The sequence below is a fragment of the Isoptericola sp. NPDC057559 genome, assembly GCF_042801555.1.
Taxonomy (GTDB): domain Bacteria; phylum Actinomycetota; class Actinomycetes; order Actinomycetales; family Cellulomonadaceae; genus Isoptericola.
In genome coordinates this window covers 55,009-110,844 of record NZ_JBHVFQ010000008.1, presented here as the reverse complement: position 1 = coordinate 110,844, position 55,836 = coordinate 55,009, and the positions used below count along the sequence as shown (strand labels likewise).

Genomic DNA, 55,836 nt, shown 5'->3' with positions numbered 1-55,836 from the left:
TTCGCCCTGGTGGCGGTGGGCTGCACGACCGTGTGGGTGGTCTGGGCCGGCGTGGTGATGCTCATGGCGCCGGACGCGCCGCGGGCCGCCGGCTGGGTGTGCACGGTGGCCGGCGTGGTGGTGCTCGTGGCCGTCGGGCTGCTGGTCGCGTCGCTGCTGCGCGGCCCGGTGCGGATCGTGCCCCTCGACGCGTCGGGCACGCACTGGTCCCTGCGGGCCGCGCCCGTGCCGCTGCGGATGGCGAGCTCCGCGTCGCTGGCCGCGGGGTCGCGCGGGGAGGCGCTCGCGGCGCAGGTGGTGCGGGCGGCGACCCGCGACGACGTCACGCGGCGGGCGAGCACCTCGCGGGCCGTGCTGGTGCTGCAGCAGGTCCTCGAGCTCGCGCGGCGCCCGCAGGACGAGCAGTGCTCCGCGGGGGGCGAGGCCGAGTGGGCGCGTGTGCGCGCGTCCGTCGTCGACCTCGCCCTGCGGGCGTCCGACCACCCGCCGCACCCCGTCACCCTGCTGCCGTGGGAGGAGCACCTGGCCGCCCCGCGCTGAGTGCTGCTGACGGTGCCCGCCCGACCGGATCAGGGGCCGGCCGGGCGGGCGCCGTCAGCGTCCACGGGCCCCGGCCGCCGCCTCGGCCAGCACCTCGGCGACGCGGCGGTGCCCCTCCGCCTCGAACTCCTCGTCGCCCACCTGGTACGCCCACACGGCGGTGCCGATCGCCTCGCGCACCCGGGAGCGGAACCACGCCGCGGGCTCGCGGGGGTCGCGCCCGTACCCGGCGAAGAACGCCGCCTCCGCGTCCGGGTGCCGCCGGAACTCGCGTGCGGCGAGCCGGTCGAGGTCGCTGGCCGCGGGCCGCAGGTCGGCGCGGCCGAGGTCGATGACGCGTACCGTGCCGCCGTCGTCGACGAGCCAGTTGCGGGCCTGCCAGTCGCCGTGCGTGGGGACGAGGACGGCGGGCGGCGTGGGCCACGACCGGATCAGCGCCCGTAGCCGCGCCACGTCGCCGGCGGCGATGCGGTGCTCCTGCGCCAGCCGGCGCTCCGCGTTCGCGTCCGCACGGGCCTCGTGCTCGACGTCCTCGACGGCGAGCTGGCCGTGCAGCGCGGCGAGCAGCCGCCCCGCCTGCTCGTACGTGCCCGGGTCGGACGCCGCCGCCGGCACGTCCTGCACCAGCCGGCCCGGCTGGTAGGTGGTGACGAGCAGGCGGGCGTCCGCGTCGGCGTGCAGCAGCCGGCCCACCCGGTCGCCCGCGTCGGCGAGCCACGGCCCCGTCCACTCGCGGTGGGCGCGGATCTCCCGCGCGATGTGGTGGTCGCTCTCCCCGCCCGCCTTCGCGACGACCGTCCGCCCGCCGGCGGCGACGCGCAGCACGGTGGTCTCCACCAGGCCCCAGCTCATGTCGGCCTCGACGCGCGCGCCCGGGAGCCAGGTGGCGAGCAGCTCGCGCTGCTGGTCGGACAGCACGGCGAGCGCCAGGTCACCGGTCACGAGGAGGTGGAAGACTCGTGCCGGGACCCGTCGTCGAGGTACCAGACGATCTGCCCGGCGGGGCTCCAGTCGTCCTCCGTGAACCCGCTGGCCCAGACGGCCCAGTACCCGTCCGACACGACGGCGTCGAGCAGGGTGCCGTCGGGGACTCGGAACTGGACGCTCGCGACGTCGTCACCCGCGAGACCGACGAGCATCCGGTCGTCGTCCGACCCGCCTCCGATCTGGAGGACCGCCTCGTCCGGCTCCGGCAGGTCGTCGATCGCGCCGCTCACCGTGCTCCACGCCTGGTACGGGGCCTCCGCGTCCTGCTGGCACACGACGAACCGCTCGTGGTCGCGGACCAGCACGGTGAGCCCCGCGTCTCCGTTCCGCCGCTCGATGACGGGCTCGACCCCGGTGGCGTCGCGCCCGGGGGCGCAGGCGTCCCGGCGCGCCTCGGCGGGCGGCGTCACGGTCGCGGGGTCCGCGGGCCACGCGCCCTCCAGCGGCGTGGACCGTTCGGACCCGTCCGTGGCGGTCCAGAGGAGGGTGAGCCGGGCGTCCGGCGGCACCTCGTCCCCGGGGAGCATGACCGCCCACTCGCCGTTCCCGATCGTCCGCACGTCGGTGGCGGGCCCGTCGTCCACGGACAGCCGGATCGAGCGGACGTCCTGGCCGGCTGCGCCCCAGGCGACGTACCAGTCGTCGTCGCGGACGCCGGCGGGCACCACCTCGTCGGGGCCGGGTTCGGCGGGGTGGTCGTCGGGCCACAGCGTGGTCGACGCGGAGGAGCTGCCCGCGTCGCCGGCCTCGCCGCAGAACCCGGTGAGGCCGGCGTCGTCGGACCGCATCAGGACCAGCCGCGTCCCGTCGTCGCGGGACTCGGCGGCGAGCGAGCGCCACGCCTGCGGGTGCTCGACGTCGTCGGCCTGGTGCGCGGCGGTGGTGAGCCGCGACGCGCACGCGGACGGGGGCGGTCCGGCGGGCACCGGGGCCGGGGGCCGGCCCGTCAGCGCCAGCCCGACGGCGACCACGCCGACGACGCCCGCGGCCGCGGCGCCGAGCTGCACGCGCCGCCGGCGGCGCTCTCGGGCGGTGCGGCCCCGGCCCAGCGGGACGACGACGTCGTCGTCGTACGCGCCGACGGGGGTCACGACGGCCAGGCCGGTCGCGTCGGGGATGTCGTCCCCGCCGTCCTCGCGACGGTGGTCCCGGAGCTCCAGCACGTGGGCGTCGCCGACGCGGCGGCTGCGGGGGTCGGCGGGCCCGTCGAGCGTGGCGTCGAGCGCGGCGCGTGCCGCGGCGAGCCGCTCGGGGTCGGGGGACGTGGTGGGGGCGAGCCGGGCGAGGCGCTCGTCGACGCCTGCGGTGCTGCCCGAGGTGCTGCCTGCGGGGTTCATGCGGACCTCCTCGAGGGCGCGGGGGAGCGGGTGTCGTCGGTGCCCTGGCCGGCGGGGCCGTCGGCGGGGCCGTCCGCGGGGCCGTCGGCGAGCGAGGCCAGCCGGCGTCGGGCGCGGTGCAGGCGCACGTGGAAGGTCGCGGTGCTGCAGCCGGCGACGGCGGCGGCCTCGGGTGGCGCGAGCCCGTCCCACGCGACCAGGAGGATCGCCTCGCGCTCCCGCTCGGTGAGGTGGGCGAGAGCCCGGAGGAGGCCGTCGCGCTCGACGGCGAGCGCCTCGGGGGCGGCCTCCGGCAGCGGCGCGGACGCCGCGAGGGAGGCGAGCTCCTCGTCGAGGGTGCGCCGCCGGCGGGCCGCGCGGTGGGCGTTGCGCACGAGGTTGCGCGCCACGACCAGCAGCCACGGCAGCGCCGGGTCGGGGACGTCGTCGAGGCGGCGCCAGGCCACGAGGAACGTCTCGGAGAGCACGTCCTGGGCGGTGTCCGGGTCGGTGCGCCGCCACAGGTACGCCTGGACGCGGACGGCGTGCGCGCTCCACAGCGCGGACAGCCGTTCGCGCGGCTCGGCGGTGCCGTCGGGAGTGCCGTCGGGGATGCTCACACGACGTAGTGTCCCGGGCGGACCGGCCCTTACACGCGAGATCGGTCGTCCGTGGCGCGGCCGGTCCGGCAGGGGACCGACCTCGCCACGGACGACCGATCTCAGGGCGTCAGGTCTCAGGGCGTCAGGTCACAGGGCGTCAGGTCGCAGCGCGTCAGGCGGGCCGTTCCCCGGGCTTGACGGCCAGCACGGGGCACTCGGCGGTCAGCAGGATGCGCTGCGCGACGCTGCCCATGAGCAGCTTGCCCACCGGGCTGCGGTGCCGCAGGCCGACGACGACGAGCCGCGCGGACAGCTCGGACGCGACGTCGAGCACCTGCTCCGCGACGTCGCGGCCCATCTCCTGCCGCACCACGTGCGGCAGCCCGGTGCCGCGCAGCCGCTCGGCCAGGTCGGCGAGCCCGGCGGGCGCGGCGTAGCGCTCGTCGACGAGGGCGTCGCCACGGGTGCCGTTGACGACGGCGACGCCGCGCCCTCCCTCGCGGGCCCACGCGATCGCGTGCTCCAGCGCGGCGTCGCCGAACTCGTCGGGCGTCCACGCCACGACCACCCACCCGGCGGCCGGGGACGTCTCGTTCTCGGTCACCGGAGTGCTCCTTCCGTCTCGGTGTCGTTCGCGGCCTCCGCCTCGGCCTCCAGCCGCGACTCCGTGCGCGACCGCCACCGCGACAGCAGCGGGCGGCCGGCGAGGGCGAGGGCCAGCACCACGTAGATGGCGATGGCCAGCGGCTCGCTCCACAGGATCGAGGGGTCGCCGCCGGAGATGGTCAGCGCCTCGCGGAGCTTGGTCTCCATGAGCGGGCCGAGGATGACGCCCAGGATGAGCGGCAGCACCGGCAGCCCGAACCGCCGCATCGCCAGGCCCAGCAGGCCGAACACGAGCAGCAGGCCGATGTCGAACGGGTCGAGGTTCGTCGCGTACGCGCCGAGGCAGGCGAAGAACAGGATGCCCGCGTACAGCTGCGGCCGGGGGATGCGGAGCAGCCGCGCCCACAGGGGCGCCAGCGGCAGGTTGAGCACCAGCAGCAGGAGGTTGCCGATCAGCAGGCTGGCCAGCAGCGTCCACACCATGTCCGCGTGCTCGGTCATGAGCTGCGGGCCGGGCTGGATGCCGTACCCCTGCAGCGCCGACAGCATCACCGACGCCGTGGCGGTCACGGGCAGGCCGAGCGCCAGCATCGGCACCAGCATGCCCGCGGCGGACGCGTTGTTCGCCGCCTCGGGGCCGGCGACGCCCTCGATGGCGCCCTTGCCGAAGTCGCCGCGCTTGGACAGCCGGCGCTCGGTGACGTAGGAGAGGAACGTCGGCAGCTCGGCGCCGCCGGCCGGCAGCGCGCCGAACGGGAAGCCGAACGCCGTGCCGCGCAGCCACGGCTTCCAGGAGCGCTTCAGGTCCTCACGACCCATCCACGGCTGCCCGACGGGGACCACCTGGGCGGGCTTGCGACGCAGGTGGGCGGCCACCCACAGCGCCTCGCCGAGGGCGAAGATGCCGACCGCCACCACCACGATGTCGAGGCGGTCCACGAGCTGGGTGACGCCGAACGTCAGGCGCGGCTGGCCGGTGTTGAGGTCCAGCCCCACGAGGCCGATCGTCAGGCCCACGAACAGGGACATGAGGCCGCGCAGCGGGCTCGACCCGAGCACCGTGGCCGTCAGGACCAGCGCCAGCACCATGAGGGCGAAGTACGACGGCGCGCCGATCTCGACCGCGACGTCGGCCAGCGACGGCGCGAAGAACGCGACCAGCAGGGTGCCGATCGTGCCGGCCACGAACGACCCGACGGCCGCCGTCGCCAGCGCCTGCGCGCCGCGGCCGGCGCGGGCCATCCGGCTGCCCTCCAGCGCCGTCATCACGGACGCCGACTCGCCGGGGGTGTTGAGCAGGATCGACGTCGTCGACCCGCCGTACATGCCGCCGTAGTAGAGCCCGGCGAACATGATGAACGCCTGCGTGGGCTCCAGCCCGAACGTCACGGGCAGCAGCAGCGCGATCGCCATCGCCGGCCCGATGCCGGGCAGCACGCCGACGAACGTGCCGAGCAGCACGCCCACCGCGGCGTACAGGAGGTTCATGGGGGTGAGGGCGGCGCCGAGGCCGTCCCACAGCAGTCCGAGGTTCTCCATCAGGTCACCGCCTCACAGGATTCCGTCGAGGACGCCGGGGGTGAGCGGGATGCCCAGCCCGACGACGAAGCCGTACCAGCTGCCCACCGCGAGCACGAGGCCCACGAGGACGTCGCGCACGTGCGTGCGGCTGCCCAGCGCCCAGGCGGCGCCGGCGAAGAGGATGGCGCCCGCGAGCGCCCACCCGAGCCACGTCACCGTGGCGATCGTCAGCAGGATGACGCCCACCAGCTTGAGCACGGTGGGCCAGTCGGCCGCGGTCGTGACGTCGACGTCCTCGCCGGCCTCCGGCTCCGGGCGCGAGCCGCGCGCCGTCGCGACGGCCAGCAGCACGCTGGTCACGACCAGGCCGCCGCCGATGAGGATCGGGAAGATGCGCGGGCCCACCGGGTCGGCGAACCCGACCTCCAGGGTGCTCGCGTCGTACACGGTGTAGGCGCCGACGACCAGCAGCACAGCGGCGAGGCCGTACTGCGCGCGGTCGACGCGCGGCGTCCCGGGCGGGCCCTGCGGACCCGGCTCCGCGGCCCCCGGTGCGGGGGTCTCCACGTCGGTGCTCACAGCAGGTTCAGCTCCCTCAGGGTGGTCGACACCCGCTGGTCCTGCTCGCGCAGGAACTGCTCGAAGTCGTCGCCGGTGGTGAAGGCGTCCGTCCAGCCGTTGTCGGCCAGGGCCTGCTCCCACTCGGGCGAGTCGTGCATGCGGGTGAGGTAGTCGACGAGCCGGTCGCGGGCCTCGTCGCTGATGCCGGGCGGGGCGACGACGCCGCGCCAGTTGGTGAACACGAGGTCGATGCCGCTCTCGGTGAGCGTCGGGACGTCGGCGAGGACGTCCTCGGCCACGCGCTCCTCGCCGGACACGGCGAGCACGCGCAGCTCGCCGGCGGCGATCTGCCCCTCGAACTCGGCGAGGCCGGAGAACCCGACCTGGATCTTGTGCCCCAGCAGCGCGCTGGTCAGGGGCCCGCCGCCGTCGTAGGAGACGTAGCGCAGCTCCTTCGGGTCGACGCCCGTGGCCTGGGCGAGCTGCATGGGGAACAGGTGGTCGGGTCCGCCGGGGGACGAGCCGCCGCCCAGCACGACCGACGAGGGGTCCTGCGACCACGCGTCGACGAGGTCGTCGATGGTGCGGAAGGGGGAGTCGGCGGGGACGAGGACGCCCTCCTGCTCCTCGATGAGCTGGGCGAGCGGGGTGGCGTCCTGCGGGCGGGCGTCCACGCCGAACGAGTACGTGGACCCCACGACGCCGAGGCCGAGCGTCATCATGAGCCGCTCGTTGCCGGCCTCGCCCATGAGCCGCGACATGGCGACCGAGCCGCCCGCGCCGAGGATGTTGGTGACCTGGATGTCGCCGCCGGTGATGCCGTCGCGGTCCAGGACGCCGACGGCCGCGCGGCCGGTCTGGTCGTAGCCGCCGCCGGGGCTGTTCGGGATCCACATGTCGAGGTCGGTCGAGTCGTCGCCCCGGGTCACGCCGCAGGCGGCGGACACGGCGACGAGGGTGGCGGCGAGCGCGGCCGCCAGGGCGACGCGGGTGCCGCGCCGTCGGCCGTGGCTGCGCGACGGCACGAGCCCCGCAGCGCGGGGCGGCGGGGGTGCGGGCACGGCGCTCGGGGGGCCGGATGTCGTCGTCGACATCGGTTCCTCCAGACTTGTCGGTGCTGCGGGGCGGCTGTGCCCCGGGTGCGATCGTCACAGGTGCCCGCCGGGCGCGTCATCATTGGACAACCAAAGGAGGTTGTGGAACTTGCGGTCACGCCCCTCACGCCGCTCCCGCGGCCACCTCACCCTCGCCGGCCAGGTGCTGCTGCTGCAGCTCGCCGTGCTCCTCGTGGTGGTCGCGGCGGCCGCCGTCGTGTTCCTCGGGCAGGCCGACGCCCAGTTCCGCGACGACCGCGCGGACCGGCTCGAGGTGGCCGCCGAGGGGCTGGCCGGAATCCCCGCCGTCCAGGAGACGCTCGCCACCGACACCCCCGACGCGGCGGCGCTCGGCTTCTACCTGCAGACGCGGGCCGACTTCGTCGACGCGACCCACGCCTACGTCGCCGACCTCGACGGCCGGGTGCTGGTCGCGACCGACCCGACGCGCGTCGGGGAGGGGCTGGCCCTGCCCGCCGGCGCCGCCGAGCGGGCGGGCAGCGGCGACGTGACCGACCTCGACGGGCGCTCCATCGCCGCCTGGGTGCCGGTGTACGGGGGCAGCGCGCCGCACCCCGTCGCCGTCGTCGTGCTCGCCGACCCGTACCCGCCGCTCGCCGAGCGCGTGTCCCGCGCCGGAGGGGACGTGCTCGTCGTGCTCGGCATCGGCACGGCGCTCGCGGCCGCCGGGTCGTGGCTGCTGGCCCGGCTGGTGAAGCGCCGCACCCGCGGGCTGGAGCCGGCGCAGATCGCGGCGCTCGCGGACCACCGCGAGGGCGTGCTGCGGTCGATCCGCGAGGGCGTGGTCGTGGTGGGCGACGACGGCCGGGTGAGCCTCGTGAGCGACAGCGCCCGCGCGCTGCTCGGCCTCGCGGACGACGCCCCCGACCTGACGGGGCGGCGTCTGGACGACCCGGGCCTGGCCGACGTGGGCCTGGAGCCCGCCGTCGCCGACCTGCTGCGCGGCACGGACGAGGTGCACGACGCGGTGCTGGTCTCGGGGGACACGGTGCTGGTGCTCAACCGCCGGCGCGTGCTGCACGACGGCCGCCCGGCCGGCACGGTGACCACGCTGCGCGACCGCACCGAGCTGCTCGCGCTGCAGAGCGAGCTGCACGCGCGCGAGAGCGTCACCGAGACCCTGCGCGCGCAGACCCACGAGTTCAGCAACCAGCTGCACACCGTCTCCGGCCTCATCGAGCTGGGGGAGTACGAGGAGGTGGGCCGGTTCGTCGACCGCCTCACCCGGCGGCGTGCGGCCCTCAGCGACGTGGTGACGTCCCGGGTCGCGGACCCGGCGGTGGCGGCCCTGCTCATCGCGAAGGCGAGCCTCGCGGACGAGCGGCACGTGGAACTCGTCGTCGACCCGGGCAGCGCCCTGCCGCGCCTGGACCCCGACCTGTCCGCCGACGTCAACACCGTGCTCGGCAACCTGGTGGACAACGCGGTGGACGCCGCCGCGTGGGCCGCCGGCCCGAGCGCGCAGGGCGTCGCGAGCGCCGCCATGGTCCGGGTGCGCCTGGCCCTGGACGGGCCCGCGCACGACGTCCTCGTCGAGGTCGCGGACACCGGGCGCGGCGTGCCGCCCGAGCAGGCCGACGCGATCTTCCGCCGCGGCTGGAGCACGAAGCCGCATGGCGCGACCGGGCGAGGCGTCGGCCTCGCGCTGGTGCACGTGCTGGCGCAGCGCCGCGGCGGCGTCGTGACGGTGCACAATGGCGACGCCCGCGACGGGGAGGGCGGCGCCGTGTTCATCGTGCGGCTGCCGCAGGCCGTCGCGGGAGCGGGACGAGCCGATCAGGGGGTGCAGCAGGCGTGAGCCTCGACGTGCTGGTGGTGGAGGACGACTTCATGGTCGCGTCCATCCACCGCCGCTTCGTGGAGCGGGTGGACGGCTTCCGCGTCGTCGGGGAGGCGCACACGGGCGCCGACGCGCTCGCGGCGGTCGAGGCCCTGCGCCCGGACCTCGTGCTGCTCGACGTGCACCTGCCCGACATCGGCGGCATCGAGGTGCTGCGCCGGCTGCGCGCGGCGGGCCACGACCTGGGGGTCGTCGTGATCACGGCGGCCCGCGAGGCGGACACGGTCCGCGCGGCCGCGGCCGGCGGGGCCGCGCACTACCTGGTCAAGCCGTTCGCGTCGGAGGACCTCACGGCGCGGCTGGAGGCGTTCCGCCGCGCCCACGAGGCGCTCGACGGCCTCGACCGCCCGGGCGGGCCGGGGCAGGCGGAGATCGACGCCCTCCTCGCGCCGCAGCCGTCGCGCGCCGGCGCCGCGGCGCGCCCCGCGCTGCCCAAGGGGCTGAGCCAGGAGACCGCGGACGCCGTGCTGGCGGCCCTGGCCGACGGCGCGGAGCTGAGCGCCGCCGAGTGCGCCGACGAGATCGGCGTCAGCCGCGTCAGCGCGCGCCGGTACCTGGAGCACTTCGCGGCGACGGGCCGCGCCGCCGTGCGCCTTAACTACGGCACCGCGGGGCGGCCCGAGCGGCGCTACCGGCTGCGCTGAGCCGCCGTCAGGCCGACGGGTCGTCGGCGCCGGGATCGTTGACGCCCAGGATCTCGCGGAGCTCGCCCGGCGTGAGGTCCGACTCGGCGAGGATCTTCTGCAGCACGGCCGACTTGCCGGCGAGGTATCGGTCGATGTCCATCGTGGGGTCGGCGGCGAGCGCGCTCTTCACCGCGCCGTACTCGTCCCGCAGGTCGTCGCGGCGCCGCAGCACGTCCCGCACGGCCAGGTGGTTGCGCACGTGCAGCGTCCCCGCCGCGCAGACGTAGACGTGGCGGGCGGGGGCGTCGTCGGGCGCGTCCATCGCCTCGCGGCCGGGCAGGCCCAGGTCGCCGGCGTGGGCGTACCCGACGGCCTCGAGCGCCCGCACCGCCGCGGCGACGTCCGCGGCGGGGACGATCACGTCGACGTCGAGGACCGGCTTCGCCGCCAGCCCGGGCACCGAGGTCGACCCGACGTGCTCGACGACGGCCGTCGGCACCCCGGCGAGCGCCGCCCGCAGCGTGCGCGCGACCCCCTCGAACGCGGCGGGCCAGTCGGGGGAGGACGGGACGACGGAGATCGGCATCCGGTCATCCTCGCAGCGATGGCGCAGGCTAGGACCATGCGTCTCCTTCTCCTCCGACACGGACAGACCCCCGCCAACGTGGCCGGACTGCTCGACACCGGTGCCCCCGGGCCGCGCCTCACCCCGCTCGGGGAGCAGCAGGCCGCCGCCGTCCCGCTCGCGCTGGAGGGGCGGCGCATCGACGCCCTCGCCGTCTCGACCCTCCTGCGGACCAGCCTCACGGCCCAGCCCCTCGCCGACGACCGCACCCTGCGCCCCACAGTCCTGGGCGGGCTGCGCGAGATCGAGGCGGGCTCCCTGGAGATGTCGGCGGACCTCGCCGACCACCACACCTACCTGGAGACGGTGTTCGCCTGGTCGCGCGGCGACCGCGCCCGCCGCATGCCCGGCGGCCCCGACGGCGACGCGTTCCTCGCCCGGTTCGACGACGCCGTCGCCGCGCTGGCCGCGCGGGACCACGGCGTCGTCCTCGCCGTCTCGCACGGCGCGGCGATCCGGTCGTGGTCCGGCGCACGGGTCAAGGGGCTCGACGTCGACGAGCTGGCGCACACGCCGCTCGCGAACACCGGCCTCATCGAGGTCGAGGGCGACCCCGCGTCCGGCTGGCGCCTCGTCGCGTGGCACCGCGAGCCCGTCGGCGGCGAGCGCCTCGACGCCGTGGTGGCGAACGACCCCACCGGCGAGGCTGTCGACTAGCGGGGGAGCGGGCCGGCGTAGGCGTGGCGGGCGTCCTCGACGGCGGGCAGGTGCTCGTCGGTCCAGTCGGCGAGCGCCGCGAAGACGGGCGACAGGCTCCGGCCGAGGTCGGTGATCTCGTACTCGACCCGGGGCGGCACCTCGGCGTGGTAGTGCCGCAGCACGAGGCCGTCGCGCTCGAGCTGGCGGAGCCGCTGGGTGAGGACCTTCGGCGTGATGCCCGCCAGCCGCCGCTCCAGCTCGACGAAGCGCACCGGGCCCGACCGGTGGAGCGTCCACAGGATGGGCGTCGTCCAGCGGCTGAAGAGCAGGTCGACGGCGGGGCTGATCTTGCACGCCGCCAGGGGGTCGACGTCGGTCTGGTCGGTGAGGGACATGCCGCTCCAATACTTTCCCGGGGGAACGTGCTCGACGGGTGCTCCTAGTTTCCTCGGGTCGGCGTCGTTCGGACGCCACCCGGGGCCGCGGCGCCGGTACCTTTCGCATGCGAGGAGCACGTCCATGATCGTCGTCACCGGTGCCACAGGAAACGTCGGCCGCCCGCTCGTGGAGTCGTTGGCGGACGCCGGCCACGCCGTCACCGCCGTCTCCCGGGGGGTGACGTCGGGTCTGCCGTCCCGGCCCGGCGTCAGCCCCGTCGTCGCAGACCTCGCCGACCCGGCCGGCGTGGCCCCGGCGCTGGTGGGGGCGCAGGCCCTGTTCCTCCTGGTCCCGGGAGCGGGCGCCCACGTCGACGGCCCCGCCCTGCTCCGTGCGGCGGCCGACGCGGGGGTTCGCCGCGTCGTCCTGCTGTCGTCGCAGGCGGCCGGCACGCGGCCCACGTCGGTGTCGCACGCGCCGCTCGCCGCGCTGGAGACCGCGGTGCGGTCGTCCGGCCTCGACTGGACGATCCTGCGCCCGGGCGGGTTCACCACCAACGCCTTCGCCTGGGTGCCGTCGGTCCGCGCGGAACGCACCGTCCTCGCGCCCTACGCCGACGTGGCGCTGCCCGCGGTGGACCCCGGCGACATCGCGGACGTGGCCGCGGCGGCGCTCACCGGCGACGGCCACGCAGGACGGGTGTACGGCCTCACCGGACCGGAGGCGACCAGCCCCCGGCGGCGCGCCGAGATCCTCGGTGCGGCGCTGGGCGAGGAGCTGCGGTTCGTCGAGCTGGGTCACGACCAGGCGAGGGAGCAGCTGCTCCGGGCGATGCCCGCCCCGGTGGCCGACGGCACGCTCGACATCCTCGGCAGGCCGACGCCCGAGGAACGTCGCGTCAGCCCCGACGTGCCGGCCGTCCTCGGCAGGCCGGCGACGTCGTTCGAGGACTGGGTCGGCCGCAACCTCGACGCGTTCCGCGGATAGCCGCGGGGTGCGCCGTGGCGGCGTCCGGCCACGTCCGGCCACGTCCTGCCACGTCCTGACCGTCGAGGACGGTCGTCCACAGGCCTTGTCGGGCGGCGTCGCCAACCCCTAGGATCGAACGTATGTTCGATGACGGCGAAGGCGCGGGAAGCGGCTCGGTCGAGCCCGTCGCCTCCGCCGTGCTCCGGAGCGTCGACCCAGGGCCGCGGCCGTCGGTGCACGACCTCTCGGCGGCGATCGACGACGCCGTCGCGATCCAGGCACGCATCGACGCGCTGGAGGGAGCCAAGCTGCTCGCGGTCGAGCGGGCACGGCGTGCGGCGGCGGGGTGCGAGCGGGCGCTGCTCGACGACCGGGACCCGGAGCTGCGCCGGGCGTCGTCGGTGCGGCGGCACGAGCTCGCGACGCGGGCGTTCACCGCGGACCTGGCGGTGGCCCTCCGCCTGTCCGAGCAGGAGGCGGGGCACCTCGTCGACACCGCCCGCGTGCTGACGGAGGTGGCCGTGGACGTCGGGGGCAGCGGGGGCGATGGGGCGGTCACCGAGCCGGCACTCGTCGCGCTGTGCCGCGGCCGCTTCTCGGCGGCCCACGCCCGCGCCGTCGCCGACACGCTGGCCGACCTCCCCGACTCCGCCGCCCGCCACCAGGTCGAGGCGTGCGTGGTGCCCGCGGCGGGTCGGGACACGCTGCCGCAGCTCCGCCGGCGCCTGCGCCGTGCGCGCGACCGGGCGCACCCCGTGTCCCTGACCGTCCGGCACCGGGCGGCCGCCGAGAAGCGGGCGGTCCATCTCGACCCCGGCGCCGACGGCATGGTCTGGCTCACCGCCTACCTGCCCGCCGCGCCGGCGCACGCGATCCACGACCGGCTCACCCGCGCCGCACGCACCGCCCGGGACGGCGGCGACCCCCGCGGGGTCGGGCAGCTGCGCGCGGACGCGCTCGCCGCACTCCTCCTCGCCCCGCAGCTCGGCGGATCGAGGGACGCCCCGTCGCCCGGTGATGGCGCGGCCGCAGGCCCCCCGACGCACGTCGGGGGTGTCGAAGGCTTTGTGGGGACCGGCGGGGGTCGCGACGCGGTGCCGGACCTCGTGGAGCTGACACGTCGGATCGCTCCGTCGGTGCGGCTCACGGTGCCGGTGCTCACGCTGCTCGGCGGTGACGCCGGCGACGTCGCCGAGCTGGACGGTCAGGTGCCTGTCGACGCGGAGACCGCGGCCCGCCTGACGGCGAACGCGCCGTCGCTGCGCAGGTTCCTCGTCGACCCGGTCGACGCGGCGGTCCTGACCGTCGACGCCGGCACCTACGCCGTGCCCGCCGCCCTCCGGGCGCTGCTGCAGGCTCGCGACCTCACCTGCACGTTCCCCGGCTGCACCCGCGCCGCGTCGGGCAGCGACGTCGACCACGTGCGGGCCTGGGCGGACCGGGGCGCCACCACCGCCGACAACCTCACCCATCTGTGCCGGCACCATCACGTGCTCAAGCACCAGACGGGCTGGCGCGTCGTCCGCGCGCCCGACGGCGTCCTCACGTGGACCTCGCCCACCGGGCGCACCCGCGGCGAGGCGCGCGGACCGTGCACGGGTCGTCGGGAACTGTCGGGTCCGTCGGGTCCGTCGGGTCGGTCGGGGCCTTCGAGGCCGCCGGCCGAGGCGGGTTCACGCGGGGACGACCGGCGCCCGCTCGCTCCACGTCGCCTGCTCCGCCAGAGCGACCCAGGGGCACCGCCGTTCTGACGGCCGGCCGGCCGGTGCGGCGGCCCTTGCGCGGACGAGTGCGCGGGCGTGTGCGCGGGCGTGTGCTCGGACGGGTTGCGACCGCTCCGCGGGGCGCGTCCGCGACGCTGTGGCTCGCCGCGTGCCAACATGCCCGCATGACGACGGTGACGCTGCGCGAGATGACCCCGACGGAGTTCGACGAGTGGCAGGACGAGCTGGCCGAGGGGTACGCGGCCGAGCAGGTCGCCGCGGGCCGCTGGCCGTGGGAGGGGTCGGTGCGCCGCGCCCGCGAGGAGAGCGCCCAGCTGCTCCCGCAGGGGCTCGCCACCGAGCGGATGCTCGTCCGGTTCGCCGTGGACGCCGACGGGGAGCCGGTGGGTCGTGCCTGGGTGGCGCTGGACCCGCCGCACTGCTTGCCGGGCGTCGCGTTCCTCTACGACATCGAGGTGCTCGAGCAGCGGCGGGGGCAGGGCTTCGGGCGCGCGGTCCTGGCGGCGACGGAGGACGCGGCGCGGGAGGCGGGCGCGACCGCGCTGGAGCTGAACGTCCACGGGCGCAACGCGACCGCCGTCGCGCTGTACGACACCTCCGGGTACGCCGTCGTCACGCAGCAGATGCGCAAGCCGCTCTGAGCCCTTCTCGGCTACGGACGGCGTCGACCGCGAACCACGGGCGACGCCGTCGGCGGGCCCCGCCGGACGGCCGGGCGTCCCTCGGCGAGCAGCGAGCCCGCCAGCGCGAGGCTCCGGCGCAGCGCCTCGTCCCACGGCGCGCCCGGGACCACCGGTAGCGACCAGAGGGTGTGCCGCAGGAGCCCCGAGGCGAGGACGACGGCCAGGTGCGCCCGCGCGTCGAGGTCGGGCGCGGGCAGCCGGCTGGTGCGCTCCAGCCGCCTCCGCGCCGCGGTCACGGCCCACGACCGCGGCCCCGCGAGGTGCCCGATCTCCCGTGACCTCAGCCGCGCGTCTCCCTCCAGGAGCTGGAACCGCCGCCGGAACAGGTCGAGGTCGCCCACCGCCTCCCGGGCCCCGGTGACGAGGAGGGCGACCAGGTCGTCGAGCAGCGGGCCGTCCGCGCCGACGAACGCCTCGACCGCGTCCTCGCTCGGGTGCGGCGGCCGGCCGAGGATCGCGGCGTCCTTGCTGCCGAAGTACTTGAAGAAGGTGCTCTGCGCGACCCCGGAGGCGGCACAGATCCGTGCCACGGTGACCGCGGCGTAGCCGTGCTCGAGACAGAGGTCGACGGCGGCCGCCTCGACCCGCGCCCGGGCCGCGGCGCGCTTGCGCTCCCGCAGCCCGGGCGGTCTGGCGTCGGTCATCCGTTCTCCGGGGAGCTTCCCGTGGACCCGCCCGTGGACCCGTTCGACGACCCGTTCGACGACCCGTTCGACGACCCGTCCGTGGGCCCCGGGGCGGACGCGTCGTCCGCCCCGCCCGCGGTGAGCTTCGACCGGACGGTCGTGGCGTCGGCGTCGATGGTGGCCTGGTCGACGCCGTCCGTGGCGGGCACCCGCGCGGCGACCTCGTCGACCAGCGCCGCGGCCTTCCCGCTGTCGATCCACTCGCCGGTCAACGCGCTCACGGCGTCGTCGACCATCGCGGAGAAGTCGGCGTTCTCCTCGAACCGGGTGACGAGGGCGTTGTTGTTCATCATGCCGCCGCCCGTCCCGCCGCCCGGGCCGCCCTGCTCGCCCCCGGGCGGGCCGTCCGTCCCTCCGCCGTCGGGCATCCCGCCGTCGGGCATCTGGCCGCCCATGCCGCCGGGCCCGGCCATCCCGCCGAGCGCGAGGTTGAGGTCCCAGCTGACGACGCTGAGGAGGCCGGTGTCGAGGTCGTAGTACAGGTACGCGTTCTTGCCGGGTCCGGAGATGGTGTCGAAGTTGTCGAGCACCTCCTGCGTGCCCAGGTAGGTGGCGAACGAGCCCACGTCGACCCACTGGTCCAGGTCGGCGGCGAACTCCTCGTCGGAGGCCCCGTCCAGCCACTTCAGGAACGACACGACCGGCTGCAGGTCCTGGCTGCCGTTGAGGTTGGTCTGCTTGAAGTCGTCGGTGTACTCCGTCTGGTCGTCGCCCTGGTACGTGAACGAGCTCGTGGACAGCAGCTTGTAGAGCACCCCGTCGCCGTCGAGCTCGGTGGCGTACTGCGGGTCCGGGTTCTCCACGACGAGCCGGGTCGTGGTCGGGCGGTCGTTCACCGTGTAGGTCGTGAACGCGTAGTCCTGGGTGGGCTGGCCGGTCCGCTCCGTGAGCTCGAGCGAGACCGCCTCGTTGAGCGACGACGCGCTCGACGCGCTCGCCGGGCGGATCGACAGCTGGGTCCTGCCCTGGTAGGCGCGGCCCGGCTCGTTCTCGTCGAAGCTCACCAGCAGCGGCAGGTTCTCCGGCTCGGCGGTCGTCAGGGACACGCCGGTCCCCGCGAACCCGCCGCCGCCGGCACCGCCGCCGGGCATGCCGCCCTCGGGCAGCTGGCCGCCGTCGGGCGGCTCCATGCCCTCGGGCGGCTCCATGCCCTCGGGGAGCTCCATGCCCTCGGGCAGCTGCGGCATGCCGCCGTCCTGCCCGCCGGGCCCACCCTTGCCGCCACCCATGCCATCCATGCCCCCCATGCCGCCGATACCGCCCGGGGCGCGCTCGCCCTGCGTGGACGACCCGTCCCGCTCGTCGACCAGCGACGACAGCGTGGAGTTGCCCTTGAGGCGGACGGCGACGTCCTCGATCGTCGTGCCGTCGATGGTGATGTCGGCGGACATCCACTCCTTCTTGCCGTCGGCGAAGTAGGCGTCGAGCATCCCGTCGTAGCGGCGCTGCGAGTAGGACAGCGAGATCTCGTGGCTCACGGAGTCGTCGAAGAGGTCGACCGTGCCCGCGACGTCCTGGGTGATGCGCTCCTCGTCGGTGACGGCGGCCGAGCTCGTGGAGTAGGGCCGGATCGTCACGTCCCCGAAGACGGTCAGGGCGACGACGACCCCGACGACGCCCGCCGTCATCGGCTTCCAGTGCTGCCGCAGCCGGATCGGGAGGCGCTTGCGGAGGCTTGCGATGCGCGTGTTCACGTGGTCGGTCACCCGCTCACATGTCGGACTGGTCGTACCCGGTCAGGACGGTGACCTTCTGCCCGGAGTTGATCGCGCCGAGCTCGTCGATGACCTCGGCGGTCGTCACGCCGCCCTTGAGGCGCACCGAGTAGAACAGCTCGGTCAGGGCGCCGCCCCGGACCGTCTCGACGCTCACCAGCTCGAACTCCTGGGTCATGCGGACCAGCACGTCGGCGACGTCCTGCTGGTACCGCGGCTCGGGCGGCACCTGGACCTTGACCACCTGCCGCTGGATGTCGAGCTTGAACCAGTCGAAGCGCTGCATGAGGAAGATGACGAGCAGGATGATCGCGGTCGCCGCGGCGGCCAGCAGGTAGAAGCGCGTGCCGACGGCCATGCCGATCGCCATCACGAGGAAGATGAACCCGACGTCGCGGGTCTCCTTGATGGCGTTGCGGAACCGGATCACGGACAGGGCGCCCACGAGGGCGAACGCGCGGGCGATGTTCGAGCCCACGACCAGCATGATCACCGCGACGACCATGCCGATGATGACGAGGGTCTGCACGTAGGACTGGCTGTAGGAGATGTTCCGGTGCGTCCGCTTGTAGACCCAGCCGATGGCCGAGGACAGGACGAAGGACAGCACGAGCGTCATCGCGACGTCGAAGACGGAGAAGGTTCCGCTCAGATCTTGCAGGTTCATCGGACCAGGACACTCTTTCGGTCGGGGGCGTCGGCGACGCCGTGCGGGGTGGTGCGGTCGGTGGGGCCGTCGTCGGGGCGGCCGGCGCCCAGGACGTCGTCCAGCTCGTCGGGGGCGTGCATCGTCGAGCGCGGCGCGAGGCCGAACGCCTGCACGCTCTGGCAGTACTTCGAGATCCGCACGACGTCGAGGCTCATCCGGGCGGTGAGGTCCGTGACCCACGCCGGCACGCGCTCGTCGGCCTTGACCTCGAGCACGGACAGGCGGGCGGGCAGCACGAGCCGGTTCGGGCTCTCGGACGCGAGGTGGAAGTCGCGGTCCCGGCCGCGCAGGCGGTGGTCGAGCGTGACGCGCAGTCCGAGGTCGGCCTCCCGTCCCACCCAGGCCTCGCGGTGGTACCCGGTCGTCACGGTGGGGTGCAGGTCGAGCTCGCCGACGAGCGTGGCCACCTCGGCGAGGAACGCGCGCTCGCGCGCGCCGACCTCGCCCTCGGGCTCGTAGCCCTCCGGTGAGCACAGCCGCAGCGCGTCGCGGTACGGCAGGAGGACGCGGCGCTTCTGCGTCACCCGGTTCACGCGCTGCTTGATCTCGACGAACACCGTCGAGTCGGGCGTCAGGTCGTCCGCCGTGCCGTAGTGCCGCACGCGCAGCTTGCGCCGGAACCGCAGGCCCTCGACCTTCTCCCAGTAGAACTTCAGCTGGGCGGTGTCGTAGTAGACGCTCGTGATCGGGTAGCCGCGCTCGCCGGAGTAGGCGTCGTCGTCCATGTGCCGGCGGAGCTCCGCGCGGAGCTCCTCGGCCTGGTCCTGCGGCACGAGGTACTTGATCTCGAACCGGTTGAACGCGTGCAGGCGGCTCGCGGTGGCCGTGCGCGCCGAGGTCGCGGCGCCCGCGGGGTGGTCCGTGCCGGGGGTGCTCGATGTCGCCCGGGGCTCGGCGGTGCGTCGGGACGGACGTCGCACGGTGCGCTCCTCTCGCAGTCGCCGGGTCGGCCGCGGGGTGAACGGCGGCTGTCCGGCGGGTGAACTTTCGGGAGCCTGCAGGCTGGCGGGCGAACCTATGCGCCTCCTGGAACGGCGGAGGTCGGAGGGGCCCGACTCCACGGTGCGGCCGCGTCGGACCGCCGATCGGCACGCCTCCGCGCGACCGAACTCATGGCGAACGCACAGGTTCGGCTCAGGGACGGCACCGGTACGCGGGCCACCCTGGCGCCATGACCTCTGCCCCGTGGCCTGCCGGCCGCACCGGCCAGCGCCGCACCGAACAGCCACGCCTCAGCCGCCCGGACGGGTCGCCCGTGAGCGTGCTCGTCGTCGACGACGAGCCCAACCTGGCCGAGCTGCTCACGTCGGCGCTGCGCCTCGAGGGGATGGAGGTCGCCGCCGCCCCCGACGGCAACGCGGCGATCCGGATGGTGCGGGAGTCCCGCCCCGACGTCGTCGTGCTCGACGTCATGCTCCCGGACATGGACGGCTTCACCGTGCTGCGGCGGCTGCGGGGGCAGGGCGCGCACATGCCGGTGCTGTTCCTCACCGCGCGCGACGCGGTCGAGGACCGCGTCGCGGGGCTCACCGTGGGCGGCGACGACTACGTCACCAAGCCGTTCAGCCTCGAGGAGGTCGTCGCCCGGCTGCGCGGCCTCCTGCGGCGCGGGGGCGCTGTCACCGAGTCCGAGGACGGGGTCCTCGTCGTCGGCGACCTGGAGCTGGACGAGGACGCGCACGAGGTGCGGCGTGGCGGCGACGAGGTCCGCCTCACCGTGACCGAGTTCGAGCTGCTGCGCTACCTCATGCGCAACCCGCGCCGGGTGCTGTCGAAGGCGCAGATCCTCGACCGCGTGTGGAACTACGACTTCGGCGGGCAGGCGAACATCGTCGAGCTCTACGTCTCCTACCTGCGCCGCAAGATCGACCGGGGGCGCGAGCCGATGATCCACACGCTGCGCGGCGTCGGGTACGTCCTCAAACCCGCGAGGGGCGACGGCGGGTCCCGTGCCTGAGACGGCGCCGGCGCGCCGCGCCCGCACCCGGCGCCCGACGGCGCTGCGGAGCCGGCTGGTGCTGGTCCTCGCGGCGGTCGTCGTCGTGGTGACCGTCGGCCTCGCGACGGTCTCGACGGCGGTGCTGCGGTCGCAGCTCGTCGCGCAGGCCGACCTCGAGCTCGAGCAGGCGAGCCAGCGGCTCTCCCAAGGGCCGGGCCGGCGGCCCCCGGGCTCGGGCACCCCGTCCCCGTCGCCGTCGGCGTTCCCCGCGGGCTTCGGCCCGGGCAGCGCCGTCGTGCGGACCGTGGACGGCGAGCTCGTGCTCGCCGACCACGTCACGTCGTCGCTCGAGCGCGAGGCGCTCGACGACGCGCAGGTCGCGGCCCTCCAGGCCGTGCCGGCCGACGGGCAGGCGCACGACGTCGAGCTGCCCGACCTCGGCGGGTTCCGCGCGGTGCACGTGACCACCGACGACGGGCAGACGTCGATCGTGGCGCGGACCACCGCGACCGTCACCGCGACGTTGCACCGCTTCGTGCTGGTCGAGGCGGCGCTCGGGGTCGCCGGGCTGGCCGCCGCGATGCTGGTCGGGGCGTGGCTCGTGCGCCGCTCGTTGCGGCCCCTCGACGACGTCGCGGCGGCGGCGGGCCGGGTGTCCGAGCTCGAGCTCGCGCAGGGCGCGGTCGCCGGCATCCCACGGGTCCCGGACCAGCTCACCGACGAGCGCATCGAGGTGGGGCAGGTGGGCGCGGCGCTCAACCGGATGCTCGAGAACGTCGAGACGTCCCTGCAGGCCCGGCACGACTCCGAGATGCAGGTGCGCCACTTCGTCGCCGACGCGAGCCACGAGCTGCGCACGCCGCTGGCGTCCATCCGCGGCTACGCGGAGCTGGTGCGCCGGGCGCCCGACGACCTCCCGCCGACCACGGCCCGGTCGCTGGACCGGATCGAGTCCGAGGCGGTGCGCATGACGGCCCTCGTGGAGGACCTGCTGCTCCTCGCGCGGCTCGACGCCGGCCGCCCGCTCGACCGGGCCCCCGTCGACCTCGCGACGCTCGCCGTCGACGCGGTGATGGACGCGCACGCGGCCGGCCCGGAGCACGCCTGGGCGCTCGACCTCCCCGGCGACGAGGACGCGGCAGGCGCCGAGGCCGGTGACGGCGAGCTCGTCGTGACCGGGGACGAGGCGAGCCTCCGCCAGGTGCTCGCCAACCTGCTCGCCAACGCGCGAACGCACACCCCGGCGGGCACGCACGTGCAGGTGCGGCTCGCGCGCCGGGGCGACGCCGTCGTCCTCGACGTGTCCGACGACGGGCCCGGCATCCCCGCCGCCCTGCGACCCGCGCTCTTCCGCCGCTTCACGCGCGGCGACGCGGCGCGCAACCGCACCGGCGGGTCGACCGGCCTGGGGCTGGCGATCGCCGACGCGATCGTCGCCGCGCACGGCGGCACGATCGCCGTCCGCTCGGCCACGGCGGGGGAGCGGCCCCCAGGGCGCGGCCCGGCGGCCGGGACGACGTTCACCGTGCGGCTGCCCGTCGGCGCCGCGTGATCCGACCGGGGTCGGGTGAACGCCGTCCCGCCCTCAGCGGGACGCGCCCGACGGCGGCTGGAACCCCTCGGGGAACCCGCCGGCGGGGAAGCCGCCGCCCTGCCGGCCGGACCGCTCGTCGGACCCGCCGAGCCCGTCGAGCCCGCTCGACCCCTCGTCGTCGTCCTGCACGATCTGCTGGCCCAGGTCGGCGAGGACCACCTCGTCGCCGGCGGCGAGGCCGTCGGTGATCTCGGTGCGCTCCGGCCCCACGGCGCCGGTGGTGACGGTGACCGTCCGGACCGCGTCGCCGTCGAGCACGCGCACCGTGCGGGCGGCGCCGTCGGCGGTCACCGCGGACGTCGGGACGACGAGCACGTCGTCCACCGTCGCGACCTCGATGGTCGCCGAGGCGGACGCCCCCTCGGGCAGGTCCTCGGCGGCCGTGCTGTCGGCGGTGCTGTCGGTGCTGTCGGCGGCGCTGTCCGCGTCGCCGTCTGCAGAGGTGTCGGCCGTGCCGCGGGCGTCGAGCGCGACGGTCGCCGCGTACGACGGGGTCGACGTCTCGGAGCCGTCGACGACGCCGACGCTGCTCACCGTGCCCGTGTACTCCTCGCCCGTCGCCGGCACCGTCGCGGTGACCGGCTGCCCGACGGCGACCGAACGCACCTGCGCGAGGTCCAGCGTCGTGGTCAGCACGTAGCCGCCGTCGCCGAGGACCGTCACGGCCGCGTCCCCCGTCCCGACGCTCGCGCCCTTCGTCACGTCGACCTGGGCGACCGTCCCGGCGATCGGCGCCGTGAGGGTGCCCGCCGCCGCCGCGGCCTCCGCGATGTCGAGCCGGCTCTGCGCGACCGTCACCGCCGCGCGGTCCGCGAGGACGCGCTCCGCCGTCACCGTGCCCGACCCGGAGCCCGACCCGGAGCCCGCCAGCCCTGAGCCCGACCCGGAGCCCGACCCGGAGCCCGCCAGCCCGGAGCCGGACGGGGCGCCGGAACCGTCCGAGGTCCCCGAGCCGCTCGGCGTGCCGGATCCCGACGGCACGCCGGAACCGGCGGGGGCGCCCGAGCCGCCGGCCGAGCCCGAGGGCGTCGACCCGTCGCCCTTCGTGCCGCCCTGTGCGCTGCCCTGTGCGCTGCCCTGTGCGCTGCCCTGGGTTCCGCTGCCCTGGGTTCCGCCGCCCTGGGTTCCGCCGCCCTGCGTGCCGCTCCCGCCGGACGTGCCGGCGCCCTGGGCGGCCCGGGCCGCGTCGTGCAGCGCGTCGGCCTTCGTGCCGAGCGTCGTCACCGCGTCGTCCAGGTCGGCCACGAGGTCGCCGAGGGCCCCCTCGGCCCGCCCGGTCGCCTGCTGGGCGGTGTCGGTGGCCACCAGCGCGTCCTGCGCCGCCACGATCGCGTCGACGCAGGCGGCCAGGTCCGCGTCGGACGTCGCGGCGCCCGCGTCCGTGCCCGCACCGCCGCTCGCCGGTCCGTCCGTGTTGTCCGCGCCGTCGTCCGCGCCGTCGTCCGCGGCGAGGACGGCCGCGCAGGCGCTGTCGTCGCCGGTCGCGGCCGTCACGGCGTCGGCCGAGGCGCCGAGCGCGGTCGTCCCGGCCAGCAGCGCGTCCTCGACGGACTCGTACCCGTCGAGCAGCGCGTCCTGCGCCGCCTCGACGTCCTTCTGGGCGGCGGCGAGCGCCGCCCGCGCGGCCGTGACCGCCTGGTCGGCGTCACCGGCCGCGCTCCCGCCGCCGGTCGCTGCCGTCGCTGCCGTCGGAGCGGTCGCGGTGGTCGTGGCGACCGCGGTCGACGTCGCGCTGACCAGCTGCACCGCTGACGCGCCCGACGACGCGCCCGACGACGCGCCCGACGACGCGCCCGACGACGCGCCCGACGACGTGGCCGAGCTCGCCTGCACGCCGCCCGTCCCGGAGGAGCCGGAGGTGCTGGTCGACGCGGTCCCGGAGGCCTGGGCGTCGAGGTCGTCGGAGAGCGTCTGCTTCGCCTCCGCGAGGGCCTGGGTGGCGTCGTCGACGGTGTCCTGCAGCTCGTCGGCGTCGAGCGTGGCGAGGGTGTCCCCGGCCGCGACGCGGTCGCCGGCGGCGACGTCGACCGACGCCACCGTCCCGGACGTGCCGAACGTCGTGTCCGCGCGGCGGGCGGAGGCGACCGTCGCGCTCACCGACACGTGCTGCGCGACGTCGCCCGTCGCCGCGGCCACGGTGCGGTACCGCGCCTCGCCCGGACGGAGGGCGAACGCCGTGCCCCCGGCCCCGAGGACGACCACGGCCACCCCCGCCGCGACGAGCCGGTGCCGGGTGGCGCGGCGCCGTCGTGCGGCCGTGTCACGCATCGCCGTCACCGCCCTGGCCGCCGTCGCCGGCGCCCGGGAACCCGCCCCGGCCGCCCGGGAAGCCGCTGGAGCAGCCGTCGTCGCCGGGCGTGGAGAGGCGGAGGCTGGTCGCTCCGAGCGTGCCGCTGTCGTCCTCCTCGCCCTGCGCGGTGACGCAGGTGCCGACGGTGACGTCCGAGGCGGCGCCGTCCTGCTGCACGGTGTACGCGGTCGCGTCGTCCACCGTGACGGTCTGCTCGGACGCGTCGCCGTCGGACGTCGTGGCGCTCACGGTGATGGTCGACCCGTCGACCGCGGTGACCGTCCCGGCGGTCATGCCGCCGAAGCCGCCACGCCCCGCGCCGCCCGGGCCGCCGGACGGCATGTCGGTCGGCATGCCCGACGGCGCGTCGGTGGGCATGTCGGTGGGCATGCCGGACGGCGCGCCCTCCGGTCGGTCGCCGCCACCGGGGAACCCGCCTCCGCCGAACCCGCCGGTGCACTCGCCGTCCACCGGCTCGCTCACGGAGACGGACGACGCCGGGGAGCCCTCCGTGCCGGTGGCGTCCGAGCCGGCGGCGTCGTCGCCGGGCGTCCCACCCGTGGTCGCGACGACGCACGCGCCCACGGCCACGTCGTCGAGCGAGCCGTCGACGGCGAGCGTGATGGTGGTGTCCGTGGTCCAGGTGACCGCGGTCTGCGAGTCGTCGCCCTGCACCTGGGCGGTCGTGCCGTCGACGGCGGCGACCTCGCCGGAGACCCCCGGCGTGCGGCCCTGGCCGCCGCCGCGGGCGTCCTGCCCGCCCGGCCCGTCCGAGGAGCCGGCCGAGGACCCGCCGGAGGAGCCGGCGGTGGGGCCGTCCGTGGTGGCCGCGTCGGAGGCGGAGCACGCGGCGAGTGCCAGCGCGAGGCCGACGACGCCGGCGGCGGCGAGCGCGGCGCGGGGGCGGCGTGGGGAGGTGCGGGGGGTCGTAGGTGTCAGGGGAGTCATGGGGTCTCCTGGGTGTGCGGGGAGGTCAGGTGGTCGGTCGTGCGCCGGGTCGTTCGCCGCGCCGTGTCATTCGCTGCGGAGCGCGTCGATGGGCGCGAGGCGTGCCGCGCGCACGGCGGGGTAGACGCCGAACACCAGGCCGATGGCGAGCGCGACCGCGAGCGACCCGGCCACCGCCACGGGCGACACGACGATCGACGAGTCGAGCACCGCGGGCAGCGTGAGCGCGGCGACGACGCCGAGGCCGGCACCGACGAGCCCGCCGGTGATGCCGAGGATCGACGCCTCCGTGAGGAACTGCCGCCGGATCGCGCCGGGCGGGGCACCGAGCGCCTTGCGGAGCCCGATCTCGCGGGTCCGCTCCGTGACGGACACGAGCATGATGTTCATGACGCCGATCCCGCCGACCAGCAGGGACAGCCCCGCCACCCCGGCGAGCAGCACGGTGAGGGTGCGGTAGACGGACGTCGCGGTGGACACGAGCGAGTCCTGGGAGTCGATCGTGAAGTCGGCGGCGTCGGCGCTCGTCGCGCCGTGCAGCGCGAGCAGCAGCGACTGCGCCTCCTGGTACGCGGCCGAGATCGCGTCGGTGTCGGTGGCCTTGAGGTAGATCGTGCTGACGGAGGTGTCCGTGCCGCCGGTGATCCCCGACGTCATCGCCGTCATCGACACGACGGCCGTGTCGTCGAGGTTGGTCGACGCGCTCGACCCGGCCGCCTGGAGCACGCCGACGACGTCGTACGTCGTCCCGGCGATGCTCACGGTGCGGCCGACGACGTTCGTCGAGCCGAACAGCTCGGTGGCCGTCTCGGGGCCGAGCACGACCTCGTCGGTGGAGTCGGCGCCGACGAACTCGCCCGACGCGAGCTCGCGGGAGCGCACGCCCAGCCAGTCCCCGGTGACGCCGGTGACGGTCGTGGTCCAGTTGGCGTCGCCCGCCTCGAGGGACTGCGACGACTCCTTCTCGGCGGTGACCGCGGCGACGTCCGGGACGGCGACGTCGGAGCCGAGGGCCTCCGCGTCCGCCGCGGTGAGCGTCGAGGCGGAGCCGAAGCCGCCGCGGATCCCGGAGGAGTCGGTGGACGACCCGGGCGTGACGATGAGCAGGTTCGACCCGAGCGAGCTGATGTCCTCGGACACGTCCTTCTGCGTGCCCAGGCCCAGCCCGACCGTGAGGATGACCGCGGCGATGCCGATGAGGATGCCGAGCACCGTGAGGAGCGAGCGCATCGTGTGCGCGCGGATCGCGTGCCACGCGGTGCCGAGGGTCTCCGCCCAGCTCATGGCGCCACCGCCCTGGCGCTCGGCTCGTCGGACGTGATCCGGCCGTCGAGCACCCGCACGACGCGGCGGGACCGCTGCGCGACCTCGTGCTCGTGCGTGATGAGCAGGATGGTGCGGCCCTGCGCGTGCAGCGCGTCGAAGAGGTCGAGCACGTCCGCGGTGGAGCGGGAGTCCAGGTTGCCGGTCGGCTCGTCCGCCAGGACCAGCGCGGGCTCGCCGACGAGCGCCCGCGCGACGGCGACGCGCTGCTGCTGGCCGCCCGAGAGCTGGCCGGGCCGGTTCGCCGTGCGGTCGCCGAGGCCCACCCGCGTGAGCGCCTCCGTGGCCCGCTCGCGGCGCTCGGCCGGGGCCACGCCCCGGTACACCAGCGGCAGCTCGACGTTGCGCAGCGCGGACAGCGACGGCAGCAGGTTGAACTGCTGGAACACGAACCCGATCTGCTCGTTGCGCACGCTCGCGAGGTCGGTCTCGTCCATGTCGGCCACGTCGTCGCCGGCGATGCGGTAGCTGCCCGCCGTGAGCGTGTCGAGGCAGCCCAGCACGTTCATGAGCGTGGACTTGCCGGAGCCGGACGGCCCGACGATCGCGACGTACTCGCCGCGCTCGATCCGCAGGTCGACGCCGCGCAGGGCCTCGAACTCCAGGTCGCCGGTGCGGTAGGTCTTCCGGGCGTCGCGCAGGTCGATGACGGGTGCCGGGGTGGGGGCCTGGACCGCGAGGTCGACGGCGCTCGTGGGCGCGGTCATCAGTTCCCTCCCTGGCCGGGGCGCGCCCCGCCGGCGGGCAGCTGGGACGGGTCGAAGCCCTCCGGGAAGCCGCCCTGGCCGCCGCGCACCTGCGACGGGTCGAAGCCGTCGGGCAGGTCGCCCTGCCCGCCGCCCTGCCCGCGCCCGGCGCCCGGCGTGAACAGCGTGTACTGCACGGTGTCGCCCTCGGAGAGGCCGGACGTGATCTCGACCGACTGGCCGGAGGTGTCGCCCGTCTCGACGGCCTGCTCGGACGTCGAGCCGTCGGCGTCGACGAGCGTGACCGTCGACGTGCCGTCGTCGGCCGTGGTGACGGCGGCGGCCGGCACGGAGAGCACGTCGGTGCGGCGCTCCGTGACGATGGAGACGTCCACGCTCACCCCGTCGTGCAGGCCGTCGGGGTGCCCGGTGACGCCGACGGTCACCGGGTAGGCCACGGCGCCCTGCGACGTCGAGGGCAGCCGCCCGATCTCGCTCACCGTGCCGAACACGGTGTCGGTCAGGTCGTCGGAGGTCATCTCGACCTGGTCGCCCTTCGCGATCGACGCCACGTCGGCCTCGCCCACGCTCACGTCCACCGTCCAGGCGTCGGTGCCGACGATCGTGACCGCGGCGTCGTCCGACGACGAGCCGGACGTGGTGGACGTGGAGCCGGCGGCGCTCGGCGCCGTGCCGCCGCCCGTGGAGCCGGACCCGGACCCGGAGCCGGTCGACCCGGTGCCCGACGACGAGCCGACCGTGTCGCCGACCGCGACCCCGACCGACGTCACGAGGCCCGCGGCCGGAGCCTTGAGCGTCGCGTCGGACATCGCCGCCTCCGCGTCGTCGTACGACTGCTGGGCGACCGCGACGGAGCTCTCGCGCGCCTCGACGGCGGCGTCGGCGGCGTCCGAGCCGTCGTCCGCCTCCTGCGCGTCGGCGAGGTCCGCCTTCGCCTGCGCGAGGTCGGAGTTGGCCTCCGCGAGCGCGGCGTCGAGCTGGAGGGTGTCGATCGTCGCGAGGGTCTGGCCCTTCTTCACGGTGTCGCCCTCGGCGACCTCGACCGTCTGCACCGTGCCGGCGGCCGCGAACGACGCGTCCTCCTGGACCTTCGGCGCGAGGGTGCCGGTGGTCGTGACGGTCTGCTCGAAGGTCGAGGTGGCGGCCTGGGCCGTGGTGGTCCGCGACGCGGCCGCGGCCGGGTCGGAGGTGCGCGGCCGCAGCACGGTGAACCACACGACCAGGGCGGCGACGACCACGACCGCCACGGCCCCGACGAGGATCGCGCGCCGGCGCCTGCGGGGCCGGCGGGGGCGGTCGGGCGGGTCGGCGGGGCTCGGCCCCGGCGGCGGTGCGGGCACGGACGACCGCGAGCGTTGCAGCAACACCCTCGACTCCCTGGATCGATGCCGCCCGGCAGGCGGCGAGTGATCGGGACGCTAGGGAGCGTGGCTGGGACGGGATTATCGCGAGGCTATGGGGTTCCTGTGAGTGCGGCCGTTCCGTCGACGCGGACGACTAGACCCCGGTCTTCCCGTCGACGAGCTCCCGCACGACGTCGAGGTGGCCGTTGTGGCGGGACGTCTCCTCGATGAGGTGGAGCAGCACCCAGCGGAGGTCGGCGTGGCGGCCGTCGCCGAGGGGGCGCGCGGCCGGAGCGTCGAGGTCGGTCTCGGCGACCAGCCGGCGGTAGCGGGCGCTCTGCTCCTCGTACTCGGCGAGCAGCTCGGGCAGCGGGACGTCGACGGCGAGCCGCATCTCGGGGTCGGGGTCGTCGTCCGTGGCCAGGGTGAGCGGACCCTCGGGCTCGTCGCCCAGGAACATCACCTGGAACCAGTGGTGCTCCACCCACCGCAGGTGACTGATCAGCCCGCTCAGCGTCATCAGGGGCGAGCCCGGGAGCGGGGCCCTGCGGGCGTCGTCGGGGGACGCTCCCTCGCACTTGGCGCGCGCGGTGTCGCGGGCGTAGTCGAGGTACGTGGCCAGCTGGGTGCGTTCGTCCCACGTGGGCGGCGTGTCGGTGCGCTGAGTCATGGGGCGAGTGTTCCCCAGCGCGAGGCCGGTCGTCGCCCCGATTCCGCGGGTCCGGGACGGGGACGGGGCCCGGCAGGACTCGTCGGACCCGTCTGCTGATCTGTCAGGGACACTGGAGACAGCAATATCTGCGAAGACGAGGAGTCTGAAGTGCCCCAGGGAACTGTCCGATGGTTCGACGCCGACCGAGGGTTCGGCTTCATCGACCTCGGGAACGAGGCGGAGGACCTGTTCGTGCACGCGTCCGAGATCGTCGGCGAGGACGGGCCGAAGCTGCTCCGCGAGGGTCAGGCCGTCGAGTTCGAGGTGGGCGAGGGCGACCGTGGCCCGCAGGCGCGCCGCGTCCGTGTCACGGGCGACCGGCCCGCCGACGCGCCCCTGGGCGTGCTCGGCACCGTGGCCTGGTACGAGCCGGCCAAGGGGTACGGCTTCGTCACGCCCGACGACGGTCGCCACGAGATCTTCCTGCACAGCTCGGCCATCGTCGGGGGCGGCGTGGTCTCGGAGGGGCAGCGGGTGGCGTTCCTCGTCGTCGAGGGGGAGAAGGGGCCGCAGGCGGACCACCTGCTGCCGCTCGCGGCGGAGGCCGCACGGCCGGCGTCCGACGGCGCGGACGGCACCGTGTCCTGGTACGACGACACCAAGGGCTTCGGGTTCGTCGTCCCCGACGCGGGCGGCGGCGACGTCTTCGTCCACGTCAGCGCGCTCGGACATGGCGTGGAGCTCGCCGAGGGGGCGCGCGTGACGTTCGAGGTCGTCGAGGGTGACAAGGGGCCGACCGCCCGCCACGTGCAGCTCGTGCGCGGCGCCGGGGGCGCGCGCGGGGCGGGCGACCGGGGCCGCTCGGACCGCGGTCGCTCGGGTCGCCCGGCGTCCGGGCCGGTGCGCGGGGGCGAGGGCACCGTCGCGCGCTACGACGCGGACCGCGGCTTCGGCTTCATCACCCCCGACGCCGGGGGCGAGGACCTGTTCGTGCACGTGTCGGTCGTGCGGGGCGCCGAGTTCCTGGAGGAGGGCGACCGGGTCCGCTTCAAGGTGCGCCAGAGCGACCGGGGGCCGCAGGCCGACGGCGTCGAGCTGATCTGAGCATCCCCCCGCTGTTCGCTCACGGCGAACAGCGGGGGCCACCTGCGGGAATATCGGCGCCCCGGGCAAGGTTGAGCCATACAGACTCAACTTTGGCGCTCGCGGTTTGCGAGACTGGGACGCCGAGATTTACGTTGAGTGCAGTTGACTCAACCTCGGGTGCACGGGCACCCGGACGTACGCATGGAGGCAGCACACATGGCTCGAGCAGTCGGTATCGACCTCGGTACCACCAACTCGGTGGTCGCCGTCCTGGAGGGCGGCGAGCCCACCGTCATCGCGAACGCGGAGGGGTCGCGCACGACGCCGTCCGTCGTCGCGTTCTCCAAGACCGGCGAGGTCCTCGTCGGTGAGGTGGCCAAGCGTCAGGCGGTCACCAACGTCGACCGCACCATCTCGTCGGTCAAGCGCCACATGGGCACCGACTGGTCGGTCGAGATCGACGACAAGAAGTACACCGCGCAGGAGATCTCCGCGCGCGTGCTCGGCAAGCTCAAGCGCGACGCCGAGGAGTACCTGGGCGAGCCCGTCACCGACGCGGTCATCACCGTCCCGGCGTACTTCAACGACGCCGAGCGCCAGGCGACCAAGGACGCCGGCCAGATCGCGGGCCTCAACGTGACGCGCATCGTCAACGAGCCCACCGCGGCGGCCCTCGCCTACGGCCTGGAGAAGGGCAAGGAGGACGAGCTCATCCTGGTCTTCGACCTGGGCGGCGGCACGTTCGACGTCTCGCTCCTCGAGGTCGGCAAGGACGAGGACGACTTCTCCACCATCCAGGTGCGCGCCACGTCCGGCGACAACCGCCTCGGCGGCGACGACTGGGACCAGCGCGTCGTGGACCACCTCATCAAGCAGGTGAAGAACAGCGCGGGCGTCGACCTGTCCAAGGACAAGATCGCCCTGCAGCGCCTGCGCGAGGCGGCCGAGCAGGCCAAGAAGGAGCTCTCCTCCGCGACGAGCACCACCATCTCGATGCAGTACCTGTCGATGAGCGAGAACGGCCCCGTCCACCTGGACGAGAAGCTCACGCGCGCGCAGTTCCAGCAGATGACGCAGGACCTCATCGACCGCACCAAGGCGCCGTTCCACGCGGTGATCCGCGACGCCGGCATCTCGGTGTCCGACATCGACCACGTCGTGCTCGTGGGTGGTTCCACCCGCATGCCGGCCGTGACCGAGGTCGTCAAGGAGCTCACCGGCGGGCGCGAGCCCAACAAGGGCGTCAACCCGGACGAGGTCGTCGCCGTGGGCGCGGCCCTGCAGGCCGGCGTCATCGGCGGCGAGCGCAAGGACGTGCTGCTCATCGACGTCACCCCGCTGTCCCTCGGCATCGAGACCAAGGGTGGCGTGATGACCAAGCTCATCGAGCGCAACACGGCCATCCCGACCAAGCGCAGCGAGATCTTCTCGACGGCGGAGGACAACCAGCCGTCCGTCGCGATCCAGGTCTTCCAGGGCGAGCGCGAGTTCACCCGCGACAACAAGCCGCTGGGCACGTTCGAGCTCACCGGCATCGCCCCGGCGCCCCGCGGCGTCCCGCAGATCGAGGTCACCTTCGACATCGACGCGAACGGCATCGTGCACGTGTCCGCCAAGGACCGTGGCACGGGCACCGAGCAGTCGATGAAGATCACCGGCGGGTCGGCCCTCCCCAAGGAGGACATCGACCGCATGGTGAAGGACGCCGAGGAGCACGCGGCCGAGGACAAGAAGCGCCGCGAGGAGGCCGAGACCCGCAACCAGGCCGAGGCGTTCGCGTACTCGATGGAGAAGCAGATCGCGGACAACCGCGACAAGCTCCCCGCCGAGGTCGTGACCGAGGTCGAGGCGGACGTCGCCGGCGTCAAGACCGCCCTGGAGGGCGAGGACGCCGACGCCGTGAAGGCCGCGTACGAGAAGCTCGGCGCGTCCTCGCAGAAGATCGGCCAGGCGCTCTACGCCACGGCCGAGCAGGAGCAGGCCGCGGGCAGCACCCAGGCCGCCGAGGACGACGCGGCCGCGGCCGCGGGCGCGACCTCCGCTCCCGACGAGGACGTGGTCGACGCCGAGATCGTCGACGACGAGGACGACAAGAAGTGACGGGCGAGAACCAGCGGTCGGTCCCCGAGCCCCCGGAGAACTCCGAGGGCTCGGGGGAGACCCCGTTCAGCTTCACCGACAAGCGGAAGGTCGACCCGACGTCGGGCGAGGCCCGTCCGGCCGAGCCGGCCGACCAGACCGGCGCGTCGGACGACCCGCTCGCGGCGCTCGACTTCGAGCCCGAGGGCGAGGCCGCCGAGAGCGCTGAGGTCCTCCAGGCCAAGGCCGAGGCGGCCCAGCACCTGGACGCGCTGCAGCGCGAGCGGGCGTCGTTCACGAACTACCGCAACCGGTCGCTGCGCGACCAGGAGGCGGCGCGCACCCAGGGCACGCAGGACGTGCTCAGCGCGCTGCTGCCGGTGCTCGACGACATCGAGCGCGCCAAGCAGCACGCCGAGCTCACCGGGCCCATGGCGGCCATCGCGGAGAAGCTCGACGCGTCGCTGGCGAAGTTCGGCATCGAGCGGTTCGGCGCGGTCGGGGAGGAGTTCGACCCGACGGTGCACGAGGCGCTCATGCACAACGTCGACCCGGACGTCGCCGCCGCCACCGTCAGCCTGGTGGTGGAGCCCGGCTACCGGATCGGCGACAAGGTGGTCCGCGCCGCCCGCGTGGGCGTCGTCGGGCCCGAGTGACACCGAGGTTCTGAGAGATGCCGAGGTCCGGGTGGGGCGTGCCGAGACCGGCGTGCCCCGCCCGGGCCCGTTCGACGAGGATGATGAGATCACGAGCATGACCAGGAAGGGGGCGTCGTGACAGGTCAGGACTGGATCGAGAAGGACTTCTACTCCGCTCTCGGCGTCCCCAAGGACGCGGACGACGCGGCCATCAAGAAGGCGTACCGCAAGCTGGCCCGCCAGTACCACCCGGACCAGAACCCGGGGGACGCGTCGGCGGAGGCCAAGTTCAAGGAGATCGGCGAGGCGTACGCGGTGCTCTCGGACACCGAGCAGCGCCAGCAGTACGACGCCGTCCGGGCGATGGCCGGCGGCGGCGCGCGGTTCGCCGCGGGCCCCGGTGGCGGCGGCAACGGCTTCGAGGACGTCTTCGGCTCGATGTTCGGCGGCCAGGGCGCCCCGAACGCCCGCTACACGCAGTACTCGCAGGGCGGGGGCGGCGGCTTCGAGGACATCCTCAGCTCGATGCTCGGCGGCCAGGGCGGCTTCCGTGGCGGCGGCGGTCGGCAGCGTGCCGGGTTCACCGCGCCGCAGAAGGGCGCCGACGTCGCAGCCGAGACCACGCTGCCGTTCCGCACGGCCGTGGAGGGCGCCACCGTGGAGTTCACGGTGGACGGCCGCAAGGTCAAGACCAAGATCCCGGCGGGCGTGAACGACGGGCGCAAGCTGCGCATCCGCGGCAAGGGCCGGCCGGGCGCGGGCGGCGGCGACGCGGGCGACCTCGTGGTCACCGTGCACGTCTCCCCGCACCCCGTCTTCACGCTCGACGGCGCCAACCTGCGCATGTCCGTCCCCGTGACGTTCGCGGAGGCCGCGCTGGGCACGACCCTCGAGGTGCCGACGCTCGACGGCGGCACCGTGCGGCTCAAGGTCCCGGCGGGCACGCCGTCGGGCCGCGTGCTGCGGGTCAAGGGCCGCGGCGTGCGGACCACGAAGACGCAGGGCGACCTGCTGGTCACCGTCCAGGTGGCGGTGCCGCAGAAGCTCAGCCGCAAGGCGAAGGAGGCGCTCGAGGCGTTCGCCGCCGAGAGCGACCACGAGGACGTCCGGGCCGGGCTCGCGCAACGCGCGGCGGAGTGACGAGTGCAGCGCGCGGTGGAGTGACGCCCGCCGCGCGTCGCGGGCCGGTACGTGGCGACGTGCACCGAGCGAGGGAGGTAGCGATGGTCACCGAGGACGCCCCGGTGCTGACCGTGTCGCAGGCGGCCCGGCTCGCGGGGATGCACCCCCAGACCTTGCGCCAGTACGACCGGCTCGGCCTGGTGACGCCCCGGCGCACCGCGGGCCGCGGCCGTCGCTACTCGCAGCGCGACGTGTCCCGCCTGCTGGAGGTCCAGCGTCTCGCGCAGGTCGAGGGGATCAACCTCGCCGGCATCCGGCGCATCCTCGACCTGCAGGAGCACGTGGCCCAGCTCGAGGCGCGGCTGGCCGCGCTGGCGATGCAGCCCGGGGGCCGGGTGTTCACCGCCGGGTCCTCGGGCGACGTCGTCGTGGTGCGGCGTGGCCAGCGGGTCCGCCGCGCCGAGCGGTCGGAGCTGGAGGCCGAGGAGGGGGCGCTGGTGCTCTGGCGCCCCATGCCCCGTCGCAGCTGAGCGTATTTCCGCAACGCAATTCTTCGCTAATTCGCAAGGCAATGGGTAAGGCATTCCTTAGTGAATTCGGTGCGGCATTCACTGTGCAATTCCGTGCGATAGTCATATCCTGGCCGAAGGCGGCGAGAGCCGACGACGATCGGCAAGGGAGCGCACGATGAGCACTCTGATGGAGATGCCCGAGGTGACCGAGTGCACCGTCGACGGCTGCGGCTACAACCACGACCACGGCTGTCACGCCGGCGCGGTCACGATCGCCGGCCACACCGGTGACGCGTCGTGCGCCACGTTCATCCCGCTGAGCGCCAAGGGCGGCCTGGAGAAGGTCGTCGCCCACGTGGGGGCGTGCCAGCGCGGCGACTGCGTGCACAACCACGAGCTCGAGTGCGCGGCCGCGGCCATCCGTGTCGGGCCCGGCCAGGACGACGTGAACCACGCCGACTGCCTCACCTACGCGCAGACCTGACCGCTCTCGCGTCGAGCCCGCCGGACCCGGTCCTGGCGGGCTCGACCCGTGTCCGGGGCCGGCCGGCCGGCGGGCCGGTCAGCGGGCGAGCTGGGCCAGCAGCTGCGCGGCCGCCGCGTGCGTGCTGGGCAGCTGCTCCACCCACACGCGGGTGGGGCGCCGCAGCGCGTCCCCGAGCCCCATGAGCGCGGCGTTGCGCTCCACGACGCTGCGGGTGGACTTCGCCAGGTCGGGCACGCCCGTGTCACGGCGGGCCAGCACGGCGAAGACGCCGTCGGTCAGCGCCGCCATCGGGTGCCCCTCCCCGTAGATCTGCTCCAGCGCGCGGCCCACGGTCGCGGAGCGCGCGGCCCGGTCCCACGGGGCGAGCCCGTCGACGGCGACGTCGACGACGACGAGGCAGTGCGTGACGGACACGCCGTCCTCCGCGCCCACGGCGGCGCCGTACGTCTCCCGCAGCCGCTCCGCGAGGTACTCGCGCGTGGGCAGCCCGGTGCCGGGGTCGCGGACGCCGCTCAGCGCCGGCTCGGTGTCCCGGCCGCGCACCCAGCCGACGGCGACCGCGCGGATCGCGTCCGGGTCGGGGTCGGCGTGGGCGGAGCGGTACAGGCACTCGACGTCGTCCAGCGTCTCGCCCAGCCCGACGCCCGCGCGGCCCCGCGCGGAGCCCAGGCGGTGGGCGGCGGCGTGCGGGGAGCGGCGCTCGTCGAACGCCTCGACGAGCGCGTCGACCGCGGGGTGGTACCAGTCGTCGGGGCGCAGCCAGACCTCGGCGAGGCTCGTCGCGCGCCAGCGGTCGAGGACGTCCGAAGGATGCTCGGGCGCGTCCGTGGGCCCGCTCGTGGACCGGTTCATGATGAAGGGACCCCCATGACCAGCCATCATGACGCAGTTGTGCGGCAATTTCACCGGGTTGGCATACCGGGTAGGCTCTCGCCGCTGCCCGAGGCACGGAAACATGCGGCTTTCCTGCGGCTTTCTTGAGGAAGTTCACCCGCCCAGCCCTGCCTGAACGCACGTAAAGTACGGGAGTCTGCGCGAGGCATCCATCGCGCGACGAGGCCAGAGCGAGGTCGGCGATGACGGACGTCTACGTGGGGTCTGACGACTCGGCGCGGAGCGATGCCGAGCTGATCCTCGACGTGCGCGGAGGCGACCTCGAGGCGTTCGGAGCCCTGTACGTGCGGCACGTGCCCGCGGCCCGCGCGGTCGCCCGGCAGTACGTCCGCTCCGCCGCCGACGCGGACGACCTGGTCTCCGAGGCGTTCCACCGCGTGCTCGACGTGCTGCAGCACGGGGGCGGCCCCGACGCCACGTTCCGGGCCTACCTGCTGACGGTCGTGCGGCGCCTCGCCGGCGACCTGGCGCGGGGCGTGCGTCGCACCCGCCCCACCGCCGACGACGGCACGTTCGAGGCCGCGCTCGGCCTGGCCGACTCCACCGACGTCCCCACGCTCGAGGGCTTCGAGCGCTCCGTCGTGAAGAACGCCTACCAGGCGCTGCCGGAGCGCTGGCAGGCCGTGCTCTGGTACACGGAGATCGAGGGGCGCACGCCGGCCGAGGTGGCGCCGATCCTCGGCCTGACCCCCAACGGCGTCTCCGCGCTCGCGTACCGCGCGCGCGAGGGGCTGCGGGTCGGCTACCTGCAGGAGCACCTCACGCACGCGCCGACGGACGGGTGCCGCACGGTGAACCCGCTGCTCGGCGCGTACGTGCGCGGCGGGCTGGCGCGGCGCGAGGTCGCGAAGGTCGACGCCCACCTGGAGTCGTGCGGCGAGTGCCGCGCGCTCGTGCTCGAGCTCGGCGACATCGCGCACGGCATGCGCTCCGTCATCGCCCCCCTGATCGTGGGTCTCGCGGGCCTGGCCGTCGTGGGAGCGCTGCCGATCGGCGGCGCGATCGGCGGCGCCGTCGGGGCGATGGGCGGCGCGGTCGGCAGCGGCGCGGCGGCCGGCGGCGCGACGTCGGTCGGGACGGTCGTGGGCAGCGCCACGGGGACGACGGTCGGGGCGGCGGGGGTCGGCGGGGCCGGGATCTCCTCGGGGGCCGCGGCGGGCACGACGGCGGCCGCCACGACGGGCGCCGCGACGAGCGCGGCCGGCGGCGCGTCACTCGCGGGGGCCGCGACGGCGGGGGTCGCGACGGGCTCGGCCGCCACCGCCGCGACGGCGGGCACGGCGGCCGCCGCCGGCGCCGTCATGGGCACGGCGAGCGTGGCCGCCGCGGCGAGCGCCGTCGCGGTCGCGACCGTCGGCGTCGTCACCGTGCTCAACGCCCTCGGCACCGGCCACGAGCCGCCGACCACCGGCCAGCCCGCCCCCATGACCATCCAGGGCCAGCCGTGGGCGCCGCCCGGGGACACCACGGACGTCGCGGTGGTGCCCGGCGGCGACGACGCGACCGGCGGCGACCCCACCGCCGACCCGACGAGCCCCGTCAACCTGCTCGGCCCCTCCCTGCTCCTCACGCCGGTCGCGGACCTCACGGTCTCCGCGGCGGGCAACCCGCTGCAGCCGCGCACGTCGCAGCCCCTGGTGCTCACCGTCACCAACACCGGGGCGGCGACCGCCGACGAGACCGTCATCGAGGTCGCGCTGCCCGCCGGGGTCGACCTGGCCCTGCCGACGGCGTCGGTCGGGGCGTCGGCGGTCGGCACGATCGCCTCGGACGCGCTCGCCTGCACGCCCACCGGGGCCGACGCGCGCGTCGCACGCTGCACGATCGGCTCGCTGGCGGCGGGCGAGTCCCGCACCGGGTCGGTGCCCGTGCGGGCGAACGCCGGCGGCAGCTACGCGATCGGCGCGTCGGTCTGGGCCACGGGCGTGGCGCCCGAGTCGCTCACGCTGCCCCCGACCACGGTGCTGCCGTACGGCGCCGAGCTCACGGCGTCCGCGGGCGACGTCGTCGCCGTCTCGAACCCGGGCGCCGCGTGGGTGCCCGTCGCGGTGCGGAACACCGGCGACCAGCCGGCCGCCGCCTGGTCCGTGGCGCTCACCGTGCCGCCGGGCCTGCGGCCCGTCGCCTCCGACGGCGACCTGGGCTGCGTGCCCGCCGCGGGCGGCGCGACGGGGGCCGGCACGGTCTGGTCGTGCGTCGCCGCCCCGGACGCCGCGCCGCTGGCGCCCGGCGAGCAGCGGTCGGTGCGGGTGCGCGTCGTCGCGGACGGCACGACCACGCCGGGGTCCCTCTCGGTGGCCGCCGCACCGCAGCTCCCCGGCTCCACGCACTCGCTGCCCAGCGCCGCCGCCGTGACCGTCTCCGACCCGTGGGTCGGTGCCGCCGCCGGCGCGCGGACCGTCGCGGCGCGCTGCCTCGTGACCGGCGGCATCGGCACCGCGTCCGTCGCGGTCGAGGGCACGTACACGAACCTCACCGACCAGACCCTGACCGTGCGGCTCGACGCGGCGGGGTCCTCCGGAGCCGCGCCGCAGCAGATCGCGCCGGGGGAGTCGGTCACCGTGCAGGTGCCCGACGGGATCCGCGTTCCGTCGGGCGCGGCGTCGTGGGTCGTGTCCACCTCGCTGGGCGGCGAGACGTACCGGACCACCGTGGCCGGCGGGCAGCACGGGGCGGCCGACTGCTACGACCCGCGCTGGGACGTCACCAGCACCGCCGCCGTGACGAACGACGACGGCCGCCTGCAGGTGCGCGGCACCCTGACCAACACCAGCGACGAGCCGATGCGGGTGGGCATGACCGCCGCCGGCGGCGCCGCGGCGGACCAGAAGCGCGTGGCCCCGGGCGAGAGCGCGACCTTCGTCGTGCCGACCGGCCGGTCGTCGCTCGACGCGGGCACCGCCGAGTTCCAGCTGTACCGCTGGGTGGCGGACCGGGACGGCGACCAGCCGGCGCAGGGCGTCGTGCCCGCCGTGGCGCCCACCGCCCGCTACGACGCCGCGGCCGTGGCCCCGGCCGTGGGCGGGCCGGCGACGCTCGCCGGCGAGTGCCGGTTCGACGCGTCGGCCGACACGTCGTGGCGCACGGTGACGATCCCCGTCGACAACTCCGCCAGCACCTTCCCGGTGAAGTTCGCCGTGGCCGCCGGCACCGGCGACGGCCGCACCGCGCTGGTCGCCGCCGGGGCGAAGGGCGAGCTCCAGGTGACCGTCCCGTGGGGCACCCGCACGGTGGCGGTGACCGCGGACGGCCGCGACCTGGCCACCGTGGACGTGCCCGCCTTCGAGGGCTGCGCCACCGCGACCTGGCCCGACGCGACCGTCGACGTGAGCGTCGCGACGCAGTGCGTCGACGACCGGGCGCAGGTGGCCGTGACGGTGCGCAACCGCGGGTCGGTCGCGTGGGCGGCCCAGCTCGGCGACGGCGACGGCACGCGGGTCGCGGCGGGCTCGGACGCGACGCTCACGACGCGCGTCGGCGGGCTCCAGGCGGACGCCGGCTCGCTGACCCTGCGGCTCGCGCGGACCATCGAGGACCGCCGGCCCACCGTCGAGCGGACGGTCTCCTACGACGCCGTGTCGTGCGTCGTCGTCGACCCCGGGGCGCGGGTAGAGCAGGGCGACGTGCAGGTCACGAAGGACCGGTGGCGCTCGACGTCGACCCGGTCCGCGACCGTGGTGCTCGACAACTCCGGGTCGTCCGTGCCGCTCGACTTCACGGTCACGGGCACGAACGGTGCCGACGCGAAGGTGACCGTGCCCGCGCGGCAGAGCGTCCGCGCCGACGGCGGCACGGTGACGGGGCGCAAGGGCGCCACGTTCACCGTCCGCACGGACGACTGGACCACCGACCTCGTCGTCGACCCGTTCACCGGCACCGCGGGCTGGTGCTCGCCGCAGTACCGCTGGGGCGCGAGCTACGAGGTGGGGGACGTCGCCTCGTGGCGCGGCGCCGACTACCGGTTCGTGGGCTCGCAGGGCAACCAGGGGAACGGCAACCAGGGCAACGGGCAGGGCAACGGGCAGGGCAACGGGAACGGGAACGGCAACGGGAACGGCCAGGGGAACGACAACGGGAACGGCAACGCCGCCGCGCAGGGCAACCCGGGCAACGGGCGCTGGTGGAGCGGCCACCACTGGCGCGGCGGCGGCTGGGAGCGGATCGCGGACTGCGAGTACCGCTGACGTCTCAGACGATGCCGTACAGCCGGTCCCCGGCGTCGCCGAGGCCGGGCACGATGTACTTCTGCTCGTTGAGGCGCTCGTCGACGGCGGCCACCACGATCTGCACGTCGACGCGGGAGCCGATGGCGTCCTCGAGCACCTTGAGGCCCTCGGGCGTGGCGAGCAGGCAGACGGCGGTGACGTCGCGCGCGCCGCGCTCCAGCACGTAGTCGATCGCCGCGACCAGCGTGCCGCCGGTGGCGAGCATCGGGTCGAGGAGGAAGACCTGCCGGTCGGTGAGGTCGTCGGGCAGGCGGTTCGCGTAGGTGACGGCCTCGTAGGTGGACTCGTCGCGCTGCAGGCCGAGGAAGCCGACCTCCGCCGTCGGGATCATGCGCGTCATGCCCTCGAGCATCCCCAGCCCGGCGCGCAGGATCGGCACCACGATCGGGCTCGGGTCGCTCAGGCGCACGCCCGTGGTCGTGGTGACCGGGGTGCGGATCTCCTTGGGCTCCGTGCGTACGTGCCGCGTCGCCTCGTAGGCGAGCAGGGTCACGAGCTCGTCGACGAGGAGACGGAACGTCGCCGACGGGGTGTTCTCGTCACGGAGGACGGTGAGCTTGTGGTCCACCAGCGGGTGGTCGGCGACGTGCAGGCGCATGGCCCCCACGGTACCGGCGGGAGGGGCCGCAGCACCTCCCCGCGGCTAGCCTGGGTCGTGTGACGTCCGCCGCCGACCCCGCCGGCACCACCGGCAGCCCCCGGTCGGGCCTCGCGCTGCCCTGGGCCGACGGCGAGTTCCCGCCGCACACGGTCAGCCGGCGGCGCGCGGTGTGGGACGCGCTCATGGGGTTGGCGCTGCACGAGGCGTCGCACGCGCTCGCCAGCGACGACGTCCCCGTGGGGGCGCTCGTCGTCGACGCGGACGGGCGTCTGGTCGGCCTCGGCCGCAACCGCCGCGAGGAGACGGGCGACCCGACCGCGCACGCCGAGGTGCTCGCCCTGCGGCAGGCCGCCGCCACCCGCGGCGAGTGGCGGCTCGAGGGCTGCACCCTCGTCGTCACGCTGGAGCCGTGCGTGATGTGCGCGGGCGCGCTCGTCGCCGCGCGGGTGCGCCGCCTGGTGCTCGGCGCCTGGGACCCGAAGGCGGGCGCCACCGGCTCCGTCTGGGACCTGGTGCGCGACCAGCGCGCCAACCACGCCGTCGAGGTGGTCGGCGGGATCCGCGAGGACGAATGCGGAGGAATCCTGCGAGACTTCTTCGAGTCCCGCCGCTGACGGCGACGACTCCCGCCGCCGACGGAGGTCCTACCCGCATGGACGCCACCGCCTCGCACGACGCCCCGGCCGCCGACGGCCGCGCGGCCCCCACGCTCGCCGACTACGCGCGGCAGAGCGCCTACTCCGACCCCGGCCCGCACGCGGACCTGCTCCGCGCCGTGGCGCCGGACCCCGCCGCCACGGGGGCCGCCGCCTGCGCGACGATCGTGCACTACCGCGCCGGGGACCCCGACCTCGCCGACGAGCAACGCGACGACATCGACCAGCGGTGGCTGTCCGCCGTGCTCGGCACCGCCGTGGCGCGGCAGCCCGGCCCGCTCGGCGCGCCCCGCGAGCTGCACCGCCAGGTCGCCGGGTGCTGCCGCGACCACACGCTGTTCTCGCTCGGCGTGCTGCGCGAGCACGGGGTGCCCGCACGGTCGCGGATCGGGTTCGCGGGGTACTTCGAGCCGCCGTTCTTCCACGACCACGTCGTCGTCGAGCACTGGGACGCGGGGGCCGACGGGGGCGCCGGGCGCTGGGTGCGCTGGGACCCGGAGCTGACGCCCGACGGGCCGTGGGACTTCGACGTGCGCGACATGCCCACCGGGCCGGCGTCGCCGTTCCCCACCGCCGCCGAGGTGTGGCGGGCGATCCGTGCCGGCGAGGTGGACCCGGCGTCCTACGGCGTGGCTCCCGAGCTGCCCGACCTGGGCGGCAAGGACTTCGTGCGGGGCTATGTGCTGCTGGAGCTCGCGCACCGCATGCGCGACGAGCTGCTGCTCTGGGACCTCTGGGGGGCGCTGCCCGACGAGCCCGCCGTCGCGGCGCTCGTCGCCGCCTCCCCGCCGGGGCACGTGCCGCTGGTGCCGCTGACGGACGACGCGTGGGACACCCTCACCGACGCCCTGGCCGCCCTGCTGGTGGCGGCCGACGCGGGCGACGCCGACGCCGAGGCGGCCCTCGCCGAGCGGTACGCCGCCGGGCTGGGGCCGCGCGGGCGCGTCGTGACGACGTCGCCGACGGGCCGCGTCGGGGTCACCGATCTGCGCGAGCGCACCACGCGCTGGGCCGCCGCGGGCTGACGGGGCCGACGGGGCCGACGGGGCCGACGACGGGGGCCCGACGGGCGCGGTCGCTACAGCGCCGCGACGCGGATGCCGAACACGTCCCGCAGCGCGCGGCGCGCCGCGTGCCAGCCGCTCATCCCGTGCACCCCCGGCCCCGGGGGCGCGGACGCGGAGCACAGGTAGACGCCGCCGGCGACGCGGAACGGGTCCGCCCGCAGGGTGGGGCGGGCGAGCATCTGCCACATCGTGGCCGCGCCCGCGGAGATGTCCCCGCCCACGTAGTTGCGGTTGTGCTCCGCCATGCGGGCGGCGGGGACGGCCCGCGCGCCGACGACGACGTCGCGGAACCCCGGCGCGAAGCGCTCGATCTGCGCGGTGACGGTCGCGGTGACGTCGACGTCCGAGCCCGCGGGCACGTGCGTGTACGCCCACAGGGGGCGCAGCTCGCCGTCGGACGTCGGCACGCGCCGCGAGGTGTCGACGACGGTCGGGTCGCTGACCAGGCACACGGGGCGGGCGGCGTGGATGCCGGCGGCCACCTCGTTCTCGGCCCGGGCCACCTCGGCGCGGGTGCCACCCACGTGCACCGTGCCGGCGCGCCCCACCTCCGGGTCGGCCCACGGCACCGGCCCGGAGAGCACGTAGTCCACCTTGGCTGCGGCGTTGCCGTACCGGAACGCCTCGAGCGCGTGGCGCACACCGGGCGGCACGGCCGCTCCGAGCACCTCGAGCAGCGTGCGGGGCGTGGTGTCGAACAGGACCGCGCGGGCGGCGGGCAGGTCCGCCGGGGTGCGCACGCGGTGCCTGGTGACGACCGTCCCGCCGTGGGCCTCCAGGTCGGCGACCAGCGCCGCGGTGAGGGCGCCCGACCCGCCGCGGGGGATCGCCCACCCGCCGTCGAGCCCCGCGGTCCCGGGCCCGGCGTGCGCCAGCGCGCCCAGCAGCAGGGACGTGCCCGCGCCGGACAGCGAGGGCAGCCGCACGATCGCGTGCGAGGCGATGCCGGTGAGCATCGCGGGCGCGGCCTCCTCGGCGAACCGGGCGTCCCACGCGGCCGTGCCCTGCTCGGCCAGGCCGAGGCCGAACCGGGCGGCCGTGAGCACGCGGCCCACCGGGTCGGCCCGGTCGAGCAGCCCGGGCGGGAGGGAGCGGCGGTCGCCCATCGCGACGGCGACCACGGCCTCCCACCGCGCGGCGAGCGGGCCGAGCAGCGCGCGCCACGCGGCGCCGTCGGCGCCCAGCCGGTCGACGGTGCGGTCCAGGTCGCGGTACGCGACGCCCGCGGGGCCGTCCGGCAGCGGCTGCGCGTACGACGCCTCCGGCGTGAGCAGCTCGACGCCGTGCGCGGGCAGGTCGAAGGCGCGGAAGAACGGCGAGGCCCACGCCATCGGGTGCCCGGCGGAGCACAGGTCGTGCACGACGCCGTCCGGCAGCCCGGCGAACAGGTCGCCGTCGTCGCCGGGCGCCAGCGTGCGGGCCCCGCCGCCCACGGTGGCGTTCGCCTCCAGGACGGTCACCGACAGGCCCGCGCGGGCGAGCGTCACGGCCGCGGCGAGCCCGTTGGGGCCCGACCCGACGACGACGGCGTCCAGCACGGCGGCTCCTCGGCTCGGTGGGAGGGTGTCTCCTGCGATTCAACCACCGGCGCGGGCCGCTCGGCGGCCGCCGCCGAGCGGCTCAGCGCCGCAGGCCGACCGACCGCCCGGTGTCCGGACCGGGCTCGGTGAGCACGGCCGCCACCCGGTCGGCGACGTCCGGCGGGAACGGCGCGGACCGCCCGCCGGCGACGTGCAGGCCGAGCACCTCCTCGGTGGCGCGCAGGCGGCCGCCGGACCACATCTCGTGCCACAGGTGCAGCGCCTTGGCCGTGGCGCCCACGACGCTCGACCGGACCTCGAGGCCGGCCCCGGCGGGGACCTCGTCGAGGTAGCGCACGTGCGCCTCGACCGTGTACAGCGAGGCGTCGTGCGCCGCGCGGTACCCGGGGCCCAGGCCCAGCTGCTCCATCACGGCGTCGGTGGCGTGCCCGAACACGAGCACGTAGTACGCCTCGCTGAGGTGGCCGTTGTAGTCGATCCACTCGTCGCGGACCGGCTCGCGCCACGGCGGCAGCGCGACGGGGCCCGGCGCGCTCACGCGGCGCCCTTCGCGCGCAGCAGCGCGACCACCCGGCGGTCGCGCTCGGCGACCAGCTCGTCGACCGTGCGCCCGTCGGCCGCGTCGTCGCAGCCGGCGACGACGGCGTCCCGCAGGGCACCCGTGAGCTCCGGCGCGTCGAGGCGCGTCCACGGCGACAGCAGGGACGGGCCGAAGTGGTCGAGCATGTGCGCCATGCCGCCCTGGCCGCCCGCCAGGTGGAACGTGAGCATCGGGCCCTGGAAGGGCCAGCGCAGGCCGGGCCCGTCCGTGATCGACCGGTCGATCTGCTCCACCGTGGCCTCGCCGGCCTCGACCATGTGCAGGGCCTCCCGCCAGAGCGCCTCCTGCAGGCGGTTGGCGATGAAGCCCGGCACCTCGCGGTCCATGGTGATCACGGACTTGCCGGCGGCGGCGAAGAACTCGGACGCCCACGCGACGGCGTCGGGGTCGGTCCGCTCGCCGCCGACCACCTCGACCAGGGGGATGAGGTACGGCGGGTTGAACGGGTGCCCGACCACCATGCGCTCCGGGTGGGCGCACGCCGTGGCCATGTCCGTCATCGGGTAGCCGGACGTCGAGGAGGACACGACGACGTGCGGGGCCGTGACCTCGTCGATGTCGGCGAGGAGCCGGCGCTTGAGCTCGAGGTCCTCGGGCGCACTCTCCTGCACGAGGTCGGTGCCGTCGACGGCCTCGGCCAGGGTGGCGCAGACCGTGAGGTGGGCGCGGTCGGCGCCGTCGGCGAGGCCGAGCTCGGTGAGCGCGGGCCACGCGGCGTCCACGAGGTGGCGCAGCCGGGGCTCGGCGTCGGGCGCGGGGTCCCAGGCGCGGACCCGGTAGCCGTGGGCGAGGAAGTAGGCGACCCATCCGCCGCCGATGACGCCGGCGCCGACGCACGCGACGGTGCGCACCTGGTCCGGGGCGACGCGCGCGGTCACCGGCGGCCCCCCAGCGCGAGGATCTCGCGGGCGTCGTCGGGCGTGGCCACCCGCGCCCCCATCGCCTCGATGATGGTGCGGGCCTGCGTGACGAGCTGCGCGTTGGTGGCCTTGACCCCCTTGCGCAGGTACAGGTTGTCCTCGAGGCCCACGCGGACGTGGCCGCCCAGCAGCACGGACTGCGCCACCCACGGCAGCTGCATGCGCCCCAGCGCGAACGACGACCACACGGCGCCCTCGGGGAGCTGGTCGACCAGCGTCGCGAGCAGCCGCGGGTCGGCGGGCATGCCGTAGGGGACGTCCATGCACAGCTGGAACATGGCGGGGGAGTCGATCAGCCCCTCGGCCACGAGCTTCTTGGCGAAGACGAGCTGGCCGGTGTCGAAGATCTCCATCTCCACGCGGGTGCCGAGCTCCTGGATGCGGCGGGCGCCGTCGCGCAGGATGTCGGGCGTGCTGACGTAGACGAGGCTGCCCTCGCCGAAGTTGAGGCTGCCGCAGTCCAGCGTGCAGATGTCCGGCCGCACCTCGCCCACGTGCTTGAGCCGCTCCACGCCGTTCACCAGGTCGGTGCCCGGCAGGATCGTGGTGGGCTCCTTCGGGTCGAGGTAGAGGTCCCCGCCCATGCCCGCCGTGGTGTTGACGACGACGTCGACGTCGCTGGCCCGGAGGAGCTCGACGGCCTCGCGGTAGAGCGCGGTCTCCCGCGAGGGGGCGCCGGTGCGCGGGTCGCGCACGTGCACGTGCACGATGGCGGCGCCGGCACGGGCCGCGTCGATGCCCGCCTGGGCGATCTGCTCCGGGGTGACGGGCACGTGCTCCGACCGGCCGACGGTGTCGCCGGCGCCGGTGAGCGCGCAGGTGATGATGACGTTGCGGTTCATGGTGTCCTCTCGGGGGTCTTCGGGGACGGGTGGGTCTGTCGGCCGGGCAGGTCAGGGGCGCGACCGCACGACGGCGTCGGCGATCGCCTGCAGGCCCAGGTAGCTGAGGTCGCGGTAGTGGCGGTCCTCCCACGCGTCGGCGTAGGGCCACAGGGAGGTCTTGACGACCACGACGCCGGCGGCGCGGTCCACCAGCGTGAACTGGCCGTGGCTGCCGTCGGCGACGAGCGTGCGGCCCTCGGCGTCCGTCGGCCACCAGTGCCAGGCGTACCCGGCGTGCGTGGTGTACGCGCTCGGCAGCCGGCCGGGGGCGAGGAACGGGTAGGGCGGGACGCCGGCGCCGTCGACCCACGCGGGCGACAGCAGGCGATCTCCGTCGGGGGTGCCCCCGACCCGGCCGTCGAGCGCCAGCAGGCCGACGCGGGCCCAGTCGCGGGCGGTGGCGGCGACGCCGCCGCCGGCCATGGCGACGCCGTCGCCGTCCACGCCGACGACGGCGCCGTCGGTCGCGCCGAGGTCGGCCCAGAGCGCGGCCACCGCGTCGGCGAAGGGGGCGCCCGTGGCGCGCTCGCGCACCCAGTCGAGCACCTGGGAGTCGGCGGTGCAGTACTCCCACTGCGTGCCCGGCAGGAACTTGGGGCGGGTCTCGCGCAGCAGCGCGCGGCTGCTCCCTCCGGTGCGGAACGAGCGGACGAGGCGGCTGGCCGGCCCGTCGGGGTCGCGGTGGTCCTCCACCCAGTCCAGGCCCGTCGTCATCGTGACGACGTCCGTGACGGTGCACGGCTCGTAGCCGGACCCGGCCAGCTCGGGGACGTGGTCGACCACGCGGTCCGACAGGCGCAGGTCCCCGCGGGTCACCGCGACGCCGACGAGCGTGGCGAGCAGGGACTTGGTCATCGACGCGCCCAGGAACAGGGTGCCCGGGCCGAGGCCGTCGGCGTACCACTCGTGCACCACGTGGCCGCGGTCCAGCACGAGCAGGCTGGTGGCGTAGGTCTCCGCCCGCCACAGGTCCAGGTCGGCGAGGTGGCCGGCGCCCGCCACCTCCACGCGCAGGTCGCGGGGCGCGGCGGGCAGCGGCGCGGGACGGGGGGCGGGCACGCGCACGTGCGGCATCGCCGGCTGCCCCTCGGGCGTCAGGTGCGGGTCGATGAATCGCGTCGTGGCGAGGGTCTGCTCGGGCACGGCGGCTCCTTCCGGTCTCGTGGTCAGTCGATGCGCGGCGTGTGGGCCAGCAGGGTGCGCGTGTACTCCTGCTGCGGGTGCTCCATGACCCGCACGACCGGGCCCGACTCCACGAGCCGGCCGGCCGACAGGATGTCCACCCGCGCCGCGATGGACCGCACCAGCGCGAGGTTGTGGGTGACGAAGAGCATCGCGATGCCGCGCCGGGTGCGCAGGTGCTCCAGCAGCTCGACGATGGAGCCCTGCACGGACACGTCGAGCGCCGAGGTGATCTCGTCGCAGACCAGCACGTCCGGCTGGGCGGCCAGCGCCCGGGCGATCGCGACGCGCTGGCGCTCCCCGCCCGAGAGCCGGTCGGTGCGCAGGCGCAGCGCCGAGGGGCCGAGCGCGACGGCGTCCAGCAGCTCCACGACCCGGTCGGTGGCCTCGCGGCCGCGGGCGATCCCGAACAGCTCCATGGGCCGGCGCACGATCTGCTCCACGGTCTGGCGCGGGTTGAGCGACAGGTACGGGTTCTGGAACACGTACTGGATCCGCTTGCGGTCCTCCGCCGTGCGGCGGCGCGCCGAGGGCGCCAGCTCGTGGCCGTCGAAGACGACCGATCCGGTCCACTGCGCGTGCAGCCCGCCCACGGCGCGGGAGATGGTCGTCTTGCCGCTGCCCGACTCGCCCACGAGCGCCACGCACTCGCCGCGGGCCAGGTCGAAGGAGACGTCGTGCACCACCTGCGTGCGGCCGTAGGAGACGCTCAGCCCGGACACCGACAGCACGACGTCGCGCTCGGCGTCGGGGTCCGCGTCGGGCACGCGGCCGAGGTCGATGTCCCACGGGCCCAGGTCGGCGGTGCGCAGGCAGCGCGCCCAGTGGTCGGTGCCGAGGGTGACGGGCACCGGCTCGGTCGTCGCGCACGCGTCGGTCGCGAAGCGGCAGCGGTCGTGGAACCGGCAGCCCCCGGGCCGGCGCCCGGGCGGCGGCGTGCGGCCCGGGATGCCGGCCAGGGCGCGCGCCTGCCCGACGTGCGGGATGGCGTCCAGCAGCGCCCGCGTGTACGGGTGGGTCGGGTTGGTGAACACCTGCTCGCGCCCGCCCAGCTCGACCACGCGCCCCGCGTACATCACCGCGACCCGGTCGGCGACGTTCCCGATCACCGCCAGGTCGTGCGTGACGTACAGGGCGGCGACGCCGTGCGAGGCGCACAGCCGCTGCATGGTCTCGAGCACCATCGCCTGGGTGGTGACGTCGAGCCCGGTGGTGGGCTCGTCGAGCACCAGCACCTTCGGCCGGGGCAGGAACGCCATCGCGAGCGCGGCGCGCTGCACCTGGCCGCCCGACAGCTGGTGCGGGTAGCGGGCCAGGAAGGCGTCGTCGTCGGGCAGCCCGACCTCGGCCAGGCCGGCGCGGGCGCGGGCCAGCCGCCCGGCCGGGGTGTCGATGCCGCGCAGCTCGAGCAGCTCGACGATCTGCCGGCCGATGCGGATGCTCGGGTTGAGCGCCGACGCCGGGTCCTGCGGCATGTAGGCGACGTGCTCGCCGCGCAGCGACCGCACCTCGTCCTCGGGCAGGCCGAGCAGCTCGTGGCCGTCGACGACGACCTCGCCGGCGTCGATGGCGGCGCCGGCCCGGGCGTGGCCCAGGATGGCGGTGCCCACCGTGGTCTTGCCGGAGCCGGACTCGCCCACGAGGCCCAGGACCTCGCCCGGGCGCAGGGTGAGGTCGATCCCGTCGACGACGTCGACGCCGGCGCTCGCGCCGCCCGTGAGGGCGACCCGCAGGCCGCGGACCGTGCAGACGGCGCCGTCGTCGGCGGTCGTGCGGGGCTCCAGGGGGATGGTGGCGGTCATCGGTCGCCTCCCTTCGAGGTGAGCTGGGAGATCCCGTCCGCCATGACGTTGGTGCCGACGGCGAAGAGGCCGATCATCAGCACGGGCGCGAGCACCCCCCAGGGCTGGACCAGCAGGGCCAGCCGGTTCTCGTTGATCATCTGGCCCCAGTCGGCGGCGCCCGGGTCGGTCGCGAACCCGAGGAACGCGATCCCGGCGACCATGCCGATGGAGTAGGTGAGCCGCAGGCCGGCCTCGGCGAGCAGCGGGCCGCTCATGTTGGGCAGCACCTCGCGCACCACGACGCGCAGCCGCGGCTCGCCGAGCGCCTCCGCCGCGGTGACGAAGTCGCGGCGGGTGAGGCCGAGCGCCACCCCGCGCGACACCCGGGCGACGCGCGGCGCGTGGGAGACCCCGACGAGGAGCACGATCAGCCACGACGTCGGCTGGGCCACGGTGGACAGCACCAGCAGGGTGAGCAGGATCTGCGGGAACGCGAGGACGGCGTCGTTGAGCCGCATCACGACCTCGTCGAACCAGCCGCCCACGTAGGCGGCGAGGATCCCGACGAGCACGCCGAGCACGAGGCCGACGACGGTCGCGAGCAGCGCCACGACGAGCACCGACCGGCCCCCGTACAGCACGCGGGACAGCACGTCCTGGCCGAGGTAGTCGGTGCCGAGCACGCCCGTGCCGCTGTAGGGGTCGCCGGTGATCTCGTTCTCGCCGTGCGGCGCGAGCCACGGCCCGGCGACGGCGACGAGCACGACGAGGGCGGTGATCACGGCCCCGACGACGAGCCGCGGCTGCCGCAGGGCCGGCCACCGCCGGGCGGGGGCGTGCGCGGCCCCTGGAGAGGTGTCGGGGGAGGTGTCGGGGGAGGTGCCGGCGGACGGGCCGGTGGAGCGGGCGTCGGTGACGCTCATGAGCTGATCGCCGTCCTCTCGCGGGGCGTGCACAGGATGGACAGCACGTCGGCGACCAGGTTCACCACGACGTAGACGGCGGCGACGATCATCGCCAGGGCCTGCACCACGGGGACGTCGCTGTTGCGGACGCTGTCGACGAGGCTGGCGCCGATGCCGGGGTAGGAGAACAGGTACTCGACGAGCACGATGCCGCTGGCCAGCCAGGCGAGCTGGAGGCCGATCACCTGGATGCCCGGCACGACGGCGTTGCGCAGCGCGTGGCGGCGCAGCACGACGCGCTCGGGGACGCCCTTGAGGCGCGCCAGCTCGACGTAGTCGCTGTCGAGGACGTCGAGCAGCGTGGAGCGCATGATCCGCACGACGTACGGCGCCACCACGAGCACGAGCGTGGCCACGGGCAGCACCATCGACGCGGGTTGCGTCCAGGGTGCCGAGCCGCCCGCGCTGATGGTCACGGCGGGCAGGGCGTGGAAGACGACGGTGGAGAAGACCGACACCAGCACGATCCCGACGACGAACTCGGGCAGCCCGGCGAGCGTGAGCACGACGAGCTGGATGCCGTGGTCGAGCCGGCGGCCCCGGTGCCGGGCGCTGAGGAGCGCGACGCCGAACGAGACGGGGATGATCACGACGGCGGCGACGAGCACCAGCACGCCGCTGTTGACCACGCGGTCGCCGATGAGCTCGCCCACGGGCAGGCCGTTGGCCACCGACGTGCCGGGGTCGCCGGTGAGGAGCCCGCCGAGCCACTGCCAGTAGCGGTCCCAGAGCGACTCGTCGAGGTGCAGCTGCTCGCGGATCTGCTCGGCGCGGCCCAGGTTGGTGGCGGCCTCCTTGCCGAGGATGGCCTTGACGGGGTCGCCCAGGGCGGCCGTGGCCAGGAAGACCAGCACGGAGACCAGCCAGAGCGTGAGCGCCGCGAGGCCGAGGCGGCGGGCGGTCCAGAGCGTCCACGCCAGCGCGGCCGGGCGGGGGCGCGGGGCGTCGGCCGGCCGCGTCGCGACGGGACCGGGGTCGACGGGGGCGGCGGCGGGGTCGTCCTGCGGCGGTGCGGTGGTCATCTCATGCCCCCTCGACGAACGACACGCGGTGGAACTTGTAGCCGCCGCTGGGCAGGTAGCGGTCGGGCTCGAAGCCCTGCACGAGGTTCGAGTAGCCGTCGACCTGCTTCTTGAAGCCCCACACGACGAGCCCGCCGCGCTCGTGCTCGATCTCCTGGCAGCGGTGCAGCAGCTCGCCCCGCCGCTCCTCGTCGACGGTCCGGGTGGCCTGGTCGAACAGGTCCTGGAACTCGGCGTCGTCGAAGTGGGTCTCGTTGTACGGCGCGCTGGGCAGCGCGCACGACGCGGCCTGCGGGATGTAGTTGCGCGTCACCCAGAAGTCCTGCGCGAACGGCCACTGCAGGTACTGCTCGCCGTAGAAGGTGTTCGGGTCGGCCTTGTTCAGCCGGACGTCGATCCCGGCCTTGCGGGCCTGGTCGACGAAGAGGTTCGCGGCCTCGACGCCGCCGGCGCCCACGGCGGTCGACGTCACGAGCTCGACCTGCAGGTCCTCCTGGCCCGCCTGCTTGAGCAGGGAGCGCACCTTGTCGAGGTCCTGCTCGCGCTGCGGCAGGTCGTCGGCGTACGCGGGGTCGAAGGGGGAGTAGAGGTCGTTGCCGACGAAGCCGTACCCGCCGAGCGCCTGGTCGATCATCTGCTGGCGGTCGACGACGAGCCGCAGGGCCTCGCGCACCCGCACGTCGGAGAACGGCTCGGTGTCCACGCGCATGGTGAACGGCATCCATGCCCCGGTCTCGGACACGAGCGCGGAGGCGCCCTGCTCGGCGACCGCGTCGACGAGGTAGGTCGGCAGGTTGTCGATGCTCTGCACCTGGCCGGCGAGCAGCGCGTTGACCTTCGCGGCGTCGTCGGCGAAGTCGTAGATGACGAGGTCGTCGACCCAGGCCGGGTCGCCCCAGTAGTCGTCGTGGCGGGTGAAGCGGCTCATCTGCCCGGGGGTGAAGGTGTCGGCGGCGAAGGCGCCGGTGCCCACCGGGTGCGCCAGGTCGAAGTCCGTCGGCACGATGCCGGCGGTGTACTCCGCGAGCAGCTGGTCGAACACGGAGTACGGCTGCTTCAGCGCGAACCGGATCGTGTGGTCGTCCAGGACGCGCGAGCCCTTGACGTCCAGGACGTCGGTGAGGGGACCGGCGGCGCCGGTCTTCGGGTCGGTGATGCGCGCCATCGTGAACATGACGTCCTCGGCGGTCATCGTCTTGCCGTGGTGGAAGACGACGTCGCGGCGCAGCTCGACCGTCCATGAGGTGGCGTCCTTGCTCGGCGTCACCGCCGTCGCGAGGGCGGGGGCCAGCTCGTAGGCCGAGTCCCAGAAGAGCAGCGGCTCGTAGAGGTTGTTCACCCGGGCGATGTCCGGTGTGGTCACGGGAAAGTGCGGGTCGAGAGTGTCCGACAGACCGCCCCCGGTGGCGCCGTGGCTGAGGGTGCCTCCGCGCCGTCGTGCCGCACCTGGGTCGGGTGGCGCGGGTACGGCGCCGCACCCGGCGAGCGCGCCGCCGCCGACCGCTCCAGCGGCCGCGATCGCGGCCAGACGGAGCACGTTTCGCCGCGAGATCCCGCGGCCGCCCGGACCGAGTCCGTTGTAGATTGTTCTCTCCTTGTTCGCATGATGAGCACATCGTTGAGCGATGCGAACATATGGTCGGGGGGTCGGCGAGTCAAGCCCGACCGGAGCAGAAGGCAAGCGCGAGTCAAAGGATGGTGAACGGGTGAACGCGGAGATCAGCGCGGCGGCCGACGCCGGCGAGAGCGACGTCGAGACCGGTCGCCGGAGCGGTCGGGTGCAGTCCGTCGACCGCGCCGTCGCCCTGCTGCGGGCGGTCGCCCGCGCGGCCCGGCCGGGCGACGCCACCGTGGCCGCGCTGGCCGCGACCTGCGGCCTCAACCGGGCGACCGCCTGGCGGATCCTCACCACCCTCGAGGCGGAGAGCATCGTCGCGTGCGACCGGCGCACCGGGCAGTGGCAGATCGGCGTCGGGCTCGTCGAGCTCGCCGGCGTGGCCAGCGTCGACAGCCTCGTCGGGTCGGCGCGGCCCGTCCTGGAGCGCCTCTCCCTCCAGACCGGGGAGACGGCAGCGCTCGCGGTGTTCCGGGCCGACCGGCTGACCTACGTGGACGAGGTGGCGCCCACGTCCGTCGTCGCCGCGACCTGGAAGGGCCGCGTGGTGCCGCTGCACGCCACGTCCACCGGCAAGGCGCTGCTCGCCTTCCTGCCCGCGGAGTCCGCGCGGACCCTGCTCGGGGGCCGGCTCAAGCGGTACACCGACAGCACGATCACCGACCGGCACGCGCTCGACGAGGAGCTGGAGCTGACGCGCCGCCGCGGCTTCGGCGTATGCCGCGGCGAGTTCGAGGCGTCCGCGTTCGGGGTGTCGGCACCGGTGCTCGACTCCCGGGGCCACCCCCTGGCGCTGGTGAGCGTCTGGGGCCCGGGCGGCCGGCTCACCGAGGAGCGCTTCGAGGCGCTCGGCGAGGTGGTGCGCGACGCCGCCGAGACCATCGCGCGGCCGCGCAGCGTCGTGCGGTAGCCGCCGCGGGTCGGGGGATCCCTACCCCGGCCCGTGGGCCGGCCGCCTGCCGGGACGGGGGAGCGGCGCCTAGGGTCGATGGCATGACCAGCACGGACGCCGCCGGGCGCGCCCCGGACCCGGCCCCGGGGCTCGCCTCCCGGGCCGGGCTGCTGCGTGCCCCCGTCGACCCGGCCACGGTCCGCGCCGTCGCGCTGCTGGCCGTCGGGACGGTGTGGCTGGCGAGCGCGGGCACGGTCGTCTGGGTGCTGGTCCTGGTGTCGTCCGCCCTCGTCCCCGCGCTCGGGCTGGGGCTCGTCGCGCTCGGGGTCACGCTGCCCGCGGCCCGCGCGTTCGCGGCCGTCGAGCGGGCGCGGCTGGCCGCGCAGACCGGCGTCGTCGTGCCCGCCCCGACGCCCGCTCTCCCGGGCCTGCCCCGGTCGTGGGCGGGGCTTCGCGCGACGCTCCGCGACGGGCGGGCGTGGGCCGCCGCCGCGTACGCGCTGGTCGGGCTGCTGGTGTCCCTGGCGTTCCTCGTCGTCGTCGTGGCGTGCGCCGCGGGCGCGGTCGCGCTGGTCGTCGTGGCGGCGCGGGGAGGCGTGGGGAGCGCGGCGGGCGAGGCGGGGCTCGCGTGGCCGGTCGCGCTGGTCCTCGGCGCCGTCGGTGCCGCGCTCCTGGTGTGGCTCGGGGCCGCCGTGGCGCAGGCGGGCGGCGGGCTCGTGCTGTGGCTGGCGCAGGCCTGCCTCGGCCCGTCCGCGGCCGACCTGGCGCGGGCCCGGGCGCGGGACGCCGAGGACGACGCCGAGGCGGCGCGCGAGCGGGCCGTCGTGCTCTCCGAGACCCGCTCCCAGGCGGTCGCCGCCGCGGACGCGGAACGCCGCCGCATCGAGCGGGACCTGCACGACGGCGCGCAGCAGCGGCTCGTCGCCCTCGGCGTCGAGCTCGGCGTGGCCCGCCGGCTCGCCGAGCGCGACCCCGCCGCCACGGCCGCCGCCCTCGAGCACGCGCACGACGAGGTCAAGGCGACGCTCGCCGAGCTGCGCGACCTCGTGCGCGGCATCCACCCCGCGATCCTCGACGACCGCGGCCTCGACGCCGCGCTGTCGGCGCTCGCCGCCCGCAGCCCGGTCCCCGTGCGCGTCGAGGCGGGCGCCGGCCTGGAGCGCGCCGGGTCGGCCGCGCAGGCCGCGGCCTACTTCGTCGTCGCCGAGGCGCTGACCAACGTGGCGAAGCACGCCGACGCCCGCTCGGCGCGGGTGCGCGCGGACGTCACCGACGACGGCGCCCGGCTGCGCGTCGTCGTCGAGGACGACGGCCGGGGCGGCGCCGAGCCCGCCCCGGGCAGCGGCCTCGCCGGCCTGCGCGGCCGCGTCGCCGCGCTCGACGGCCGCTTCGACCTGACCAGCCCGCCCGGTGCGGGCACCCGGCTCACCGTGGAGGTGCCGTGCGCGTCGTGATCGCGGAGGACTCCGTGCTCCTCCTGGACGGCCTGTCCCGCCTGCTGGTGGCCGAGGGGCACACGGTGACCGGCCACCGCACCGCGGACGAGCTGGTCGCCGCCCTGTCGCGGCCCGGAGCCGCCCTGCCCGACCTGCTCGTCACCGACGTCCGCATGCCGCCGTCGCACACCGACGAGGGGCTCCGGGCGGCCCTGCACCTGCGCAGCCTGCACCCCGACCTGCCGGTCCTCGTGCTGTCGCAGTACGTGGAGCAGCGCTACGCCGCCGAGCTGTTCGCCCGTGGCGCGCACGCCCTGGGCTACGTCCTCAAGGACCGGGTGGCCGACGTCGACGCGTTCCTCGACGCACTCGCGCGCGTCGCCTCCGGCGGCACCGTCATCGACCCCGAGGTCGTCACGCAGGTCATCGCCCGCAGCCGACGCTCCGACCTCGACCAGCTCACGCGGCGCGAGCGCGAGGTGCTCGCGCTCATGGCCGAGGGGCGCTCCAACACCGCGATCGCGGACCGGCTGGTCGTCGGCATGCCCGCCGTCGAGAAGCACGTCACCAGCATCCTCACCAAGCTCGGCCTCCCGCCCGACGCCGACGACAACCGCCGCGTGCTCGCGGTGCTGCGCTGGCTCGACCAGAACGGAGCACGACCATGACCACGACCGGCACCCCGCCCGCTCCCGCCCCGGCGTCGCCCGAGCCGCACCGCAGCCCGGTCGGCCGCGCCCTGCTGGTCCTCGGGGCGGTGGTCGCGGTCCTGGCCGTGATGTGGGGCGCGCTGTTCCTCGTGGACCGCGCCGTGGCGGGCACGACGACGCAGCACGAGACGTACGCCCCCGTCGGCACGGTCGAGCTGGTGGCCGACGGCGACGTGACCGTCAAGGCCGCCGAGGGCGGTGACGTGGAGGTCGACCGCATCGCGCGCAGCGGCCTCACGAGCCCCACCTACCGCGCGGACGAGCGCTCCGACCGGCTC

52 protein-coding genes (2 of these 52 cut by a window edge) are annotated in these 55,836 nt (G+C 75.5%); 22 read left to right on the top strand and 30 right to left on the bottom strand.

The genetic code is table 11. From position 1 onward, the window contains the following. Positions 1–540: the 3' portion of a hypothetical protein gene (locus ACFU5J_RS10345; protein WP_430576900.1), read on the top strand. Its footprint begins 48 nt before the window's first position; only the last 540 of its 588 coding nucleotides appear in the window; the start codon falls outside the window, past its left edge; it ends in the stop codon at positions 538–540. A gap of 54 nt (positions 541–594) precedes the next feature. Here the strand turns inward: ACFU5J_RS10345 and ACFU5J_RS10340 are convergent, their stop codons facing one another. From ACFU5J_RS10340 to ACFU5J_RS10310, 7 genes are all read right to left on the bottom strand, one after another. Continuing rightward, complete coding sequence (locus tag ACFU5J_RS10340) at positions 595–1,482, bottom strand: aminoglycoside phosphotransferase family protein (RefSeq protein ID WP_430578662.1); 888 nt, start codon at positions 1,480–1,482, stop codon at positions 595–597. After that, positions 1,479–2,864 carry a hypothetical protein gene (locus ACFU5J_RS10335; RefSeq protein ID WP_430578661.1) on the bottom strand — a complete coding sequence of 462 codons (1,386 nt, stop codon included), beginning with the start codon at positions 2,862–2,864 and terminating at the stop codon, positions 1,479–1,481. The genes ACFU5J_RS10340 and ACFU5J_RS10335 overlap by 4 nt, the downstream gene beginning before the upstream one ends. Continuing rightward, positions 2,861–3,463: an RNA polymerase sigma factor gene (locus tag ACFU5J_RS10330; protein WP_430578660.1), complete on the bottom strand. Its 603-nt coding sequence runs from the start codon at positions 3,461–3,463 to the stop codon at positions 2,861–2,863. Before ACFU5J_RS10330 ends, ACFU5J_RS10335 begins: the two co-directional genes overlap by 4 nt. Positions 3,464–3,617: 154 nt before the next feature. Beyond that, positions 3,618–4,049, bottom strand: a complete 432-nt coding sequence (locus tag ACFU5J_RS10325) for a universal stress protein (protein WP_430578659.1) — start codon at positions 4,047–4,049, stop codon at positions 3,618–3,620. Further along, positions 4,046–5,590 carry a tripartite tricarboxylate transporter permease gene (locus ACFU5J_RS10320; protein WP_430576892.1) on the bottom strand — a complete coding sequence of 515 codons (1,545 nt, stop codon included), beginning with the start codon at positions 5,588–5,590 and terminating at the stop codon, positions 4,046–4,048. The genes ACFU5J_RS10325 and ACFU5J_RS10320 overlap by 4 nt, the downstream gene beginning before the upstream one ends. Before the next feature lie 12 nt (positions 5,591–5,602). Further along, positions 5,603–6,151, bottom strand: a complete 549-nt coding sequence (locus ACFU5J_RS10315) for a tripartite tricarboxylate transporter TctB family protein (protein ID WP_430578658.1) — start codon at positions 6,149–6,151, stop codon at positions 5,603–5,605. Continuing rightward, positions 6,148–7,227, bottom strand: coding sequence for a Bug family tripartite tricarboxylate transporter substrate binding protein (locus ACFU5J_RS10310; protein WP_430576890.1), 1,080 nt, complete (start codon positions 7,225–7,227; stop codon positions 6,148–6,150). Before ACFU5J_RS10310 ends, ACFU5J_RS10315 begins: the two co-directional genes overlap by 4 nt. Positions 7,228–7,336: 109 nt before the next feature. Between ACFU5J_RS10310 and ACFU5J_RS10305 the strand changes: the two genes are divergently transcribed. Both ACFU5J_RS10305 and ACFU5J_RS10300 read left to right on the top strand, forming a co-directional pair. Further along, entirely contained in the window at positions 7,337–9,046 is a 1,710-nt protein-coding gene (locus tag ACFU5J_RS10305) for an ATP-binding protein (protein ID WP_430578657.1), read from the top strand. Then, complete coding sequence (locus tag ACFU5J_RS10300; RefSeq protein ID WP_430576888.1) at positions 9,043–9,732, top strand: response regulator; 690 nt, start codon at positions 9,043–9,045, stop codon at positions 9,730–9,732. Before ACFU5J_RS10305 ends, ACFU5J_RS10300 begins: the two co-directional genes overlap by 4 nt. 7 nt (positions 9,733–9,739) lie before the next feature. On the opposite strand, the gene ACFU5J_RS10295 is transcribed toward ACFU5J_RS10300, so the two are convergent. Next, positions 9,740–10,300, bottom strand: coding sequence for a GrpB family protein (locus ACFU5J_RS10295; protein ID WP_430576887.1), 561 nt, complete (start codon positions 10,298–10,300; stop codon positions 9,740–9,742). 36 nt (positions 10,301–10,336) lie between these two features. On the opposite strand from ACFU5J_RS10295, the gene ACFU5J_RS10290 reads away from it, so the two are divergent. Further along, positions 10,337–10,996 (top strand): histidine phosphatase family protein, encoded by a 660-nt coding sequence (locus tag ACFU5J_RS10290; RefSeq protein ID WP_430576886.1) that lies wholly within the window; start codon positions 10,337–10,339, stop codon positions 10,994–10,996. On the opposite strand, the gene ACFU5J_RS10285 is transcribed toward ACFU5J_RS10290, so the two are convergent. Next, a complete protein-coding gene (locus tag ACFU5J_RS10285; RefSeq protein ID WP_430576885.1) occupies positions 10,993–11,373 on the bottom strand; it encodes a winged helix-turn-helix transcriptional regulator in 381 nt (126 codons plus the stop codon). The two genes, ACFU5J_RS10290 and ACFU5J_RS10285, sit on opposite strands and share 4 nt — an antisense overlap. Positions 11,374–11,497: 124 nt before the next feature. Here ACFU5J_RS10285 and ACFU5J_RS10280 point away from each other — a divergent pair, with 124 nt between their 5' ends. From ACFU5J_RS10280 to ACFU5J_RS10270, 3 genes are all read left to right on the top strand, one after another. Next, on the top strand, positions 11,498–12,343 hold the full coding sequence (locus ACFU5J_RS10280; protein ID WP_430578656.1) for an SDR family oxidoreductase: 846 nt from the start codon (positions 11,498–11,500) through the stop codon (positions 12,341–12,343). Positions 12,344–12,465: 122 nt separating this feature from the next. Continuing rightward, on the top strand, positions 12,466–14,076 hold the full coding sequence (locus tag ACFU5J_RS10275) for a DUF222 domain-containing protein (RefSeq protein WP_430578655.1): 1,611 nt from the start codon (positions 12,466–12,468) through the stop codon (positions 14,074–14,076). Between the two features lie 137 nt (positions 14,077–14,213). Next, positions 14,214–14,690 carry a GNAT family N-acetyltransferase gene (locus tag ACFU5J_RS10270; RefSeq protein ID WP_430578654.1) on the top strand — a complete coding sequence of 159 codons (477 nt, stop codon included), beginning with the start codon at positions 14,214–14,216 and terminating at the stop codon, positions 14,688–14,690. Between the two features lie 11 nt (positions 14,691–14,701). Here ACFU5J_RS10270 and ACFU5J_RS10265 read toward each other — a convergent pair whose 3' ends face one another. Genes ACFU5J_RS10265 through ACFU5J_RS10250 form a run of 4 tightly spaced genes read right to left on the bottom strand, consistent with a single transcriptional unit; the run spans position 14,702 to position 18,762 of the window. After that, on the bottom strand, positions 14,702–15,376 hold the full coding sequence (locus tag ACFU5J_RS10265) for a TetR/AcrR family transcriptional regulator (protein WP_430578653.1): 675 nt from the start codon (positions 15,374–15,376) through the stop codon (positions 14,702–14,704). Then, complete coding sequence (locus tag ACFU5J_RS10260; protein ID WP_430578652.1) at positions 15,373–17,124, bottom strand: CotH kinase family protein; 1,752 nt, start codon at positions 17,122–17,124, stop codon at positions 15,373–15,375. Before ACFU5J_RS10260 ends, ACFU5J_RS10265 begins: the two co-directional genes overlap by 4 nt. Before the next feature lie 4 nt (positions 17,125–17,128). Then, a complete protein-coding gene (locus ACFU5J_RS10255; RefSeq protein WP_430578651.1) occupies positions 17,129–17,800 on the bottom strand; it encodes a DUF4956 domain-containing protein in 672 nt (223 codons plus the stop codon). Further along, a complete protein-coding gene (locus ACFU5J_RS10250; protein ID WP_430578650.1) occupies positions 17,797–18,762 on the bottom strand; it encodes a polyphosphate polymerase domain-containing protein in 966 nt (321 codons plus the stop codon). The genes ACFU5J_RS10255 and ACFU5J_RS10250 overlap by 4 nt, the downstream gene beginning before the upstream one ends. Before the next feature lie 251 nt (positions 18,763–19,013). On the opposite strand from ACFU5J_RS10250, the gene ACFU5J_RS10245 reads away from it, so the two are divergent. After that, the gene (locus tag ACFU5J_RS10245) at positions 19,014–19,799 is read left to right on the top strand and encodes a response regulator transcription factor (RefSeq protein WP_430578649.1); all 786 of its coding nucleotides are present in this window, start codon (positions 19,014–19,016) and stop codon (positions 19,797–19,799) included. Next, on the top strand, positions 19,792–21,333 hold the full coding sequence (locus ACFU5J_RS10240) for a sensor histidine kinase (RefSeq protein WP_430578648.1): 1,542 nt from the start codon (positions 19,792–19,794) through the stop codon (positions 21,331–21,333). The genes ACFU5J_RS10245 and ACFU5J_RS10240 overlap by 8 nt, the downstream gene beginning before the upstream one ends. Before the next feature lie 33 nt (positions 21,334–21,366). Here ACFU5J_RS10240 and ACFU5J_RS10235 read toward each other — a convergent pair whose 3' ends face one another. The 6 genes from ACFU5J_RS10235 to ACFU5J_RS10210 form a co-directional block, all read right to left on the bottom strand. After that, positions 21,367–23,643, bottom strand: coding sequence for an HlyD family efflux transporter periplasmic adaptor subunit (locus ACFU5J_RS10235; RefSeq protein WP_430578647.1), 2,277 nt, complete (start codon positions 23,641–23,643; stop codon positions 21,367–21,369). Continuing rightward, complete coding sequence (locus tag ACFU5J_RS10230) at positions 23,636–24,613, bottom strand: DUF5666 domain-containing protein (RefSeq protein ID WP_430578646.1); 978 nt, start codon at positions 24,611–24,613, stop codon at positions 23,636–23,638. The genes ACFU5J_RS10235 and ACFU5J_RS10230 overlap by 8 nt, the downstream gene beginning before the upstream one ends. Positions 24,614–24,679: 66 nt before the next feature. After that, entirely contained in the window at positions 24,680–25,897 is a 1,218-nt protein-coding gene (locus ACFU5J_RS10225; protein ID WP_430576873.1) for an ABC transporter permease, read from the bottom strand. Further along, positions 25,894–26,643: an ABC transporter ATP-binding protein gene (locus ACFU5J_RS10220; RefSeq protein WP_430578645.1), complete on the bottom strand. Its 750-nt coding sequence runs from the start codon at positions 26,641–26,643 to the stop codon at positions 25,894–25,896. Before ACFU5J_RS10220 ends, ACFU5J_RS10225 begins: the two co-directional genes overlap by 4 nt. Continuing rightward, on the bottom strand, positions 26,643–28,010 hold the full coding sequence (locus ACFU5J_RS10215) for an efflux RND transporter periplasmic adaptor subunit (protein WP_430578644.1): 1,368 nt from the start codon (positions 28,008–28,010) through the stop codon (positions 26,643–26,645). The genes ACFU5J_RS10220 and ACFU5J_RS10215 overlap by 1 nt, the downstream gene beginning before the upstream one ends. A 130-nt stretch (positions 28,011–28,140) precedes the next feature. Then, positions 28,141–28,656 carry a DinB family protein gene (locus ACFU5J_RS10210; RefSeq protein ID WP_430576870.1) on the bottom strand — a complete coding sequence of 172 codons (516 nt, stop codon included), beginning with the start codon at positions 28,654–28,656 and terminating at the stop codon, positions 28,141–28,143. A gap of 150 nt (positions 28,657–28,806) precedes the next feature. Here ACFU5J_RS10210 and ACFU5J_RS10205 point away from each other — a divergent pair, with 150 nt between their 5' ends. From ACFU5J_RS10205 to ACFU5J_RS10180, 6 genes are all read left to right on the top strand, one after another. Then, positions 28,807–29,742 (top strand): cold-shock protein, encoded by a 936-nt coding sequence (locus ACFU5J_RS10205; RefSeq protein ID WP_430576869.1) that lies wholly within the window; start codon positions 28,807–28,809, stop codon positions 29,740–29,742. Between the two features lie 198 nt (positions 29,743–29,940). Next, the gene (gene dnaK, locus ACFU5J_RS10200; RefSeq protein WP_430576868.1) at positions 29,941–31,824 is read left to right on the top strand and encodes a molecular chaperone DnaK; all 1,884 of its coding nucleotides are present in this window, start codon (positions 29,941–29,943) and stop codon (positions 31,822–31,824) included. Then, positions 31,821–32,459, top strand: coding sequence for a nucleotide exchange factor GrpE (gene grpE, locus ACFU5J_RS10195; protein WP_430578643.1), 639 nt, complete (start codon positions 31,821–31,823; stop codon positions 32,457–32,459). Before dnaK ends, grpE begins: the two co-directional genes overlap by 4 nt. A gap of 117 nt (positions 32,460–32,576) precedes the next feature. Then, entirely contained in the window at positions 32,577–33,581 is a 1,005-nt protein-coding gene (locus ACFU5J_RS10190) for a DnaJ C-terminal domain-containing protein (protein WP_430576866.1), read from the top strand. 83 nt (positions 33,582–33,664) lie between these two features. Further along, positions 33,665–34,093 carry a heat shock protein transcriptional repressor HspR gene (locus tag ACFU5J_RS10185; protein ID WP_430576865.1) on the top strand — a complete coding sequence of 143 codons (429 nt, stop codon included), beginning with the start codon at positions 33,665–33,667 and terminating at the stop codon, positions 34,091–34,093. A 157-nt stretch (positions 34,094–34,250) separates the two neighbouring features. After that, entirely contained in the window at positions 34,251–34,559 is a 309-nt protein-coding gene (locus ACFU5J_RS10180) for a DUF1540 domain-containing protein (RefSeq protein WP_430576864.1), read from the top strand. Positions 34,560–34,637: 78 nt separating this feature from the next. On the opposite strand, the gene ACFU5J_RS10175 is transcribed toward ACFU5J_RS10180, so the two are convergent. Beyond that, positions 34,638–35,414, bottom strand: coding sequence for a hypothetical protein (locus tag ACFU5J_RS10175; RefSeq protein WP_430576863.1), 777 nt, complete (start codon positions 35,412–35,414; stop codon positions 34,638–34,640). 224 nt (positions 35,415–35,638) lie between these two features. Here ACFU5J_RS10175 and ACFU5J_RS10170 point away from each other — a divergent pair, with 224 nt between their 5' ends. Further along, on the top strand, positions 35,639–39,640 hold the full coding sequence (locus ACFU5J_RS10170) for a sigma-70 family RNA polymerase sigma factor (protein WP_430578642.1): 4,002 nt from the start codon (positions 35,639–35,641) through the stop codon (positions 39,638–39,640). A gap of 4 nt (positions 39,641–39,644) precedes the next feature. On the opposite strand, the gene upp is transcribed toward ACFU5J_RS10170, so the two are convergent. Beyond that, positions 39,645–40,280, bottom strand: a complete 636-nt coding sequence (upp, locus tag ACFU5J_RS10165; protein WP_430576861.1) for a uracil phosphoribosyltransferase — start codon at positions 40,278–40,280, stop codon at positions 39,645–39,647. A 185-nt stretch (positions 40,281–40,465) separates the two neighbouring features. Here upp and ACFU5J_RS10160 point away from each other — a divergent pair, with 185 nt between their 5' ends. Beyond that, on the top strand, positions 40,466–40,897 hold the full coding sequence (locus tag ACFU5J_RS10160) for a nucleoside deaminase (protein ID WP_430576979.1): 432 nt from the start codon (positions 40,466–40,468) through the stop codon (positions 40,895–40,897). Positions 40,898–40,935: 38 nt separating this feature from the next. Further along, positions 40,936–41,964 (top strand): hypothetical protein, encoded by a 1,029-nt coding sequence (locus ACFU5J_RS10155; RefSeq protein WP_430576860.1) that lies wholly within the window; start codon positions 40,936–40,938, stop codon positions 41,962–41,964. 53 nt (positions 41,965–42,017) lie between these two features. Here ACFU5J_RS10155 and ACFU5J_RS10150 read toward each other — a convergent pair whose 3' ends face one another. The 9 genes from ACFU5J_RS10150 to ACFU5J_RS10110 form a co-directional block, all read right to left on the bottom strand. Then, on the bottom strand, positions 42,018–43,544 hold the full coding sequence (locus tag ACFU5J_RS10150) for a phytoene desaturase family protein (RefSeq protein ID WP_430578641.1): 1,527 nt from the start codon (positions 43,542–43,544) through the stop codon (positions 42,018–42,020). 82 nt (positions 43,545–43,626) lie between these two features. After that, positions 43,627–44,085 carry a thioesterase family protein gene (locus ACFU5J_RS10145; RefSeq protein WP_430578640.1) on the bottom strand — a complete coding sequence of 153 codons (459 nt, stop codon included), beginning with the start codon at positions 44,083–44,085 and terminating at the stop codon, positions 43,627–43,629. Next, positions 44,082–45,026: a 3-hydroxyacyl-CoA dehydrogenase NAD-binding domain-containing protein gene (locus ACFU5J_RS10140; protein WP_430578639.1), complete on the bottom strand. Its 945-nt coding sequence runs from the start codon at positions 45,024–45,026 to the stop codon at positions 44,082–44,084. The genes ACFU5J_RS10145 and ACFU5J_RS10140 overlap by 4 nt, the downstream gene beginning before the upstream one ends. Then, positions 45,023–45,910: a 3-keto-5-aminohexanoate cleavage protein gene (locus ACFU5J_RS10135; RefSeq protein WP_430576856.1), complete on the bottom strand. Its 888-nt coding sequence runs from the start codon at positions 45,908–45,910 to the stop codon at positions 45,023–45,025. Before ACFU5J_RS10135 ends, ACFU5J_RS10140 begins: the two co-directional genes overlap by 4 nt. Positions 45,911–45,961: 51 nt before the next feature. Then, positions 45,962–47,095 carry a serine hydrolase domain-containing protein gene (locus ACFU5J_RS10130; RefSeq protein WP_430578638.1) on the bottom strand — a complete coding sequence of 378 codons (1,134 nt, stop codon included), beginning with the start codon at positions 47,093–47,095 and terminating at the stop codon, positions 45,962–45,964. Between the two features lie 23 nt (positions 47,096–47,118). Then, complete coding sequence (locus ACFU5J_RS10125; RefSeq protein WP_430578637.1) at positions 47,119–48,936, bottom strand: ABC transporter ATP-binding protein; 1,818 nt, start codon at positions 48,934–48,936, stop codon at positions 47,119–47,121. Next, positions 48,933–49,841, bottom strand: a complete 909-nt coding sequence (locus ACFU5J_RS10120) for an ABC transporter permease (RefSeq protein WP_430576853.1) — start codon at positions 49,839–49,841, stop codon at positions 48,933–48,935. The genes ACFU5J_RS10125 and ACFU5J_RS10120 overlap by 4 nt, the downstream gene beginning before the upstream one ends. Continuing rightward, positions 49,838–50,905: an ABC transporter permease gene (locus ACFU5J_RS10115; protein ID WP_430578636.1), complete on the bottom strand. Its 1,068-nt coding sequence runs from the start codon at positions 50,903–50,905 to the stop codon at positions 49,838–49,840. The genes ACFU5J_RS10120 and ACFU5J_RS10115 overlap by 4 nt, the downstream gene beginning before the upstream one ends. A 1-nt stretch (position 50,906) precedes the next feature. Then, the gene (locus ACFU5J_RS10110; protein WP_430576851.1) at positions 50,907–52,268 is read right to left on the bottom strand and encodes an ABC transporter substrate-binding protein; all 1,362 of its coding nucleotides are present in this window, start codon (positions 52,266–52,268) and stop codon (positions 50,907–50,909) included. A gap of 343 nt (positions 52,269–52,611) precedes the next feature. On the opposite strand from ACFU5J_RS10110, the gene ACFU5J_RS10105 reads away from it, so the two are divergent. The 4 genes from ACFU5J_RS10105 to ACFU5J_RS10090 all read left to right on the top strand — a co-directional run. After that, positions 52,612–53,430 (top strand): IclR family transcriptional regulator, encoded by an 819-nt coding sequence (locus tag ACFU5J_RS10105; protein WP_430578635.1) that lies wholly within the window; start codon positions 52,612–52,614, stop codon positions 53,428–53,430. Positions 53,431–53,513: 83 nt separating this feature from the next. Next, entirely contained in the window at positions 53,514–54,866 is a 1,353-nt protein-coding gene (locus ACFU5J_RS10100) for a sensor histidine kinase (protein ID WP_430578634.1), read from the top strand. Continuing rightward, complete coding sequence (locus ACFU5J_RS10095) at positions 54,854–55,516, top strand: response regulator (protein WP_430578633.1); 663 nt, start codon at positions 54,854–54,856, stop codon at positions 55,514–55,516. The genes ACFU5J_RS10100 and ACFU5J_RS10095 overlap by 13 nt, the downstream gene beginning before the upstream one ends. Next, positions 55,513–55,836: the 5' portion of a DUF4097 domain-containing protein gene (locus ACFU5J_RS10090; protein ID WP_430578632.1), read on the top strand. It continues 537 nt past the right edge of the window; 324 of the gene's 861 nt are visible here — the first part of the coding sequence; its start codon is at positions 55,513–55,515; its stop codon lies beyond the right edge, outside the window. Before ACFU5J_RS10095 ends, ACFU5J_RS10090 begins: the two co-directional genes overlap by 4 nt.

Bases quoted from the DNA above. Each gene is read 5' to 3' on its own strand.
- ACFU5J_RS10335 (WP_430578661.1), bottom strand. From the start codon at position 2,864: ATGAACCCCGCAGGCAGCACCTCGGGCAGCACCGCAGGCGTCGACGAG.
- ACFU5J_RS10320 (WP_430576892.1), bottom strand. From the start codon at position 5,590: ATGGAGAACCTCGGACTGCTGTGGGACGGCCTCGGCGCCGCCCTCACC.
- ACFU5J_RS10310 (WP_430576890.1), bottom strand. From the start codon at position 7,227: ATGTCGACGACGACATCCGGCCCCCCGAGCGCCGTGCCCGCACCCCCG.
- ACFU5J_RS10295 (WP_430576887.1), bottom strand. From the start codon at position 10,300: ATGCCGATCTCCGTCGTCCCGTCCTCCCCCGACTGGCCCGCCGCGTTC.
- ACFU5J_RS10290 (WP_430576886.1), top strand. From the start codon at position 10,337: ATGCGTCTCCTTCTCCTCCGACACGGACAGACCCCCGCCAACGTGGCC.
- ACFU5J_RS10285 (WP_430576885.1), bottom strand. From the start codon at position 11,373: ATGTCCCTCACCGACCAGACCGACGTCGACCCCCTGGCGGCGTGCAAG.
- ACFU5J_RS10280 (WP_430578656.1), top strand. From the start codon at position 11,498: ATGATCGTCGTCACCGGTGCCACAGGAAACGTCGGCCGCCCGCTCGTG.
- ACFU5J_RS10275 (WP_430578655.1), top strand. From the start codon at position 12,466: ATGTTCGATGACGGCGAAGGCGCGGGAAGCGGCTCGGTCGAGCCCGTC.
- ACFU5J_RS10270 (WP_430578654.1), top strand. From the start codon at position 14,214: ATGACGACGGTGACGCTGCGCGAGATGACCCCGACGGAGTTCGACGAG.
- ACFU5J_RS10265 (WP_430578653.1), bottom strand. From the start codon at position 15,376: ATGACCGACGCCAGACCGCCCGGGCTGCGGGAGCGCAAGCGCGCCGCG.
- ACFU5J_RS10255 (WP_430578651.1), bottom strand. From the start codon at position 17,800: ATGAACCTGCAAGATCTGAGCGGAACCTTCTCCGTCTTCGACGTCGCG.
- ACFU5J_RS10245 (WP_430578649.1), top strand. From the start codon at position 19,014: ATGACCTCTGCCCCGTGGCCTGCCGGCCGCACCGGCCAGCGCCGCACC.
- ACFU5J_RS10235 (WP_430578647.1), bottom strand. From the start codon at position 23,643: ATGCGTGACACGGCCGCACGACGGCGCCGCGCCACCCGGCACCGGCTC.
- ACFU5J_RS10230 (WP_430578646.1), bottom strand. From the start codon at position 24,613: ATGACTCCCCTGACACCTACGACCCCCCGCACCTCCCCACGCCGCCCC.
- ACFU5J_RS10225 (WP_430576873.1), bottom strand. From the start codon at position 25,897: ATGAGCTGGGCGGAGACCCTCGGCACCGCGTGGCACGCGATCCGCGCG.
- ACFU5J_RS10220 (WP_430578645.1), bottom strand. From the start codon at position 26,643: ATGACCGCGCCCACGAGCGCCGTCGACCTCGCGGTCCAGGCCCCCACC.
- ACFU5J_RS10210 (WP_430576870.1), bottom strand. From the start codon at position 28,656: ATGACTCAGCGCACCGACACGCCGCCCACGTGGGACGAACGCACCCAG.
- dnaK (WP_430576868.1), top strand. From the start codon at position 29,941: ATGGCTCGAGCAGTCGGTATCGACCTCGGTACCACCAACTCGGTGGTC.
- ACFU5J_RS10185 (WP_430576865.1), top strand. From the start codon at position 33,665: ATGGTCACCGAGGACGCCCCGGTGCTGACCGTGTCGCAGGCGGCCCGG.
- ACFU5J_RS10180 (WP_430576864.1), top strand. From the start codon at position 34,251: ATGAGCACTCTGATGGAGATGCCCGAGGTGACCGAGTGCACCGTCGAC.
- ACFU5J_RS10175 (WP_430576863.1), bottom strand. From the start codon at position 35,414: ATGAACCGGTCCACGAGCGGGCCCACGGACGCGCCCGAGCATCCTTCG.
- ACFU5J_RS10170 (WP_430578642.1), top strand. From the start codon at position 35,639: ATGACGGACGTCTACGTGGGGTCTGACGACTCGGCGCGGAGCGATGCC.
- upp (WP_430576861.1), bottom strand. From the start codon at position 40,280: ATGCGCCTGCACGTCGCCGACCACCCGCTGGTGGACCACAAGCTCACC.
- ACFU5J_RS10160 (WP_430576979.1), top strand. From the start codon at position 40,466: ATGGGGTTGGCGCTGCACGAGGCGTCGCACGCGCTCGCCAGCGACGAC.
- ACFU5J_RS10155 (WP_430576860.1), top strand. From the start codon at position 40,936: ATGGACGCCACCGCCTCGCACGACGCCCCGGCCGCCGACGGCCGCGCG.
- ACFU5J_RS10135 (WP_430576856.1), bottom strand. From the start codon at position 45,910: ATGAACCGCAACGTCATCATCACCTGCGCGCTCACCGGCGCCGGCGAC.
- ACFU5J_RS10125 (WP_430578637.1), bottom strand. From the start codon at position 48,936: ATGACCGCCACCATCCCCCTGGAGCCCCGCACGACCGCCGACGACGGC.
- ACFU5J_RS10120 (WP_430576853.1), bottom strand. From the start codon at position 49,841: ATGAGCGTCACCGACGCCCGCTCCACCGGCCCGTCCGCCGGCACCTCC.
- ACFU5J_RS10115 (WP_430578636.1), bottom strand. From the start codon at position 50,905: ATGACCACCGCACCGCCGCAGGACGACCCCGCCGCCGCCCCCGTCGAC.
- ACFU5J_RS10100 (WP_430578634.1), top strand. From the start codon at position 53,514: ATGACCAGCACGGACGCCGCCGGGCGCGCCCCGGACCCGGCCCCGGGG.